Source organism: Micromonospora sp. NPDC005299, from assembly GCF_042872345.1.
Taxonomy (GTDB): Bacteria; Actinomycetota; Actinomycetes; order Mycobacteriales; family Micromonosporaceae; genus Micromonospora.
The window spans coordinates 115,343-172,571 of record NZ_JBIAKG010000011.1; the positions used below are offsets into that span (position 1 = coordinate 115,343).

Annotated in this window: 53 protein-coding genes and 3 pseudogenes (1 of these 56 only partly in view); 28 read left to right on the forward strand and 28 right to left on the reverse strand. The window is 68.4% G+C overall.

Annotation, left to right across the window (positions count from 1 at the left end; translation table 11 throughout):
* Positions 1-212 carry the start of a hypothetical protein gene (locus ACFYPD_RS26815; RefSeq protein ID WP_387119025.1) on the reverse strand. It extends 1,429 nt beyond the left edge of the window, so only the first 212 of its 1,641 coding nucleotides appear in the window; it begins with the start codon at positions 210-212; the stop codon falls past the left edge of the window.
* A gap of 266 nt (positions 213-478) precedes the next feature.
* A pseudogene (locus ACFYPD_RS26820) lies at positions 479-616 on the reverse strand (IS5/IS1182 family transposase); the annotation flags it as partial.
* A 323-nt stretch (positions 617-939) separates the two neighbouring features.
* On the opposite strand from ACFYPD_RS26820, the gene ACFYPD_RS26825 reads away from it, so the two are divergent.
* The gene (locus tag ACFYPD_RS26825) at positions 940-1,641 is read left to right on the forward strand and encodes a hypothetical protein (RefSeq protein WP_387119028.1); all 702 of its coding nucleotides are present in this window, start codon (positions 940-942) and stop codon (positions 1,639-1,641) included.
* A 210-nt stretch (positions 1,642-1,851) separates the two neighbouring features.
* On the opposite strand, the gene ACFYPD_RS26830 is transcribed toward ACFYPD_RS26825, so the two are convergent.
* A complete protein-coding gene (locus tag ACFYPD_RS26830) occupies positions 1,852-2,634 on the reverse strand; it encodes a transposase family protein (RefSeq protein WP_387119031.1) in 783 nt (260 codons plus the stop codon).
* Positions 2,635-3,468: 834 nt separating this feature from the next.
* On the opposite strand from ACFYPD_RS26830, the gene ACFYPD_RS26835 reads away from it, so the two are divergent.
* The 14 genes from ACFYPD_RS26835 to ACFYPD_RS26900 all read left to right on the forward strand — a co-directional run bounded on the left by ACFYPD_RS26835 (position 3,469) and on the right by ACFYPD_RS26900 (position 16,600).
* Positions 3,469-4,044, forward strand: a complete 576-nt coding sequence (locus ACFYPD_RS26835) for a TerD family protein (protein WP_387119033.1) — start codon at positions 3,469-3,471, stop codon at positions 4,042-4,044.
* 239 nt (positions 4,045-4,283) lie between these two features.
* Positions 4,284-4,862, forward strand: a complete 579-nt coding sequence (locus ACFYPD_RS26840; protein ID WP_387119036.1) for a TerD family protein — start codon at positions 4,284-4,286, stop codon at positions 4,860-4,862.
* Between the two features lie 144 nt (positions 4,863-5,006).
* Positions 5,007-6,152 carry a DUF475 domain-containing protein gene (locus tag ACFYPD_RS26845; RefSeq protein WP_387119039.1) on the forward strand — a complete coding sequence of 382 codons (1,146 nt, stop codon included), beginning with the start codon at positions 5,007-5,009 and terminating at the stop codon, positions 6,150-6,152.
* Between the two features lie 78 nt (positions 6,153-6,230).
* Positions 6,231-6,923: a hypothetical protein gene (locus ACFYPD_RS26850; RefSeq protein ID WP_387119042.1), complete on the forward strand. Its 693-nt coding sequence runs from the start codon at positions 6,231-6,233 to the stop codon at positions 6,921-6,923.
* Between the two features lie 77 nt (positions 6,924-7,000).
* Entirely contained in the window at positions 7,001-7,576 is a 576-nt protein-coding gene (locus tag ACFYPD_RS26855; RefSeq protein ID WP_387119045.1) for a TerD family protein, read from the forward strand.
* Positions 7,577-7,642: 66 nt separating this feature from the next.
* The gene (locus ACFYPD_RS26860) at positions 7,643-8,878 is read left to right on the forward strand and encodes a toxic anion resistance protein (protein ID WP_387119048.1); all 1,236 of its coding nucleotides are present in this window, start codon (positions 7,643-7,645) and stop codon (positions 8,876-8,878) included.
* Positions 8,879-8,908: 30 nt separating this feature from the next.
* Positions 8,909-9,394, forward strand: a complete 486-nt coding sequence (locus ACFYPD_RS26865) for a hypothetical protein (protein WP_387119051.1) — start codon at positions 8,909-8,911, stop codon at positions 9,392-9,394.
* An 8-nt stretch (positions 9,395-9,402) separates the two neighbouring features.
* The gene (locus ACFYPD_RS26870; RefSeq protein ID WP_387119392.1) at positions 9,403-9,957 is read left to right on the forward strand and encodes a TerD family protein; all 555 of its coding nucleotides are present in this window, start codon (positions 9,403-9,405) and stop codon (positions 9,955-9,957) included.
* Between the two features lie 308 nt (positions 9,958-10,265).
* A complete protein-coding gene (locus ACFYPD_RS26875; RefSeq protein WP_387119054.1) occupies positions 10,266-10,805 on the forward strand; it encodes a hypothetical protein in 540 nt (179 codons plus the stop codon).
* A 62-nt stretch (positions 10,806-10,867) separates the two neighbouring features.
* A complete protein-coding gene (locus ACFYPD_RS26880; RefSeq protein WP_387119057.1) occupies positions 10,868-12,031 on the forward strand; it encodes an HpcH/HpaI aldolase/citrate lyase family protein in 1,164 nt (387 codons plus the stop codon).
* Positions 12,028-13,530 (forward strand): phosphoribosyltransferase family protein, encoded by a 1,503-nt coding sequence (locus ACFYPD_RS26885; RefSeq protein ID WP_387119060.1) that lies wholly within the window; start codon positions 12,028-12,030, stop codon positions 13,528-13,530. The genes ACFYPD_RS26880 and ACFYPD_RS26885 overlap by 4 nt, the downstream gene beginning before the upstream one ends.
* Complete coding sequence (locus ACFYPD_RS26890; RefSeq protein WP_387119063.1) at positions 13,443-14,657, forward strand: cysteine protease StiP family protein; 1,215 nt, start codon at positions 13,443-13,445, stop codon at positions 14,655-14,657. Before ACFYPD_RS26885 ends, ACFYPD_RS26890 begins: the two co-directional genes overlap by 88 nt.
* On the forward strand, positions 14,617-15,450 hold the full coding sequence (locus ACFYPD_RS26895; RefSeq protein WP_387119066.1) for a hypothetical protein: 834 nt from the start codon (positions 14,617-14,619) through the stop codon (positions 15,448-15,450). Before ACFYPD_RS26890 ends, ACFYPD_RS26895 begins: the two co-directional genes overlap by 41 nt.
* A gap of 466 nt (positions 15,451-15,916) precedes the next feature.
* On the forward strand, positions 15,917-16,600 hold the full coding sequence (locus ACFYPD_RS26900; protein WP_387119069.1) for a hypothetical protein: 684 nt from the start codon (positions 15,917-15,919) through the stop codon (positions 16,598-16,600).
* A gap of 25 nt (positions 16,601-16,625) precedes the next feature.
* Here ACFYPD_RS26900 and ACFYPD_RS26905 read toward each other — a convergent pair whose 3' ends face one another.
* A complete protein-coding gene (locus ACFYPD_RS26905) occupies positions 16,626-18,422 on the reverse strand; it encodes a hypothetical protein (protein WP_387119072.1) in 1,797 nt (598 codons plus the stop codon).
* 431 nt (positions 18,423-18,853) lie between these two features.
* Here ACFYPD_RS26905 and ACFYPD_RS26910 point away from each other — a divergent pair.
* A pseudogene (locus tag ACFYPD_RS26910) lies at positions 18,854-19,248 on the forward strand (transposase family protein); the annotation flags it as partial.
* 64 nt (positions 19,249-19,312) lie between these two features.
* Here ACFYPD_RS26910 and ACFYPD_RS26915 read toward each other — a convergent pair.
* Genes ACFYPD_RS26915 through ACFYPD_RS26925 form a run of 3 tightly spaced genes read right to left on the reverse strand, consistent with a single transcriptional unit; the run spans position 19,313 to position 20,420 of the window.
* Positions 19,313-19,543 carry a hypothetical protein gene (locus ACFYPD_RS26915; protein ID WP_387119075.1) on the reverse strand — a complete coding sequence of 77 codons (231 nt, stop codon included), beginning with the start codon at positions 19,541-19,543 and terminating at the stop codon, positions 19,313-19,315.
* On the reverse strand, positions 19,540-20,232 hold the full coding sequence (locus ACFYPD_RS26920; RefSeq protein WP_387119078.1) for a class I SAM-dependent methyltransferase: 693 nt from the start codon (positions 20,230-20,232) through the stop codon (positions 19,540-19,542). Before ACFYPD_RS26920 ends, ACFYPD_RS26915 begins: the two co-directional genes overlap by 4 nt.
* A complete protein-coding gene (locus ACFYPD_RS26925; protein ID WP_387119081.1) occupies positions 20,229-20,420 on the reverse strand; it encodes a hypothetical protein in 192 nt (63 codons plus the stop codon). The genes ACFYPD_RS26920 and ACFYPD_RS26925 overlap by 4 nt, the downstream gene beginning before the upstream one ends.
* Before the next feature lie 534 nt (positions 20,421-20,954).
* Between ACFYPD_RS26925 and ACFYPD_RS26930 the strand changes: the two genes are divergently transcribed.
* The 6 genes and pseudogenes from ACFYPD_RS26930 to ACFYPD_RS26955 all read left to right on the forward strand — a co-directional run.
* On the forward strand, positions 20,955-22,067 hold the full coding sequence (locus ACFYPD_RS26930; protein ID WP_387119084.1) for an ISAs1 family transposase: 1,113 nt from the start codon (positions 20,955-20,957) through the stop codon (positions 22,065-22,067).
* A 175-nt stretch (positions 22,068-22,242) separates the two neighbouring features.
* Entirely contained in the window at positions 22,243-22,653 is a 411-nt protein-coding gene (locus ACFYPD_RS26935) for a transposase (RefSeq protein WP_387119087.1), read from the forward strand.
* Between the two features lie 358 nt (positions 22,654-23,011).
* A complete protein-coding gene (locus ACFYPD_RS26940; protein ID WP_387119090.1) occupies positions 23,012-24,820 on the forward strand; it encodes an Hsp70 family protein in 1,809 nt (602 codons plus the stop codon).
* A gap of 94 nt (positions 24,821-24,914) precedes the next feature.
* Positions 24,915-26,876 (forward strand): hypothetical protein, encoded by a 1,962-nt coding sequence (locus ACFYPD_RS26945; RefSeq protein WP_387119093.1) that lies wholly within the window; start codon positions 24,915-24,917, stop codon positions 26,874-26,876.
* Between the two features lie 1,150 nt (positions 26,877-28,026).
* The gene (locus ACFYPD_RS26950; RefSeq protein ID WP_387119096.1) at positions 28,027-30,072 is read left to right on the forward strand and encodes a BTAD domain-containing putative transcriptional regulator; all 2,046 of its coding nucleotides are present in this window, start codon (positions 28,027-28,029) and stop codon (positions 30,070-30,072) included.
* Positions 30,069-30,377: pseudogene (locus ACFYPD_RS26955) on the forward strand (hypothetical protein); the annotation flags it as partial. The gene ACFYPD_RS26950 and the pseudogene ACFYPD_RS26955, both read left to right, overlap by 4 nt.
* 119 nt (positions 30,378-30,496) lie before the next feature.
* On the opposite strand, the gene ltrA reads toward ACFYPD_RS26955, so the two are convergent.
* Entirely contained in the window at positions 30,497-31,954 is a 1,458-nt protein-coding gene (gene ltrA, locus ACFYPD_RS26960; RefSeq protein WP_387119099.1) for a group II intron reverse transcriptase/maturase, read from the reverse strand.
* Positions 31,955-33,617: 1,663 nt separating this feature from the next.
* Between ltrA and ACFYPD_RS26965 the strand changes: the two genes are divergently transcribed.
* A complete protein-coding gene (locus ACFYPD_RS26965) occupies positions 33,618-34,232 on the forward strand; it encodes a hypothetical protein (protein ID WP_387119102.1) in 615 nt (204 codons plus the stop codon).
* Between the two features lie 272 nt (positions 34,233-34,504).
* Here ACFYPD_RS26965 and ACFYPD_RS26970 read toward each other — a convergent pair whose 3' ends face one another.
* The 4 genes from ACFYPD_RS26970 to ACFYPD_RS26985 all read right to left on the reverse strand — a co-directional run bounded on the left by ACFYPD_RS26970 (position 34,505) and on the right by ACFYPD_RS26985 (position 38,237).
* Positions 34,505-35,038 (reverse strand): hypothetical protein, encoded by a 534-nt coding sequence (locus tag ACFYPD_RS26970; protein ID WP_387119104.1) that lies wholly within the window; start codon positions 35,036-35,038, stop codon positions 34,505-34,507.
* A 29-nt stretch (positions 35,039-35,067) separates the two neighbouring features.
* Positions 35,068-35,289, reverse strand: coding sequence for a hypothetical protein (locus tag ACFYPD_RS26975; protein WP_387119107.1), 222 nt, complete (start codon positions 35,287-35,289; stop codon positions 35,068-35,070).
* An 81-nt stretch (positions 35,290-35,370) separates the two neighbouring features.
* On the reverse strand, positions 35,371-36,621 hold the full coding sequence (locus tag ACFYPD_RS26980; protein WP_387119110.1) for a pentapeptide repeat-containing protein: 1,251 nt from the start codon (positions 36,619-36,621) through the stop codon (positions 35,371-35,373).
* A 134-nt stretch (positions 36,622-36,755) separates the two neighbouring features.
* Positions 36,756-38,237, reverse strand: coding sequence for a serine/threonine-protein kinase (locus ACFYPD_RS26985; protein ID WP_387119113.1), 1,482 nt, complete (start codon positions 38,235-38,237; stop codon positions 36,756-36,758).
* 159 nt (positions 38,238-38,396) lie between these two features.
* On the opposite strand from ACFYPD_RS26985, the gene ACFYPD_RS26990 reads away from it, so the two are divergent.
* On the forward strand, positions 38,397-39,200 hold the full coding sequence (locus tag ACFYPD_RS26990) for a hypothetical protein (protein WP_387119116.1): 804 nt from the start codon (positions 38,397-38,399) through the stop codon (positions 39,198-39,200).
* Positions 39,201-39,467: 267 nt separating this feature from the next.
* On the opposite strand, the gene ACFYPD_RS26995 is transcribed toward ACFYPD_RS26990, so the two are convergent.
* From ACFYPD_RS26995 to ACFYPD_RS27060, 14 genes are all read right to left on the reverse strand, one after another.
* On the reverse strand, positions 39,468-39,989 hold the full coding sequence (locus ACFYPD_RS26995) for a hypothetical protein (protein ID WP_387119119.1): 522 nt from the start codon (positions 39,987-39,989) through the stop codon (positions 39,468-39,470).
* A 68-nt stretch (positions 39,990-40,057) separates the two neighbouring features.
* Positions 40,058-40,489: a DUF3085 domain-containing protein gene (locus ACFYPD_RS27000; protein WP_387119122.1), complete on the reverse strand. Its 432-nt coding sequence runs from the start codon at positions 40,487-40,489 to the stop codon at positions 40,058-40,060.
* A 136-nt stretch (positions 40,490-40,625) separates the two neighbouring features.
* A complete protein-coding gene (locus ACFYPD_RS27005) occupies positions 40,626-41,033 on the reverse strand; it encodes a hypothetical protein (protein WP_387119125.1) in 408 nt (135 codons plus the stop codon).
* 18 nt (positions 41,034-41,051) lie between these two features.
* Positions 41,052-42,041: a DUF4192 domain-containing protein gene (locus ACFYPD_RS27010; protein ID WP_387119128.1), complete on the reverse strand. Its 990-nt coding sequence runs from the start codon at positions 42,039-42,041 to the stop codon at positions 41,052-41,054.
* Positions 42,042-42,250: 209 nt separating this feature from the next.
* Positions 42,251-43,846: a VWA domain-containing protein gene (locus ACFYPD_RS27015; RefSeq protein WP_387119131.1), complete on the reverse strand. Its 1,596-nt coding sequence runs from the start codon at positions 43,844-43,846 to the stop codon at positions 42,251-42,253.
* Positions 43,847-43,864: 18 nt separating this feature from the next.
* Positions 43,865-44,989: an AAA family ATPase gene (locus ACFYPD_RS27020; RefSeq protein ID WP_387119134.1), complete on the reverse strand. Its 1,125-nt coding sequence runs from the start codon at positions 44,987-44,989 to the stop codon at positions 43,865-43,867.
* 251 nt (positions 44,990-45,240) lie between these two features.
* On the reverse strand, positions 45,241-45,537 hold the full coding sequence (locus ACFYPD_RS27025; protein WP_387119137.1) for a hypothetical protein: 297 nt from the start codon (positions 45,535-45,537) through the stop codon (positions 45,241-45,243).
* 40 nt (positions 45,538-45,577) lie between these two features.
* Positions 45,578-46,672, reverse strand: coding sequence for a DUF4314 domain-containing protein (locus tag ACFYPD_RS27030; protein ID WP_387119140.1), 1,095 nt, complete (start codon positions 46,670-46,672; stop codon positions 45,578-45,580).
* Between the two features lie 92 nt (positions 46,673-46,764).
* Positions 46,765-47,853: a C40 family peptidase gene (locus tag ACFYPD_RS27035; RefSeq protein ID WP_387119143.1), complete on the reverse strand. Its 1,089-nt coding sequence runs from the start codon at positions 47,851-47,853 to the stop codon at positions 46,765-46,767.
* Entirely contained in the window at positions 47,850-48,368 is a 519-nt protein-coding gene (locus tag ACFYPD_RS27040) for a hypothetical protein (protein WP_387119146.1), read from the reverse strand. The genes ACFYPD_RS27035 and ACFYPD_RS27040 overlap by 4 nt, the downstream gene beginning before the upstream one ends.
* A 198-nt stretch (positions 48,369-48,566) precedes the next feature.
* Positions 48,567-48,830, reverse strand: a complete 264-nt coding sequence (locus ACFYPD_RS27045; RefSeq protein WP_387119149.1) for a hypothetical protein — start codon at positions 48,828-48,830, stop codon at positions 48,567-48,569.
* Complete coding sequence (locus ACFYPD_RS27050; protein ID WP_387119152.1) at positions 48,827-49,411, reverse strand: hypothetical protein; 585 nt, start codon at positions 49,409-49,411, stop codon at positions 48,827-48,829. Before ACFYPD_RS27050 ends, ACFYPD_RS27045 begins: the two co-directional genes overlap by 4 nt.
* 216 nt (positions 49,412-49,627) lie before the next feature.
* Positions 49,628-50,266 (reverse strand): diguanylate cyclase domain-containing protein, encoded by a 639-nt coding sequence (locus ACFYPD_RS27055; RefSeq protein ID WP_387119155.1) that lies wholly within the window; start codon positions 50,264-50,266, stop codon positions 49,628-49,630.
* 89 nt (positions 50,267-50,355) lie between these two features.
* Complete coding sequence (locus ACFYPD_RS27060) at positions 50,356-51,144, reverse strand: MarR family transcriptional regulator (RefSeq protein WP_387119158.1); 789 nt, start codon at positions 51,142-51,144, stop codon at positions 50,356-50,358.
* 363 nt (positions 51,145-51,507) lie between these two features.
* On the opposite strand from ACFYPD_RS27060, the gene ACFYPD_RS27065 reads away from it, so the two are divergent.
* Genes ACFYPD_RS27065 through ACFYPD_RS27075 form a run of 3 tightly spaced genes read left to right on the forward strand, consistent with a single transcriptional unit; the run spans position 51,508 to position 53,238 of the window.
* Entirely contained in the window at positions 51,508-51,867 is a 360-nt protein-coding gene (locus ACFYPD_RS27065) for a hypothetical protein (RefSeq protein ID WP_387119160.1), read from the forward strand.
* A gap of 10 nt (positions 51,868-51,877) precedes the next feature.
* On the forward strand, positions 51,878-52,972 hold the full coding sequence (locus tag ACFYPD_RS27070; RefSeq protein ID WP_387119163.1) for a WXG100 family type VII secretion target: 1,095 nt from the start codon (positions 51,878-51,880) through the stop codon (positions 52,970-52,972).
* 5 nt (positions 52,973-52,977) lie between these two features.
* The gene (locus ACFYPD_RS27075) at positions 52,978-53,238 is read left to right on the forward strand and encodes a hypothetical protein (RefSeq protein ID WP_387119166.1); all 261 of its coding nucleotides are present in this window, start codon (positions 52,978-52,980) and stop codon (positions 53,236-53,238) included.
* A 609-nt stretch (positions 53,239-53,847) separates the two neighbouring features.
* Here the strand turns inward: ACFYPD_RS27075 and ACFYPD_RS27080 are convergent.
* A complete protein-coding gene (locus ACFYPD_RS27080) occupies positions 53,848-54,495 on the reverse strand; it encodes a hypothetical protein (protein WP_387119168.1) in 648 nt (215 codons plus the stop codon).
* Between the two features lie 817 nt (positions 54,496-55,312).
* Between ACFYPD_RS27080 and ACFYPD_RS27085 the strand changes: the two genes are divergently transcribed.
* Positions 55,313-56,554: a hypothetical protein gene (locus ACFYPD_RS27085; protein WP_387119171.1), complete on the forward strand. Its 1,242-nt coding sequence runs from the start codon at positions 55,313-55,315 to the stop codon at positions 56,552-56,554.
* 290 nt (positions 56,555-56,844) lie between these two features.
* Here the strand turns inward: ACFYPD_RS27085 and ACFYPD_RS27090 are convergent, their stop codons facing one another.
* The gene (locus ACFYPD_RS27090) at positions 56,845-57,189 is read right to left on the reverse strand and encodes a transposase (protein ID WP_387119174.1); all 345 of its coding nucleotides are present in this window, start codon (positions 57,187-57,189) and stop codon (positions 56,845-56,847) included.
* Between the last annotated feature and the right edge of the window lie 40 nt (positions 57,190-57,229).

Consider the following 57,229-nt stretch of genomic DNA (forward strand, 5'->3'; position numbering starts at 1 on the left):
GGCAGCGTGATCGTGGCGGGATTGGTCAGCTTGCCAGACGGCGTGATGTCGTAGGTTTCGGATAGGAGGGTCGTGGCCGGGATCCCCGGGTTCACGGTGCCAACGACCTTGACCTCGACACCGGGTGGAAGGTTCGGCGCCGTGACGGTGGCATCGGCTTTCGGCCTATCGCCCGCGGTGCACGCACTAGCCAACAGGAACAGCGCGATCACCGGTGCGATCCACGGCAAGCGCCTCATGTGTCGCCGCCGCAGTCCGCTGGGCACAATGCGGCGCTGAGTGACAGCGCACAACCGGTTCGCCTCATCGATCTTGGGCCTCTCGCAGCAGCCGACAGCGTCGGGATCGCTAACCAGCACAACGCGACGAGCGTGACAGCGACAATCATCCATTCGTACTGATCCGGTCGCCTTTGCTCCCCGGATGGACGGATGGTCGGTAGTTCCGTTCGGACTGTCAGGCCAGCCGGTGACTACGGCAGAGCCAGCAGCGCCTGCCGACCGGGGTCGAGGCGCCGCCACCGGGATCGGCGCTGCTTGCGGTGGCCGCGGATGCGCTCGGCGAGGTGGTCTAGGGTGCGGCTGGACAACGGAATCGTGGCGGGGTAGGACAGCATGGCGAGGCTCCCGGTCGGGGCTTCGAGTCTTGGTCGACAGCTGTCCTACCTGGAGCCTCGCACCCATCGATCACCGGGTCTGCCACACCCGCCCTAAACTGCAAGATCAGGTTGGAAAAGCTCGTTCAAGCCCAGCGGCCTCATTTGCGTTCGTTGCCATGCGGCATCCGTACCCGCAAGCGGCCAACCTAGACATCTTTTCTAAACTGCCCATATCTGTCACCGCTGCGCCTTGTTGTGTCCGATAGTGTCGGTTTCTTGACACGGACGAAGGCTGATCGGTGGGGTCGCTATCTGCGTCTCATGAGCGAGACTCGGATGCCATGGACGAGGAACTCGGTAAAGCGGCTGTAGGTGTCCTGGTTGCCGCACTGGGCGGCACCGCGAGCGCTGGTCTGCAAGCAGCAGCGAAGAAATTGCGCTCGCGAGTTCACTCGCAACTCATCGATGTCGACAGCAGTGAGATCTATGAGCAGTGGGAAAAGAGCCCTAGGAGCGTTGGCGCGCAGGGCGATCTTGCTGCCGCAATCAACTTTTTGGCGGCAGACTATCCCGCCTTCAAGTCGAAGCTGCGTGAGTTGATTGAAGAGGCCAAAGCGCTCTCTATTGTCCAAGAGGGGCACGTGGTGATGGGCGACCAGACCAGTAGCGTAGTTACGGCGAGTGATGGCTCTAAAGTCATAAGTGGGAACGTTGGTCGTGATGCTCATGTGGGTGACAACGTCACTAAGTCGAACACCTTCAAGATCGGTGGCGGAATCCTCCTGGCTGGCCTGCTCGTCATTGCCTTCATGTACGTTATTGGCCAAGTTTCATCTGGGGACAAAATAACCCAGGACTCCACTTGCCAGGAGTACCTTGAGGCTCCTTCAGAAGAGGCGTTGCGAGGATTGCGTCAAGTGGGTATCGAGCTCGGCGTCAAGACCGGGAGCCCTCTGGCGCCGCCTGCAATTTCCTATGCTTGCAGCGAAGAACCCACCGCCCGCTTGGGTGATGTGGTGCTCCGCTACAAAGGGCAGTTCTAGTAACTAGTTTACCGAAAGAAGTTCGCTGCCTTGGTGCCCCGACTTTGCGGGCGCCAAGGCAGCTTTTTGGTTGTTACGGCTCTGCGTGAGCACCTGACTGTCCCGAGTTCACGTCTCAATTAGGACTCAAGCCTACATACCGCCTGTCTCGTGCGCGCCTCCAACGACTTGTTGACTTGTCTGCCAAGTGCCGTCTACCTTGAGCCTTTTTCATCCTGCGTAGCGGTTGGTTTCGACGCGGTGCAGAACGAGGATGGCCTGCACGATCGGGGTCGCTCGCCGTGGGCAGCAGCGCAGCTTGGTTAGGATCTTCCAGGTCTTGAGGGTGGCGATCGCGCGTTCGCCGCGGGCGCGGATTTTCGCGTGGGCGCGGTTCACGGCCTTCTGCCTGCGTGACAGCTTCGGCCGGAAGCGGCGCCGCTTGAACGGACTGCGCACGCTGCCGCGGGCTCCTTGGTAGCCCTTATCGGCGAAGGTCATCACGTCTGCACTGCTCAGCGCGTCGATGATGCCGTGGGTTCGGGCTGCGGTCAGGTCATGGACCGAACCGGGCAGCGCCGGTGAAGCCCAGACGAGCCGGCCAGCGGCATCGGCGATGACCTGCACGTTCACGCCGTGGTGCTTGTGTTTCCCGGAGTAGTACGGCCGCTGGTCGGCGACCCGGTCGATCGGAATCAGGGTGCCGTCCAGGATCGCGTACGCCAGCTGGCGGATCCGTTCCATGGCGGTGGCCAGGTCGTTGGCGGCCATCGCGAGCAGGGCTATCGCTTCCTGCACGTAGCGCCAGGCGGTGGCGACGCCGATCTGAAAGCCGGCCGAAAGTCGGGTGTAGGTGTCGCCGTTACGCAGGTGGGCGAGACCGAGCAGCGCCTGCCGACCGGGGTCGAGGCGCCGCCACCGGGATCGGCGCTGCTTGGGGTGGCCGCGGATGCGCTCGGCGAGGTGGTCTAGGGTGCGGCTGGACAACGGAATCGTGGCGGGGTAGGACAGCATGGCGAGGCTCCCGGTCGGGGCTTCGAGTCTTGGTCGACAGCTGTCCTACCTGGAGCCTCGCACCCATCGATCACCGGGTCTGCCACACCCGCCCTAAACTGCAAGATCAGCTTGGAAAAGCTCATTGGGCAGCAGCTTCGCGGTCTTCGGCCGGCGGGCTCGGCGTTCGGCATGCCACTGCGCGGTCGAGGCTTTGTAGTCCAACCGGTACGTCCTGGCCTCAACGTGGGAATCCACCAAGCTGACGTTCCGATTGAGATGGTTGCTTGAGGCAATATCGGCGTTCAGGGCGATTGACATCACAGACGGGTGAGCCTTAGTCACCTGATCGGTTGCTTAAGTCAAGTCCCGTGGCCGGGACTGGGGGCGGTAGTGTGCAGGAGCCGTGGGGGGGTGAAGACATGCTTGCGGGGCTGGAGATTGTGTTCGCGGTCGAGGGGATGCAGGAAGGCTGGTCTGGACTGCCTTTCCCTTTGGCGTGCCCCGCTGCGTGGTGGTCGACTCGCTACCCGCCGCTGGCGAGGGCGCCCGTCGATCCTGCTTCGAGCGAGGACCCGCTAGTCATCACTGGGCATGCCGGTCAGCAGGCCGACGACTTGAGCCGGCCTGACTTCATCAGGGACGGTCCTGCACCTCGGCAAGCTCGCTGTCCTCATTAGAAGCTCCACGACGCGCGAGTGCATCATCTGCATACCGGCAACGGCTCCAGCAGGAGCCGGGTTGGCCACCGCCGCGTGTTGCGTCCGCTACCTAGCATCAAGCCCGCCGCCAACCAGGCGGCGATGAATCGAACATGCAGGCGAAGGCGCTTGCGAAAAAAGTGGGGGAGAGTCCATGGGAGTCAGCCTTACCAAGGGCGGAAACGTTTCGCTCACCAAGCAAGCCCCCGGTCTGACCGCCGTCACCATCGGTCTCGGCTGGGATGCCCGTACCACCGACGGCCAGGATTTCGACCTGGATGCCAGTGCCATCGGCTGCAACGGCGGGGGCAAGGCGCTTTCCGATAAGCATTTCGTGTTCTTCAACAACCTTGTGAGCCCGGATGGTTCGATCGAACACACCGGTGACAATCTTACCGGCGAGGGCGCCGGCGACGATGAGCAAATTAAGGTGAATCTCGTCGGTGTGCCGAACGAGATTGAGAAGATTGTCTTTCCTGTCTCGATTTACAACGCGGACGCGGGTGGTCAGACGTTTGGCCAGGTCCGGAATGCGTTCATTCGGGTCGTGAACCAGGCTGACAATTCGGAGATCGCGCGCTACGACCTGTCTGAGGACGCCTCGACGGAGACCGCTATGGTCTTCGGCGAACTGTACCGGCACGGCGCCGAGTGGAAATTCCGGGCCGTGGGCCAGGGCTATGCCTCGGGACTGGCGGGCATCGCCCGCGATTTCGGCGTCAACGTCTGAACTCCGTCCGGCGGGCACCAGTGGGACGGTCAGCTCAGCCGGCCGACATTAAGCGGGCTGGTAGCTCGTAAGCGACGTGGGGAAACCAATTTCGGTTGCCGAACCTGGAGCAGGACGGGCTCTAGGCGGGCCAACAGGGGATCCTGAAATCGGGTTCCGTTCCGGCCGTCACAGGTTTGTTTGATGCAAAACAGGCGGCAGATTTGTTGCCGCCGCAAAGAAATCTCAGGAGGATTTACATGAGTGTCAGCCTCAGCAAGGGCGGTAATGTCTCTCTTTCCAAGCAGGCTCCAGGCCTGACGGCGGTGGTCGCCGGGCTGGGCTGGGATGCCCGAACGACGAGCGGAGCAGCCTTCGACCTGGATGCAAGCGCGCTGATCCTCGATTCCTCGGGCAAGATCCTCTCGGACAAGCATTTCGTTTTCTTCAATAACCTCGTAAGCCCCGACGGTTCCGTCGAGCACACCGGCGACAACTTGACCGGTGAAGGCGAGGGCGACGACGAGTCGATCAAGATTAACCTTGCCGGGGTGCCGGCGGAGGTCGACAGAATCGTGATCACCGTCTCGATCTACGACGCCGCCAGCCGTGGCCAGTCTTTCGGCCAGGTTCGCAACGCCTACATCCGCATCCTCAACCAGACCGATGGTGCAGAGCTCGCGCGCTACGACCTGTCCGAGGATGCGTCGACCGAGACGGCGATGATCTTCGGTGAGCTCTATCGTCACGGTGGCGACTGGAAGTTCCGCGCAGTCGGTCAAGGCTACGTTTCGGGCTTGGCAGGTATCGCTCGCGATTTCGGGGTCAATATCGGCTAGTCCCGTACTTCTGTTACTGCTCTATCCGTGGATGGTGCGTCGTGTTCGGCGACGAACGGCGAATGCGGCGCATCCATCCGATGGGCTATTCAGGCAGAGCCCTAGTAGCCATGAATATGGTCCCTGCAAAATAAAGGAAGAGACGTGCTGTTGAAAACCTTCGGGGGGTCGTTCGCCCTCACCGCCGTGGGCCTCGCCGCAGCCCTGATCTATGGCGGTCCCGCCGCCTTGGCGATCGCGGCGATCTTGGCTGTCCTGGAGGTCTCGCTGTCCTTCGACAATGCCGTGGTGAACGCGACTGTGCTGGAGAGGATGAGTCCCTTCTGGCAAAAGCTCTTCCTGACTCTCGGCATTGCGATCGCCGTTATCGGCATGCGGATGGCATTCCCGCTCATCGTCGTCGGTGTCACGGCGAAGCTGTCCCCGACCGAGGCAATCACTCTTGCCCTCGAGAAGGGCGACCCGGATGTCCCTGGGACCTACGGGTACCTGATGCACCAGGCGCACCCGGCGATCGCGGCCTTCGGGGGGGCATTCCTGTTGATGCTGTTTCTCGATTTTATCTTCGAGGAGCGCGAGATCAAGTGGCTGTCCTGGCTGGAGCGACCACTGGCTCGCATCGGCAAGCTCGACCAACTTTCCGTCGTCGTGACGATGGTGGCGCTCGCGGTGGTCGCCTACACGTTCGCGCCCGAGGGGAAGACCGCCACCGTCCTGATCGCGGGCATTCTAGGCATGGTTACCTACATCTTGGTGAACGGACTCGGCGAGCTGTTCGAGTCCGATGAGAACAGCGACGAGGTGCAGGACCTGCCCGGCATTCACGGCGGCGCAGAACGGATCGAACAGGCGGCCAACCGCGGAGGTATCGGCCAGGTCGCGGCGAAGGTGGGCAAGGCGGCGTTCTTCTCGTTCCTCTATTTGGAACTCCTCGACGCTTCCTTCAGCTTCGATGGGGTCATCGGTGCCTTCGCCATCACGTCCGATCCGATCATCATGGCGATCGGCCTCGGCATCGGCGCGCTCTTCGTCCGGTCGCTGACGGTCTTTCTGGTCCGCCAGGGCACGCTCAGCGAGTACGTCTACCTGGAGCACGGGGCTCAGTGGGCTATCGGTGCGTTGGCCGTGATGTTGTTGTGCACGATCAAGGTTGAGATTCCCGAGGTCGTCACTGGCCTTATCGGCGTGGGCCTCATCGCTGCCGCCTTCGTCTCATCGATCGTGCGTAACCGTCGTAGCTCTAACACCGATGGGGAGGACGCCGAATCTCGCGAGCTCACGCGGGTCTGACGACCGGCCCAGCCGCGCTCTCACGCCAATCACGAGCCGCCCTGCCGGGCGCTGGCTCGGAAGAAGGAGTTAGGAACTATGGCGATCGATTACACCAAGCGGCCAAAGAGCCTCTCGCCGCCTGCGGCCCGAGACCAGGGCGCACCGGTGCAGCTGTCGAAGGTCACTCTGACCAAGGCTGCTCCGGTGGTGTCTTTGACCAAGCAGGGGTCCACCAATGGCGTGCTGAGGGTCAATCTGAACTGGAATGCGCGCCCGGCTGGGCGCAGCGGCGGAATCTTCGGACAGCGAACTGCTAGTCCGATCGACCTGGACCTGGGCTGTCTGTATGAGTTCACCGACGGATCCAAGGGCGTCGTCCAAGCGCTGGGGAGGGCCTTCGACGCTCGGCCGCACAGCGTTCGGGAGCGGGTGATCTGGCTCGACGGGGACGACCGGTCCGGGGCGAACAACGCTGGTGAGAACCTGTTCATCAACCTCGCCTACGCAGCTCAAATCCGACGGATTCTGGTGTTCGCCTTCATCTACGACGGGATCCCGAACTGGGCCGCCGCGGACGGCGTGGTGACCCTGTATGCGGCCAGCGGCCAGCAGGTCGAGGTGCGCTTGGACGAGGCCCGTGACGGAGCCCGGATCTGCGCTATCGCCATGCTCGAGTCGGCCAATGGTGATCTGTCCGTTCGCCGCGAGGTCAGGTACGTCGACGGTGGCCAGAGCCACCTCGACCGCGCGTACGGCTGGGGAATGAACTGGAAGCCGGGCCGCAAGTAGCGTGAGCTCCTCGCGCATCAGAGGTTGACACGCCATCGATTCCGCCTGAGGGCAGCATGAGAGGAAGGGACAACAACATGACGGTCAGTTTGAGCAAGGGGCAGAAGGTCTCTCTGGCCAAGGCCGGCGGTGGCACCCTGACACGGGTCCGCATGGGCCTGGGTTGGGATGCCGCACCCAAGAAGGGCCTGTTCGGCACCAGGAAGCAGACCATTGATCTCGATGCCTCCTGCCTGCTCTTCAGCGCACGAGGTGAGCTGGTCGACCAGGTTTGGTTCCGGCAGTTGAAAAGCCGCGACGGCGCGGTGCGGCACACCGGCGACAACCTGACCGGTGCGGGGGACGGCGACGACGAGTCGATCATGGTGGACCTCTCTCGTCTTTCTGCCAGCGTCAGAACGCTGATCTTCACCGTAAACTCGTTCACCGGTCAGGACTTCTCGCAGATCGAGAATGCGTTCTGTCGGTTGATCGACGAGTCAACCGGACAGGAAGTTGCCCGGTACGACCTGACTGGCTCGGGCCGACACACCGCCCAGATCATGGCGAAGCTGGTTCGCGAAGAGCAGGAATGGTCGATGACGGCGATCGGCGCTCCGGCCTCTGGACGAACCTTCCGTGACCTTCTGCCGGCGATGGCTGCGCATCTCTGAGACGCCGGCATTGGTCCGTCTAGTACTCCACCGTCAGCCCGAAAGTTTTGTGAAGGAGTATCGGCGATGTCCGAACTCGACCTCGGCAGCTCCGGCACGGAAGCTGTCCCCGCTGCCCCGGGTGGCTCGTTGGTCCTCACCCCACCGGCACCTGTCGTTGTGGTGGACAAGGAGCAGGCGGCCGGCGCGGTCACCGTGGACAGCGCCAAGCAGCGTGAACTGCTCACCAGGGCGGAGGCTTTCGTCGCGGAACTCGCCGCGCTGGACATGCGCTCACCCGCGTTCAGCGACAAGGTGAACGCCATTACCTCGATGGGCGAGCGCGAGATGCGCGCGTCGGCGAGTGTGTCCAACCGGATGCTGGAGCGACCAGCCGCCGTGCTGAGCTCCGGGCGTGGGCGGGGTGGTAGTGACGCGCAGACGCGCGTCGCGAACACCCTGGCCGCGCTGCGGTCCACGGTCACCGAGCTTGACCCGGGCCGCGCCGACCTGAACGGGGCGAGGAAGGTCCTCAGGTTTCTGCCCGGCGGCGACCGGCTTCAGCGGTACTTTGCGCGGTATCAGTCCGCACAGAGTCATCTGAACGCGATCATTAAGGCGCTCGAGTCCGGCCAGGACGAGTTGCGCAAGGACAACGCGAGCATCGAGACCGAGAAGGCGAACATGTGGGCCATGATGGCCAAGCTCGCCGAGTACAACGAGCTGGCGGCGGCCCTCGACGCGGCGGTCGAAGCCAAGGTGGCCGCGCTGGAGGCGACCGGCAAGAGCGAGGACGCTAACACCCTGCGATCCGATGCCCTGTTCCCGATTCGGCAGCGGCGGCAGGACATCATGACTCAGATGGCGGTCGCGGTGCAGGGATACCTGGCGCTCGACCTCGTCCGAAAGAACAACGTCGAGTTGATCAAGGGGGTTGACCGGGCGCAGACCACTACTGTCGCGGCGCTGCGCACCGCGGTCATCGTGGCGCAGGCGCTGGCCCGGCAGAAACTCGTGCTCGACCAGATCACGGCGTTGAACACGGTGACCTCCGACCTCATCGAGTCCACCTCCGCGCAGCTGCGGATGCAGGGTGCGCAGATCAGCCAGCAGGCGGCGAGCTCCACGGTTGAGCTCGGCAAACTCCAGGCCGCCTTCGACAACATTTTCCAGACGATGGACGCCCTCGACACGTTTCGCAGCCAGGCGGTGGAGAGCATGGCGCAGACGGTGCACGCGCTGGAGGGGCAGATCGAGCGCGCGCGGCCGTACCTGGAGCGGACCCGCCGCGGTGAGGGCGCCGCCGCCCAGCTGGGGTCCTGAAGTCGAGCAGCTGGAAGAGTAGGACGCGGGATGATGACCTGGTTCCGGCGCGGGCGGGAGGTGGCCCAGACGCCACCAACAGCGTCACCGGAGGACAGCCCGACAGAGCTGCGCGGGCAGCTGGCGGAGCTGATCCGCTACATCAACCAGAGCTCGGGCCGGCTGCCCGGGGAGTCCGTGGTGATCGCCCGCCGGATCACCGACATTTTGCGGGAGATCATCGACAGCTCCGAGGTCCGCGCCCTCGACGTGTACGCGGTCATCTCGGTCAAGGCCACGGTTGGGGACTACCTGCCGACGACGTTGAGGCGGTTCCTGGCCGTTGATCCCAGCCAGCTCGATGTGCCGCTGGCCGCCGGTCCGACCCCGGTCGAATCCCTTCGGGATCAGCTCGATTCGCTGCTCGACTCGGCCGGGGAGCTGCTCGCCGCGACGTGGGCCCAGGATGCGGACGCCCTCATGACGCAGGGCAAGTTCCTACGTACGAAGTTTTCCCGATCGGACCTAGAGATCTGATGGCAGTGATGAAGCGCGGGGCCAACGCGGCCCTCACTCGCGAGATACCCGGCATGACCGGGATCGTGGTCGGGGTTTCCTGGGACGCCGCCTCCGAGGTCGTCCTCGCGGAGAACCTGGTGACGGCGACCATCCTCTGCGACTCCGCCAGCCGGGCCGTCTCCGACGACCATTTCGTGTTCTTCAACCAGCTGACCTCCCCGGACCTGTCGGTCCGGCAGCTGGAGGAGGTGCTCGGCGCGGACAACGAACAGATCGAGATAGACCTCGACCGTGTCCCGGCCGGAATCAGCCGGATCGTGGTGGTCCTGTACCTCAACGAAGGTCCCGTCCGCCGCCGGGCACTCGGGCAGTTGAAGAACTGCGGAATCCGGGTGATGAACCTGGCCGACAACCGGGAACTCGTCCGGTCGGAGAATCTGGCACGGTGGCTGACCAGCGAGACCGCGATCGCGCTCGGCGAGGTCTACCGGCGCGACGCTGAGTGGAAGTTCAAGGTTATTGGCGAAGGCTACGCCAGCGGCATCGCCGGTATCGCCGCCGACTACGGGGTGAACCTGTGAGCATTCCAGATCCTCGCGACGCATCGAGCCGGGATGACCTGCCGTTTCTGCGTCGTCGGGCCATCCCGGTAGCCGGCCCGAGGGCCGCGGCGGCGGCCAGCGACCTGCTCGCCGGCCTTCCGACCCAGCGGAGCGGCTGTCTTGACCGGCGAGCGGACCCGGCGCCAGCGCGACCGGCGCTACCCACGTGGGGCAGGGCCCTGCTCGACCTGTCCCCGGCGGCACCTCCGCCGCCCGCGCCGGCACCGCAACCAGATGCCCGGCCACTCCGTACGCGCCCCGTCGCCCGGACACAGGCCGGTACCACGGTGCTCACCTCGACCGCGCCGACCCTGACCCTGACGCGGCTTCAGTCCGGCATCGGTGCGCTCACCATGCAGGCGCGATGCGCGGAGGAGGTGGGCGATGTCCGGCTCGGCTGTGCCTACCAGCTGCGCTCCGGGGAGACGTCGACGGTGCAGCAGGCCGACGGCAGGGGTTGGGCCCCCCGCAGGTCGACGCGCCCGGTGATCGCCGCGCACCGGGACCGCCACGACCAGGTCAGCCTTGACCTGCGGCAGTCCCGGGAGATCGAACGCTTGATCGTCTACGGGTACTCCGAGCGAGGGGTGGTGCTGCACTGGGGCGGCGCCCTCGTCGTCACGACCTTCGGCGGCGCCCGGATCGAGGTGCCCCTCGAGGGGCCTTCGTCCCGCGGCGTGCGCGTGATCCTCTCGCTGTACAACATCCGCGGAGAGTTCGTCCTCCGCTCCGAGCTGGAAACGGTCGGCGGATCGGTGCGCGACGCCTGTCGAGCCTACGGATTTGACCGCATTACCTGGCTCGACGGGCACACCCCCCTCGGGTGAGATCCGGGACGTGAGCAGACAGGCTCAACCGGTGTCAGCAGCAACGAACGGGGGAACCAACGATGCGGCACTACGACTTCCTGTCCGACCCTGAGCGGGAGCGCCTATTCTTCCGTGCTCCGCAGCACTTCACCTCCGATGAGGAGCTCGGCGTGATCGCCGTCGCGCTCGGCGCGACGCTCTACTGTCCGGCGACCCGGCCACAGCTCGCAGCCGACCTGGCCCGGCGCGCCGCGCAAGGCCTGATCAGCGTCGTGGTGTGCCTGGAGGACGCGATCGCCGATGAGGACGTCCCTGCCGCGGAGGTGAATGTCGTTGCGCAGCTCCGCGCGTACGCCGCGACCGGCGCGGATGGGCCATTGATCTTCGTCCGGGTCCGGGGAGCACACCAGATCCCCATGATCGTGGCGGGCCTCAAGGAGCACGCCCGCGCCCTGTCCGGATTCGTGCTGCCGAAGTTCACCGAGGAGACCGGCCCGGCGTTCCTCGACGCCATCACCGAAGCCAGCACGACGCTCGGCCGCCGACTTCTCGCGATGCCGGTCCTCGAGTCCCCGGATGTCATCTTCGCGGAGTCACGGACCGACGCACTTCTCGGCGTGCGGCGGCTGCTGGCCAAGTACCGGGACCACATCCTCGCTGTCCGGATCGGCGCCACGGACCTGTCCGCGGCGTATGGGCTTCGCCGTTCCCGGGACCTCTCGGTGTATGACGTGCGCGTAATCGCCGACCTCATCGCCGATGTGGTCAACGTCCTGGCCCGCGTCCGGGACAGCAGCAGGTTCGTGGTCACCGGACCGGTGTGGGAGTACTTCTCCGGCGCGGAGCGCATGTTCAAGCCACAGCTGCGGGAGTCGCCGTTCGTCGAACCCGCCGAGCGGGCACTCAGAGCCGAGCTGATCGCCAAGGATCTCGACGGCCTCATCCGCGAGGTCGCGCTGGATAAGGCCAATGGCCTGACCGGCAAGACCGTCATCCACCCGGGTCACATCGCCGTCGTGCACGCGCTGTCGGTTGTGACGCACGAGGAGTACTGCGACGCCGCAGACATTCTCGGTACCCGGGCCCGGGGCGGCGTGAGCGCGTCGGCGTATCGGAACAAGATGAACGAGAGCAAGCCGCACACCGCATGGGCCGAGCGGATCGTACAGCGTGCGCAGGTGTTTGGCGTTGCCAACGAGGATGTCTCGTTCGTCGACCTGCTGGCGGCGGGACTGCAGCGGTGAGCAACGGCTGGGGCGGCAAGTGGGTCGTCGATCGGCTGCGGTTGAGCCTTGCCACCGACTCGCCCGCGTCCCCGCTGGCCCTGACCGACCTGGTAGGGCTGGCACTCCGGCGCAACCCCCGCCGCACCCACCTGCTTGTTTCGTCCGTGCTCGGTAAGCACGTGCCGACGGACCCGGCGATCGTGTACGGCGCGGGTCGCCTCCTCGGCGCCCTGGCCGCTGACTTCATCTGCGGGCGGGACAGCGGGGTCGCCGAGGCAGGTGCCGCCTTGCTCAGGTCCGCGCTCAAGGGCTCACCGGATGCCGCCCTCGCGCTTCTGCGCCGGTGCGCCGAGCATGCGGACAGGCCGCCTGCCGGCTGGCGGTTAATTGCCGAGTCCGTGACCGTGCTCGGCTACGCGGAGACCGCTACGGCGCTCGGACATGCCGTCGCCGACGCCCTAGGGGCGGACTACCTGCACTCCACCCGCCGCCGCCCGCCCGGGCTGCCCGAGGCCGGCGGGTTCGAGGAGGAACATAGCCATGCCACCCGCCACCTGCTGTTTCCCGAGGACGCGACGATGCTGGCGCGCGGTGGCCCGCTGCTGCTCGTCGACGACGAGCTCTCCACCGGGAAGACCGCGCTGAACACGATCGTCGCCCTGCATGCCCGGGCGCCCCGATCTCGATACGTGATCGCCACTCTGGTCGACCTCCGCTCTGCGGTCGACAGGGCCCGGATGGCGTCGCTGGCGGCCTCTCTCCGGGTCGATATCAGCGTCGTCGCGCTGGCCAAGGGGCACCTCGAACTCCCCACCGACGCCGCGTCGGTCGGCCAGCAGCTCGTCAGGGAACACGACGTGGCCGCCGATTCGCCCACTGGTCGCACTGCACCGCGACGCCTGTCGCTGACCGGGTGGACGGGCGTCCGCGAGGGTGGCCGACACGGGTTCAACCGCCACGACCGGGCCGCTCTGCGGGGCGCCGCCAACGAGGTAGCTGAGAATGCTGCCGGCGGGTTCACGGGCGATCGCGTCCTCGTACTCGGGTTCGAAGAGCTGATGTACGCGCCGTTGCTCATCGCCACGCGGCTCAAGGACTTGCTGGCCGGCAGCGCCGACATTCGCTTTTCGAGCACGACCCGGTCGCCGGTGGTCGCGGTCGACGACCCTGGCTACGCCATCCGTACCCGGCTTACCTTCCCCAGCCACGACGACCCGGCCGACGGGCCGGGACTCCGGTTCGCCTACAACGTGGCACCCGGGTCGGATCGAGCCCGTCGGTTCACCGACATCCTTTTCATCGTCGACGACGCCGGTGACACCGCTGAGCTCTATGCCCCAGGCGGGTTGCTCGACCAGCTTGCCGGCTGCTGCGACCAGGTCCATCTGCTGACTCTGCCGACCCATCTACCCCTGCCGGAGCCCATGCTGTGTCCGCCCCCACCCCCGGCCTGCCAAAACCCCTCCACGGACCGAGCTTTGGAAGCTATGACCGCGATGAGGTCGCCTGGCTCCTGACGGACCTGTCTAGGGCCGAGCTGGAGGCCACCACCGAGGAACGTGAGGATGCGGTCCAGTCCGGTCGGGCGCACTACGCGGCGTCGCTACCCGTGGAGTATCAGCCGAGCGCCGAGTACCAGCAGCTGTTCCAGGATGAGCTCGCCTCGTCGGCGTCGCAGCTCGCGCGGGCGGTCGGCGTCGTCATGGAGCTGGTACTGGCCGCTCGCGGTGAGAACGTCGTCTTGGTGTCGCTTGCCCGTGCCGGCACGCCGGTCGGCGTGCTCATGCGACGGTGGGCACGATTCGCGCACCGGCTCGACGTCCCACACTATTCATGCAGCATCGTCCGTGCCCGGGGTATCGACATGGTCGCGCTTGAATACCTCGCTGCGCACCATAGACCGTCGGACATCATGTTCGTTGACGGCTGGACGGGCAAGGGAGCCATCACTCGCGAACTCGCCGACGCGGTCGCGAAGGCGAACGTTAAGCTCGGCCTCCCCGAAGGAGAGCGGTTCGCGCCGGACCTAGCCGTGCTGGCCGATACGGGACGGTGCGTGGAAATCTACGGCACTCGGGAGGACTGCCTGGTGCCGTCGGCGTGCCTGAATTCGACCGTGTCGGGCCTCGTTTCGCGGACCGTCCTCAACGACGACCTCATCGGGCCGGGCCAGTTCCACGGCGCGAAATTCTACTCGCACCTGGCCGGAGTCGACGTATCCGGCCAGTTTCTCGACGCCGTTACCGCTAAGTTCCCGAACGTGGCAGACGCGGTCGCCCGCGACTGGCCGGCGACGCGAAGCGCGGACCGGTCCCCGACCTGGGCTGGATGGCGGGTGGCCCAGGCGATCAGCCGGGAGTACGGGATCGGCGACATCAATCTCGTCAAACCCGGTGTGGGAGAGACCACTCGGGTGCTGCTGCGCCGCGTACCGTGGAAGATCTTAATCCGGCCCGACGCGGCCAGAGACCTGCGGCACATCCGGATGTTGGCCGAGCAACGTGGCGTCGGCATCGAGATCGTGGACAACCTTCCGTACCGCTGCGTCGGCCTCATCCAGCCGAGGCGCCGCACTAATGCACCAACGGTGGAGGGAGGTGCAGGTGAGTATGAGGCAGCCGGGAGGCGTACTTGTCGCCAGTGACCTGGACCGCACGCTGATCTACTCGAAACGCGCCCTGGCCCTAAGTGTTGGCGACCAGCCGCCCCTCATCTGCGTCGAGCGGCACCGCGGGGAGGATGTCTCGTTCATGACCGCGCGAGCCGGCCGACTTATGCGGCAGCTGTCCGCCATGTCGACCATGATGCCGGTGACCACGCGCGCTCCCGAGCAGCTGGATCGGGTGCGACTGCCCGGGCACCCGCATCGGTTTGCGGTGGCGGCGAACGGAGGGCTGCTGTTCGTCGACGGGTACGCCGACCGGGCGTGGAGCAGGCGGGTTCGCACCCGGCTCGCGGGAGCGGCCTCGCTGGATGAGGTGTGGGCACACGCTGGTCAGGCGTCGCACCGGCCATGGACGCTCAAGCTCCGGATAGTGCCGGACCTGTTCTGTTACGCGGAGGTCGACCGCTCGCGGGTGCCAGCCGACTGGCTCATGGAGGCGACCGGTTGGGCCGCCGAGCGCGGCTGGCGCGTGTCGCTGCACGGACGGAAGCTCTACTGGTTGCCCAGGAATCTGAGGAAATCGGCTGCGGTTCGGGAGGTCGCCGACCGGGTCGACGCCCGGACGGTGCTCGCGGCGGGCGACTCACCGCTCGACGTCGACCTACTGGAGAATGCCGATCTCGGCATGCATCCTCGGCACGGTGAGCTGTTCGCATCAGGCTGGTCCGCGCCGCATGTGACCCCCACTTCCGTGGCCGGTGTGCTCGCCGGGCAAACCATCCTCGAGTGGTTTCTTGCTAAAGCGCAGGATCGCACGGACGCAAAGCCTTGACGGGCCACGTAGTCGTCGACTCCCACGATGGCGCCCAAGGGACTTCCTCGGGCCGCCAAAGCAGAGTGGATGTTGGGGCAAGACCATAAGAACGGATGAAACCCGCTGGAGCCGCAGAAGTGCCGTCGGCGCGGGCAGTGCGGGACGCCGAGATCACCGCGGAGATCCGGCGGGCCGGGTGCACCAGGCCAACCTAGCCGCCGAGTCCGCGGGCAGTCGGCGCTGGGAAGAGCAATTTCTTCACCCTCGCTCCCCGGCAGTGAGGGACTCCTTGGCAGCGTCGCTGGCAGTGGGCCGGTACCAGCCGCCGAGGCGAGCCAACGGGCATGGCCGGCGCTCGAGCTTCAACAAGAAGCGCCTCGCGTTAAGAGCGAACTGTGGAGCGCCAGGAGCCGTCGTGGCGCGTGATGTAGTGAGGGTTCTACGACCGATCACGGGTCCGAGTGGCCTGGGCGGATTCTTTGGTGTGACGCTTACGCTGGCGCTCTTCTTTATCGGGGACCGGCACGCGGTGTTCCGGCTGGTGCGCCGGCTCGCCCAGGCCGCCGTGCTGTACCTCCTTCATGGCATGCTCGGCGCATCCGGGGCGATCGCAATCGTGGGCGTTCTCTTCGTCGGCAGCGTGACGTTGGTCGGATACCTCCTCAGGGAGCAGTCTGACCGGCGGCTGAGGGACGAGAACGAGCGCGCGGAACACCGCCTTTGCAAGGAGCACGAGGAGGAGACCCGGCGGCTGAAGCTGGACGCCGCCGCCGCCGAGCGAGCCGGCGCACTGTTCGGTCCGGCCGACAGCGTTGACGTCCACCTGGCGTCCGCGGCCTCTGGCCTCCTGGCACTCACCAAGCTGGACCAGGCCGATCTGGCGGTGGTCCTGCTCGTGGACCTGTGGTCGGGAGACAAGGGCGCGATCTCGACGGAGGCTGCTGTGCTCGTTATCGACGCGGCGCTGCAACGTCGGAACGACCCAAAGGCACAGCTGATAGCAGCGGAGTTGCTCTGCCGCAACGCGACGCGTCTCGACTCCTGCACACCGCTGCACTGGCCGAGCGCGGCCGATCGCTGTTGGGACCCGGTATTCGGCCCCTCCCGTCCGCCCACGCACCGACTCCTAGCAGGGCGGATGAGGTCTTCGGCAGGTGCACCGCCGTGACCAGCATGATCACGATGAAACGGCCTCATCCGCCATACGTGCGGAATACTGTCTTGCTGACAACAAATCCTTTACCTGTTGTGAGATCCGCGCACGCAAGAAACACCGATTCGCTACGGCACCCGACAGTGCCATCAAGGATTGAGCTCCCGTAGGGAAGCTTGTGGCTGTAGTGCTCTAACAGTTGCCCCCCGGTACACGTTCCTTGATACACGCTATCCCTGTGGTTTACGCCAATGACATTGGGCACATATGCGATGTCTCCACAGTTCTTCGGCGGGGGCGGCCTGAACGAAAAGTCGCTGATTAAGCAAATGATCGACCCGTCTGTCCTATCGCTCCCGTCGAGAGCGCACACTATGTTGCCGCTCGGCATCGTGAACGGGAGCCTCCCGTGGCTGTAGCTGTACGGTACGCCCGGGTTGTAGGCGCCCTCGTTATAGGCTGAAGTGTTAACCTTTTTGCCTGCCTTGATGTAGGCGACAAGTGCCGCCGACGTCGCCGGCTCGGAGGTGGATGGGCCGGCGATTACGATGTGGTAGACGACGTCGCTCTTCCCACCGAGACTCGCGATGTGATCCCAGAGGTCACGTCCGCCAGTGACGAGAAGATGCACGGCGGTCAGGATGGCGTCGACGACCGCACCAATCATCGACAGGATCACGCCGGCGGCGAAAATCTGGACGTCTTCGAGCTGAGATTTCATGTAGACCGGCACGCAATCCCAAGCGAACTCGAGAACGTCCCACGCCACCTCGGCACTATCGAGCTTGACGAGACCCTTTGCTCCCTTAAGGCAACTTTTGAATACCGCGATTTCGGGAGTAGCTTGCCCGGTGGCGCCGAGCAGCACGGCGAACCGGTCAGCGGCGCTCTTGGCCGCCTTTCCGAGGGTGCTTCCGGCCGCCTCAGCGACGGCTGCGTAGGTCTCGAAACCGAAGGCGATGGCCGAGATTAGCCACGCCACGACAGATGTCTCCGTAGTCACCCGGCCCGACGCACCGGCGGGAACGGTAAGGGTCAACGTGCCGCCGCCGTCCACGATGCGGGCCGCTGTCCCCCGAGGTACCGACACCGCCGCGCCGATCGCCCGAGCGGCCGTGCCGGCGTCGAAGCTCACCGAAGCGCCGTCTATGACCCGCCAGCCTGCCGGATAGGTCATCTGCAGGTAGGTCCGGGTATTGTTCGCGATCTTGAGCACGCGGCGTCCATCTTCGATGCCGAAGCACCATTTGACCCGGTCGCCGCTGCCGCTGGTGACCTTAACGCCTCCGGCGTGAGCAGCGGCTTCATCACCGCACTGCGGCTGGGCCACCCCCGCCCGGCCAGTGATGTAGTCGTGGAACGAATTCCAGCGGTCATTCGCCCACTTCTTGACGTCGATGCCGCCGAGAAACCCGCGCGAGAAGTGGTCCACCTCCGCAGAAACGGTGCGCTGGCCCGCGTCGTACGTTGTGGGCACCCATCCCCACCCGCCAACGTTGTCCTGCCAAACGACCACTTGGTGCAAGGAGCGGTCCACGCTCCCGGCAGGCGCCGGGAAGACGACTGTCGCGGGCTTGGCAATGCCGCCAGGCACCTCCACCGAGACACTGTGGCCGATGGCACGGATGCTGTCCGGAAGCTCGGGCAGGTCTCCGCCGTCGCTGACGGTGAGCTTGGCGGTCGTACCCTCGGCCGCCGCACCGCCGGGCAACGTCACCGTCACCCCTGCCGCCGTGAGCACCGTCGGGGATCCAGCATGCACCCGTGCCGTGTCCTCACCAACGGCCTTTCGGCCGGTACAGGCCGCGACGAGCGTCGCTACCAGGCTCATCGCCACGACCATGACGATCAATCGCGAGCTCTCAGTTCTGGAACTTACCCACATGCCAGGACAATAGACTTATCAAGCCGGCGACGACTATAGGGAAACGACAGCCTTGGATTGCCCAATCGGCCTGAGTGAACCTCAACCTCAACCTCAACCTCAACCTCGACCGCGCCCGCCACGACTTCACCACCGCAAATCTTCGAGGAATCGGCCGAGCCGGATCCACTCGATCGGCTCCGCTTGCCTGCCCCCCATCTGGACATCCGAGTCCGGGTCACCGAACCGGTGGCGATCAGCTGCCGCAGGTCATCCTCGCGGACGGCGTCGGGCGCCCCACATCGGCCGGTACAACAACCGCTGCATCGCATCCGGCCGGGCGTAACCGGCGTGCTCACCGCCGCCAACCGCTGGTCGCAACCCGGGGGTTCGTGTGCTGGAACCGGTACTCGACGAACCTGCAGGTCGCCATCGACGCCAGCACCCGCCTGGTCATCGCCGTCGGCGACCCGCAGCCCGGCAACCGCAACGACACCATCGTCTACCGCACCTCCGGCATCCAGGAAAAGCTGGACGGCCGGCCAGTGATGGCCGACGGCGGCTACCGCGGCAATGCCGAGGTGATCATGCCGTACGCAAGCCCACCGACGGCAGCTCGCTGCCGGGCTGGAAGCAAGCGCTCAACGTCGAACACCGCACCGTCCGAGCAGGCGTCGAACACGCCCTGGCCAGGATGAAGTTCTTCAAGATCCTGCGCGACTACCGCCGCGCCGCCCACACATTGGCCGACGCCGCTTCCGGCATCGCCAACCTCCACAACATCATCCTCACCGGCTGACCACCGGCCCCGCGCCGGGCAACGCCTTCAACCAGTTACGAGACGTCCCTTAATCAACTCTCCATCAAACCCGGGGCTTGACAGTCTTGGGTGTCGACCAGAGTTGGCGCCACGCGTTGCCGTTGGCCTCGCAGAGTTCGAGAGTCGCCACGCCATGGTGCACAACCCGCAGCACCTGTTCGCCTTCGTCGAGCACGGGCGTTTCGTGATCACGTGGGAAGGTCGGCAGCCGCCAAGTGTCGCGGTTCTGGCCGTCGTCGAGCACGGCGAGGGGAGTGGAGAGTCCGGCGTTCATGGTGTCTCCAGGGAACGGTCGGTTGGTCGGCTCAGTACGGCGAGGCGCTGCAGTCCGTCCAGCGCTGTGTCGTGGGTGTCGCGCAGTCCCCGGGTGGCGGCCACCGACCGGATGGCACCCAGGACCCGGTGCGTCGGCGTGCGTCGTACGGAACCGGTGCCGGCGGCCGAGACCGCGACCGCCACCCGGACCGCGAACCGCGCGCCGGTCTTGCCCAGGCCCGCGCCGCTTGCTCGTTCGGCTCGGGCGATCCGCCACGCGCCGACTTCATCGGCCGGCCAGGAGACGATGAGTCGGCCGCCCGGGCAGAGTAGGACGGCGAGGGCGTCCAGGACCGCGTCGGGTTCGCGGCACAGGTGGATGAGGTTGGCCGCGACGACGGTGGCGACGCTGCCGGGCTCTAACGGTGGTCGCTCGGCCTGCGCCACCATCCAGATACCGGGGCGGCGGGCTGCCCGAGTCAGCATGGCGAGATTGCTGTCGATGCCGATCACCGAGCCGAGGCTTGCCAGGCGGGCGGCGATCAGGCCGGTACCGGTGCCAGCATCGAGGACCGGTCCGGACACCGGTGCTGCCTGGGTGCGGATCGTTTCGGCGAGCCCGTCGGTGATCGGGCCGGCCCAGAGCCAGTCGTAAACTGCGGCGTAGCCGGACCACCACCAGCGAACGAGGATGCGGCCTGAGATCACCAGATGATGAAGCCGAACCGGCCGCCGCGGTACAGGTACACCGAGTAGGCGATTAGCAACGGGCCGACGATGATCCCCGCTGGTTTTCCTTGCGCGATGCCACCGAAGAATATGGCAACACCGATGACGAGCCAGAACGTTCCGAGAAGGTACCGGGGCTTTCGGTGGACTTCTACCTGCTGGTCCATGAGCTACTCCACTGTGTAGGGGGGTCGACCGGAATGCCGGCGGCCAGGGAAGACGGCTCAGGCCGCTGCCGTCCGCGCGGTCCACATTGCTATTGGGGACATTGACGAGCGCCCTGCTCGTCTAAACCGTAGGCCTTTATATGGGGCCGGCAGACCAACCGTATGGTCGCCCCGTCGGATCAAAACGCCGAAGTTACCCGACGGAGTGTTAACGTACTCGCGAACGATCGCCATACAGGACTACCTGTACATCGGATACAGTGGATCTTTCGATGGCCCGGCTGGCCCTCAATCGGTGTTGCTTGGATCATCGAAACGGCCGGCTACTGGCCCGGCAGGGTCCCGGCAAAGTCGTGAGGGTGTCCGGCTTGATCCGCTTGGTGTAGACGCGCCTTTGCTGGTGGTAGCAGGGCGGGCATGACCTGTTCAGATGATCATCGAGGTTCTCTACGCCTTGTTGATCGTCCGAAGTGAGTCATGCCCGCCCTGCCATCATCGCTGATCTCGTCTGTGTCCAGCGCACCGGATGTCACCGTGCCCGAAACCGCTGCTGGACTGCCCGCAGCGCTGGCCGACCTGCCGGATCCCCGTGCCCGCCGCGGTGTCCGGCACCGGCTGGCAGTCGTGGTGACCGCGGCGGTCTGTGCCGTGGTGGCCGGCTACCGCTCCTACACCGCGATCGCCGAGTGGGTCGCCGACGTCCCTGCTGCGACTGCGCTCGCGCTGGGCATCGCCCCGGACCGGCGCCCGTCGGAGGCGATGATCCGCCGGTTGTTGCAGGCCCTGGACCCGGACCTGCTCACCGCGGCCGTCAGCGGCTGGCTCGCCAGCCGGACCATAGCCACACCGTCAGCGGATAGGCGGGCGATCGCAGTCGACGGCAAGGCCCTGCGCGGCTCCCGCGCCACCAGCACTGCGGCCCGGCACGTCCTAGCCGCCTGCGACCAGGCCACCGGAGTGGTCCTGGCCAGCACCGACGTCGACGGCAAGACCAACGAGATCACCCGCTTCGCACCGCTGCTGGACCAGATCGGCGACCTCCGCGACACCGTGATCACCGTCGACGCCCTGCACTGCCAACGCGACCACGTCGACTACCTCGCCGAACGCGGCGCGCACTGGATCCTCACCGTCAAAGGCAACCAGCCCCGCCTGCACGCCCAACTCGCCAGCCTGCCCTGGTCAGCAGTGCCGGACGCTGCACGCGACACCGCCCGCGGACACGGCCGCCGCGAGATCCGCACCCTCAAGATCCTGACGATCTCCACCGGGATCGAGTTCCCGCACGCCGCCCAGGCCCTACAGATCCGCCGCCGCAGACGCCGCCTCGACCAGCCAAAACGCTTCACCACCGAGACCGTCTACGCCATCACCGACCTCCACGTCCACCAAGCCAAACCGGCGCAACTCGCCGGCTGGATCCGCGGCCACTGGTCGATAGAAAACAAGGTCCACTGGGTCCGAGACGTCACCTACGACGAGGACCGATCCCAGATCCGCGCCGGCACCGGACCACAAGTCATGGCCGCCCTCCGCAACGCCGCCATCGGCGCCCTACGCACCGCCGGCATCACCAACATCGCCGCCGCGAACCGGCATCACGCCCGCGACAGCACCCGACCGCTGGCACTACTCGGCATCACCTGACGACCTTGCCGGGGCCCTGACTGGCCCGGTCGGTCGACCAAGAGCCTGGCGGTCGTTGACCACGCGGCATCAGCGAACTGTTCCGATGCATGGCTTCAGCTTGCAACCTGAGGTCCCCCCCCGGTTTCACGGAGTCTTCTGATCATGGTCTGGTGGCCATGGGGAGGAGTCTTTCGTGGCAGCACCGAAGAAGTACCCCGATGAGCTGCGGCAACGTGCCGTTCGGCTGTATCGGGAGTCGGATCCGAAGCCGGTGATCAAGCGGCTGGCCGAGCGGTTGGTCCTGCATCCGGAGGTGTTGCGCAACTGGATCCGGCAGGACCAGGCCGACCGCGGTGAGCGCGAGGACCGGCCGACGAGCGAGATGGCCCAGGAGAACCGCAGGCTTCGCAAGGAAGTCGCGGAGCTGCGTCGGGCGAACGAGATTTTGAAGGCGGCGAGCGCGTATTTCGCGCCGGAGCTCGACCCGACCCGGCGACGGTCATGTGGCCCTTCGTCGAGGAGCCGTCGCAGTTGTTCGACAGCGGCTGGGGGAGAGGGGCACCAGAAGAAGCGGGCCGGTTCAGGCTTTCCGGCCGCCTGGTAGGCGAGCCGGGCAGCGGCCTCGGCCCGCCCATGGTCGGCGGGCTCGCAGGACAAGGCGGCCTGCGTCCACCTGTTCGCTACGGCTTGTGCTTGCGCTGTCATCGGGATGGGCGTCTGTCTATTAATGTGCGGTAGTTGGTCAAGTCGAGGTTGGCCAGGAGCGAGGGAGCGCCGCAGTTCGTCCACCGCAGGGCACCGCGCTGCGGTGGTCCGTCGCCGCCAGATCTGCGAAGCCTGGTGCGTGGCTGTGAGTAATTCACGGGTGACGTGAAGGTGATCCTCATGTTTGACTAAGATCTATGCGAGCGGGGCGGGCGCGGCTGGCGATCGACTGCGGAAGCGCCAGTACCAGCGCCGTGGTGGCATGGCCGGACGGTGCATGGCAGCCGCTGCTGTTCGATGGGGAGCCCGAGCTGCCCAGCGCAGTTCTTCTGTCCCCGGGCGGGGCGACGTTGACGGGTCACGAGGCGTGGCAGGCCGCCGCCACTGCCCCTGATCGGTTCATCCCCTCCCCGCGGCAGCCTCCTGACCAGCGGCTGAGCGTCGCCGGCACGGACGTCGATCCCCTCGACATGGTCGCGGCAACCCTGCGTCGAGTCGCTCAGGAGGCGCATCAGGTCGCCGGTTCCGACATCGAGGATGTGCGGCTGGTCGTGCCAGCAGGGTGGGGCCCGAGGCGCCGGACGTGGATGCGTCACGCCGCACACCGGGCCGGCCTGCCCCAACCCACGCTGATCGAGGCGCCGGTGGCGGTCGCCGGGCACCTTCTCGCCGCTGGGGTGCAGCTGCCGGTTGGATCGTTCATCGCCGTTTCCGACGTTGGCGCGGGGGCGGAGGTCAGCGTCCTGCGACGCGGCCCGGCCGGATTCGAGGTACTGGCCACGCTGGCCGACCCGGCCGCTGGCGGCACAGCGATCGACGATGCCATCGCCGCACTGCTCGCTGGCACCAGCCCTGCCCAAGGTGACGGTGAACGGTGGGCGCTGATGGCCAGCGTCCGAACTGGCAAGCACGCCCTGGCCGACCACGTCGCGGTGACGATCCCTCAGCCGCAGGGATCAGCCATCGTGCTGAACACGGGCCTGCTGGAACAAGCCGCCCACCCGATCCTGCACCGCGCCGCCCAACTGACCACCGAGGCAATCGCAGCCGCGGAGCTCAAGGCCGAAGACCTCCTAGGCGTCTACTGCGTCGGCGGCGTCGCCCGGATGCCGCTGCTGGAAAAGGCGCTCACGGAAACCGCCGGGATAACCCCCGTCGTGCTCGCCGATCCTGGGTTGGCGGCGGCGCGCGGTGCAGCGGACGCCGGCGCCGCCGGCGCCACCGCCGGGCAGCCGGTGGGGGAGGAGCCGGTACCGCCGGTGCGGCGGGCTGTCGCGATCGCCGTGCCCGGCTTCGCCTCGCTCGCGCTGATCTCCCAGTTCCTGCTCACCCCTGAGTGGAACGGCAGCCTCATGTACAAGTGGGCGCTGCTCAACTGGGGTGAACTTGCTGTGGCCGCCGTTTTCGCCGTGATCGCCAGCCTCGGCGCCGGTACCGTCCTCGCCTCCGCCATCGCCGCCCGCACAAGCCTTACGCCCGGCACACCCGCGAACCCTGGCTCGCAGACCGGCACTGGGATCCTGGCGTCGGCATCCCTCGGCGTCGCCGTCGCCGGCATGTACGCCGTCCTCGGCAGCCTCTACATCGGCGACCCCGTCGGCGGGTTCCTTCGCTGGACGCTGCTGCCGATCGCCCCGATCGTCACCGCGGCCGCGGTGATGGCGCTGGTCGCCGCCAGACAATGGCGCACCCCACCCGGCGGCTGGTCGAAGCTACTCGCCTTCCCCACCGGATCGGTGATCACCGCAGGGCTCGGCATGGCGCTGATCCAGTACTCGCTGACCGCCGACCGGTGGCCGAACATGGTCCTGTGGATCGACCTCGCCGGACGGGTCGGCGGCCTGCTCCTCGGCATCGGCACAGTCATGGCGGTCGTATCCCAGCCGATCCTGCGGCTGATCCTGGGCGCGCCACTGGCCGTCATCACCGCCGCGCTGGTCAGCTGGCCCGCCTCGGGAATCCTCGGGGTGATCTATGCGATCGCCGTGGCCGGGTGGTGGCTGCGCCAGTTGTGGACCCGCCTCCTGCGCCAACAAGCCCCACCACCTCGTCGGCCGGCCGGATGACCCGACGACCCACAGCCTGCGACCAGGTCACCGGGTGGGAGTGCGAGGGATGAGGTGGCCACGCCGAGTCGTGTCAGCCGCCTTCGTCTTGACCATGCTGGTCGTACCGCCGTGGCTGTTGACCACACTCGCCGGGCCGCCGCTACCCGGGTGGCCCACCGAGGCGCAGCTGCGGAGCTGGATCGCCGACCCGCTGAACCAACACACCCTCACCGCCGGGCTCACCGCCCTCGCCTGGCTGGTGTGGCTGGGCCTGGCCTGCACCGTCGCGGCCACCGCCGCCCGCCGGGCACGCGCCCGCGTCCGATGGCTGCGCCGCCTACCGCTACCCACACCCTGGCAGGCCGCGGCCACCAGCATGGCCGGCGCCGCCGCCCTCAACAGCGCCCACATTCCGACCGTGGACACACCGATCCCGCCGGTCTCGGCCTCCACCGGCACCCTCCACCCGCACGACGTCGCAGCGGACACGCAGACCGGCCATGGCATCACGGTGCCCGGGGGCTGGCTACCCGACACCACCGCCCAACAGGTCGCCGCCGCAGCGGCCCTGGTGTGGCTGCGCCGCCGCCGCGCCTACCAACCCGGGCAACCCTCAACCGACGCCTCGGACCTGGCGCCGCTACCGGCCACCGTCACCGCCGTCCGCACAGCCCCCACCGACGCAGACACCCAGCAGCCGCCCTCCACACCCGCCACCGCGGCACTGCCAGCCCTGCCCACGCCATGCGTCGCCCTCACCGGAGACGGCGCCGCTGACGCCGCCCGCGGCATCCTGCTCACCCGACTGCTCGCCGCAATGCGAGACCCACAAGACACGACCCGCCTGCTCATCACACACACCGCCCTCACCACCCTCCTGCCCGACATCTCCCCGACGGACACAGAGATCCCCGGCCTGCGCGTCGTCGGCACCGTCGACCAGGCGGCCGCGCTGCTTGCCTCCCTCATCAACGCACCTCCCGCGCCCGGTGGGGAAGCGGGCCCCCCGGACCTGCTGCTGCTCACCGACCCGCCGAACGCTCCGACGACCGCCCAACTCGCGACCCTGCAACACGCGGGCGCGACCGTCGTAATGCTCGGCGCCGGACCGCCCGCGACCACCTGGAGCATCGACCGCGACGGCCACACCCGAGACGAGCACACCGGGCGGTCCGGGGGCCGGCTCTGCGTCCTCAACCGCACCGCCGCAACGGACCTGCTCGCCGTCATCGCCCACTCCGCTCGTAAGCGGCAGGACCCCGTCACCGAACCGGCTCCGCCGCGGCGGCAGCCAGCCGAGACCGGCCACGCGCGGATTCCCCGCCAAGCAGGCAGTGACCGTCGGGCGGCAGTGCCGGACATCCCAGCGGTCACGAACCCCCGCCTTCAGGTGCGGGTGCTCGGCCGGCCCACTCTCCTCGCCAGCGGGGAGCCCGTCACGATCCGCCGCAGCGCCGCCCTGCAAGTGCTGGTCTTCCTCGCCGTGCACCCCGAGGGCGCCACCACCACAGACCTCGTTCAGGCCATCTGGCCCGGGTTGCCCGCCCACACCGTCACCGGCCGCCTCTACACCACCCTCAGCGACCTACGGGCCGCCATCCGCACCGCCACCGACGCCACTGTCCTCGGACACACCGACGACCGCTACCACCTGAACCCCGACCGAGTCGACGTCGACCTGTGGCGGCTGCACGCCGCCGCCCACCACGCCGCCACCGCCCTCACCGACCCCGCACCCGCCTGGCAAACGGTGATCGACACCTACACCGGTGACCTCGCCGCCGGTCACACCTGGGCCTGGATCGACCCGCCCCGCGAGGCCACCCGCCGGCTCGTCCTCGACGCCTACGCCACCGCCGCAGCGGCCCAAACCGATCCACACCACCTGCTGCGGATCCTCCAAGACGCCATCCGCGTCGACCCCTACAACCAGACGCTGCACCAACTCGCCGCCGACCAGCTGAACGCGCTGGGCGACGCCGACGCCGCTGCCCAGCTCCTGGACGCCTACCAGAGGCGCCTACAACTCGCTGGCATTGCCGCCAGCGACCAACCCGCGCCCATCCCGCGCTGACCCAGCCGCTCACCCCATCAGCAGCATTAATCTGCCCCGTGCAGCCACGTGTCAGGAGCTGTTGCGGCGCGGCGCTGACCTGCGGGTGTGAGGTCGTGTGAGGTCGTGTCAGGTTCTGTCAGCCGTCATCACCGCCCATCACCGCCGCGGCGGCCATAGCGTCACGGCACCGTCCATCCCCGCGCACCGGCAGCACCCTCGCCTGCCAGCGCGGGCCACGAGGGGAGGCCAGGTGACGTTCCGAACAGCACGCGCAGCAGCCACCACCACCGTCGTCCTGTCCACAACAGCCGTGCCGGTGATCCTCGCCGCCACCGGCACATGGACCCCGCAGCTACCTTCACCGGCCACCGCCCGGCAGTGGATCGCCCAACCGATGAGCACCGGCTTCGTCATCGTCCTCGCCGAAGCCGGAGCAGTGGCGCTGTGGCTGCTCCTGGCCACCGCCATCCTCACCCACGCCTACGCCGCGCTGGCACGCCGGCTGCGCTGGACGACGACCCTCCGCCTTCCCGGCCCGCTCCAGGGCCTCACCGCGGCGCTGCTCGGCGCCACCGCCGTCACCACCGCCACGGGCGCCACCGCACACGCCAACCCCGCCACCGACACGAGCAACAGCGCAATGCCCGCCGCCGAACCGAGCACCACCACGTCCACGTCCCACCACCACGCCAGCCCAGATCCGCGACCAGCCGCGCAGACACCCACCTACACCGTGCGGCGCGGAGACAGCCTCTGCCGCATCGCCGCACGCACCCTCGGCGACGGCGACCGCTGGCCGGAAATCTTCGCCCTCAATCGTGGGACGCACTTTCCCCACGTCGGTGGCACCCTGCGCGACCCGAACGTCATTTACCCCGGCTGGACCCTCGACCTGCCCGCCGACGCCGCCCCACCCCTGGCGGCACGTCCGCCTGCTCACACAGCACCACCAGACGGAGGCAATCCCGACGAGCATGCGGCGCCGGAGGACCCCGGGCCAACACCGTCACGTCCGGTGCCAGCGAACACCGAACACTCGGCCACCCCGCAACCCGCCGCCACCACGAAACCCCACGGCAACTCCGCCCCACCCAGCAGCTCAACAGGTAGCGCGGTAAGCCCAAGGGCAGCAGATACCAGCCGTCCGGCGGAGCAGGCATCACGAGGCGTGTCGCTTCCCACCGGCAGCTGGGTCGACCTCGGCTTGGCCGGCGCCATCGTCGCCGCCGCCGCGCTGGTCTGGGCCCACCGCCGACGCCGCTACGTCCCACGCACACCCTCGACCCGGCCTCGCCTCAACGACACCACCCTGACCCCCATGCCGCCGGTGGTCGCCCAGATCCGCCGCGGGCTGCGCCGCGCCACCACCCGCTACTCACACCTGGGCGACCCGGCACACCGGCGCGCCGACAACCCCTACCCGGACCGGCACACCGCCAGCGGTGAACGGCACGACCGGACATCGGACCGCGACGACCCGCACCCTGCCGTTGACCAAGCTGAAGATGAAGGCCCGAGGCCGGTCGTGCCCACACTGCACACCCTGCTGTCGCCGCCGCGGCGTTCGGCCGGATTGGGCCTCACCGGGCCCGGAGCCCACGCCGCCGCCCGCGGACTCCTCACCGCCGCCCTCGCCGCCGGCGGCGCCGAACACCCTGACACCCGCACCGAGGTGGTCATGCCATCGGCGACCGCGGCGACGCTGCTCGGCACAGCCAACCTGCCCCGTACGCCGCGGCTGACCGTCACCACCGACCTGGACGAGGCCCTGCGGAACCTCGAAGCGCAGACCATGCACCGCACCCGGCTGCTCCAGCAGCATGACGTCAGCACCATCGACGAGCTGCGCGCCGCCAACCCCTACGAGGAACCGGTCTCACCAGTCATGCTGCTGGCCGACCCCAGCGGCGAGCAGGCCCGGATCGCCGCCCTGCTCACCCAGGGCCAACGCCTGAACATCCACGGTGTTCTCCTCGGAAACTGGCCCACCGGCGACACCACCACCGTCGCCACCGACGGCACCACCACCTCCGGCGACCGCGAGGCCCGGCACACCACCCACCCTGACGAGATTGGCCGCCTCACCGTTCTTAACCCGGCCGAGGCCCTTGACCTGCTCACGACCCTCGCGGAGTCACACACCGGGCAGCCACAGGACCCCGCGCCTGTCGAACGCCTATCCACTGCGCCCGCCGAGGCTGCCCACCCGCCGGCGGCCGAGACTCCGCCCTCTCCCGCCACCCATACTGACGGGGCCATCACCGACCCGACTGCCGACGACGAAACCCGAGCCGACAACCCCTGCAGCGCGGCTGCCTTGCCAGAAGACGCGCACCAGGACAGCGCCGCCGTCCCAGCATCCAAGCACGCGGAGGACCCGCAGGCGCCAGATCAGGCAACCACCGACAGGGGCAGCGACCCCGAAGGCGGCAAGCGAGTGCGGGTCCAAGTGCTGGGCGCACCTGCCGTCGTCGGCGCAGACCCGCACCGCACGCCGCGCGCAAAGTCCCTGGAGCTGCTGGTGTACCTGGCGGTGCACGACGGCGCCGCCTCCGCCGAGGCGATCCTCGACGACCTGCTGCCCGACGCCCCAACCAGCAAAGCCGCCGGCCGGCTCTACACCTACGTCTCCGGACTACGCGCCGTCCTACGCCACGCTGGCCGATCCGCAGGACACGTCACCCACCCCGACCACCGCTACGTCCTCAACCCGGACCTACTCGACATCGACCTGTGGCGCATGCGCACAGCCATCCGCGACGCCGCGCACACCACCGACCCGCGGACCCGCGCCGCCGCGCTACGCCGGGCAGTCGACGCCTACACCGGATCCCTCGCCGACGGCTGCGACTACGAATGGATTGAACCCTATCGAGAGGCAATACGCCAAGAAGCCCTCGACGCGCACCTCGCCCTCACGGACACCCTCACCGGGCAGCCCGTGCAGCAACTGGCCGTTCTCGACGCCGCCATCACGCACAACCCGCACCACGAAGCCCTGTACCAGGCAGCGATGCGAGCCCGCGCGGACCTCGGCGATGTCGAGGGAATCCGGATGCTGCGCCGAACCCTCGCACGTCGGCTCAACGATATCGACGCCGAACCCAGCGACGCCACCCTCGCCCTCGCCGACCGACTTATCGCCGACCTTCCCCGCCACAGCAATGCCTCCGGCAACCGCCGTCCGCTCAACACGGAGGGAGGCGTCGGATGACCGCGAACACCACGCTCACCTCCAGCAGCGACGACTCACCGGACGCGCTTACTGGTGAGTCCACCGACCAACTGCAGCGACTGCGGTGGGCGGTACGGGCAAGCCTCGCCCTCGGCGTCGTCGCGTCAGTGGCCGCGAACGTTCTGCACGCACGCCCGAACCCGGTAAGCCAAATCATCGCCGCGTGGCCGCCCCTGGCGCTGCTGCTCACGGTCGAACTGATCTCCCGCGCCCCCCACCATCGCCGCCTGCTCCGCGCGATCCGCCTCGCCGCGACCGCGGTCATCGCCGCCATCGCCACCTGGTGGGGTCGGGTCAGGGCGCGGTGCCGGCCTTTCGGTCCGGTCGTTTCCCTGACCCGCCCGCCCGAACCGGACGTGCGCGTCTCCGCGCATCCGGCTCTCCACGAGCACATGCCGTCAGGTCACATGCTGGTCGTGGCTGCCGGTTGATGCCATCTGTCCCACGGGGTGGGGATCTTCGTCCCGCGGTAGCGGTAGCGGTTGATCGCCACTTTCTGCGGGTCGAACAAGGTGATCCCCTCGTGCGTCGGTTTCCATCCAGGCAGGTACCGACGGATCAGGTGCTTCCACGACACCCCATCATGGCGTTTGCGTATCCACCCGAGCACCCGCCGCCAGGCGTAGCGCGACAGGTAGCCGAAGGTGGCATTCGAGACGCCGTGACGGAAGTAGTTGCACCAGCCGGCAAGCGTCGGGTTCAACGCTTGCAGCAGGTCGGACAGATGCGCGTGTGCTGTTCGTCGGGTGATCGTCCGCACCTTGCCGACGATCGAGGCCAGGGCCTTCTTCGCCGGGTAGGTGTAGACGTACCGTTTGTTCGACCCCTGCTGTCGCCGGCGCTGGATGTGCCAGCCGAGGAAGTCGAACCCCTCGTCCAGGTGGACCACCTGCGTCTTCGGCCCGGACAGGCGAAGCCCGATCCGCGCCAACACCGCAGCGACTGTCTCCCGAAGCTCCTCGGCGTGCTCACGCCCGCCGGCCACCATGACGACGAAGTCGTCTGCGTAGCGCACCAGCCGCCAGTTGCAGCGGCCGGTGCGGAGCCGGTTGTGCCGACGCCACGGGCTGCCCATCTCGTCCTGCCACGCCTGCACGAACCAGTCGTCGAGCGCGGACAGGGCGATGTTGGCCAGCAGCGGTGACAGGATGCCCCCTTGCGGCGTGCCGGTGCTCGTCTCCTGGTAGCCGGTATCGGCGCTGAGCACCCCGGCTTTCAGGAACGCCTTGACCAACGCCAGCACCCGCTTGTCTCCGACCCGTCGACGCACCCGGTCCATCAGGGCCGCGTGGTCGATCGAATCGAAGCACGCCTCGATGTCCGCCTCCAGCACCCACTCGTAGCCCTTGGCGCCGAAGTGGCGGATCTCAGCGATAGCGTCGTGCGTGCGCCGTCGAGGCCGGAACCCGTACGAGCACGGGCGGAACCCGGCCTCGAAGATCGGCTCCAGCACCAGCTTCAGGGCGGCCTGGACCACCCTGTCCCGCACGGTCGGGATCCCCAGCCGGCGCAGCCTGCCTCCGGACTTCGGGATCATCCGCTCCCGCACGGGCAACGGGGTGAACGCACCGGCCTTGACGTCGGCGCGCAGCTCGGCGAGAAACGGCTCCTCGCCGCGCAGCACCCGGATGTAGTGGGCGGTCTGCCCGTCCACTCCGGCGGTGCGTGCACCCTTGTTCGTCCGCACCCGCTCCCACGCGACCATCAGGAACGCGGGATCGGTGACAAGGTTGAACAGATCATCGAACCGGCGGGCCTCATCCTCGCCCGCCCATCGGTGCAGCTTCGCCTGGATCTCCAGTACCCGCCGCTCCGCCTGCCCCAACTCGGGCCACCCGGACGGCGGCGCGCCAGTATTCACCGGCGACCTCCTGGCATTCCAGCATCTCCGCTGCTGCGTACTCGCTGTCGCCCTTCGCCCTGTGGCCGGCTTTCCCGACCTCCGACTACTACGGCGACTCCGCCCCCAGCCGGAACCGTCAGCTGACGGTGCGCCTGCCCCACCGGCACGACCTGGCTGGCCGACAGGCGGGGCGGTCCCGGACGGGTTCCCACGTTCACCACACGATCGTTCGCCGGGTTAGGTGCCCAGCTCTGCCCCTGCGACCTCGCCACGGCTACGCCGCAGACCTTCACCGTGGCCTCCCCGCCAGCCAATACCAAACCGACCAAGGAGTTACCCGACACCGAACCGGTGTCGGGATACGCGCCGCAACCCAGCCCACATCCGCCAGATTCGAGCTGGTGCCTAGTCTTGAGAGGCTTTACACGCTGGTTCCTCACGTACACCTTCCCGACTCGCTTGCCGGACCCGAGCTGTCTGGCAGTGCCAACCCGTCCCGGCTTTGTCAGGGCCGCTTCCCACCCACACCCGGCACCTCCCGGAGCAGGCTGCCCTCAGCTACACCGCCCTGCTGCGACAGGAACGGCGGTGGTGGTCTTTCACCTCCACTCGATCGTGCAGCGCCTCGTGGCGCACGGTGAGCTACTGGCACCTCGTCGGCGTCGCCGCTCGCACGGGGAGACCGAACATGGCGCGGCCTACCTACTCCCCATCTCCGTCGACGGGCTTGTCATCGTCGCCAGCGTCAGCCTCGTCGAGACCACCGCCAGGATCCACGCCGCGACGCTCGGAACAGCCCCGGTCACAGCGCCAACAGCTCCGCCCCTAGCCGAACAATCACCAGCCACGACCGTCATCCGCGCGACCCGCACTCGGGTACGGCGCGGCGACACGCACCACGACCCGGCTCACGACACGCGGCCGACACGGCCATCTGAGGCCTCGCAGCCAGGACCTACGGACAACGACGGCGCGAGCAGGCCGGAGCTGCCGCACGCGGCCCCGGACACCAACCCAGACGACGTGCCGGCCGACACCGCCCCAGCGGTCGCCTACTGGCGGCGACGCGACCCCACCCTGCACCCGGCCGAAATCGCCGCCCGAATCGGCAGGTCCGAACGCACCGTCCGCCGCCACTGGCCATCACCGGCACGCAACGGCTACAGCACACGTCAACCGGCACCTCGCTGACCGCCCTCGCTGACACCTCTCCACGCGCGGGTCGCCGCACAGTCCGCCCAGAGCCCGGCGACCACAGGCTCCAGTGGACCGACGCGATGAGCCGAGGTAAGTACGGTGCCCAACCGCCGGCGGTCTTGAAGGCGCCATTACCAGCGATGCGGCGTCGATAGCGCCGCGCCACAGCTCTCGACTGGAGGGAAGCGGTTCGTCGTCTCGCCGAACAGGCGCCGCCGCTGACGCCCGAGACGGGGACGCGCTTGCGCCGGCTCTTCTCCGGAGCAGGGCAGGCGGCATGAGCACCGAATCAGCAGCGAGGTCGTCAAGGGACAGCGACGGCAGGGGAGGGTCACTAACGAGTTGGGGATCTACTTCGGGGCGGGCAGGCCGTGGGGTGCTGTCTCGCTCAAGGAGTACCAGCGGTACGCACGGGACCCCCGGCATGCGCTCTTACCAGGATGAAGAGGGGGCCTACGACTACGCGACTGGTCGGGTGACCGGCATGGCGATGCTGCTCGTTGCCGTGCCGCCCGTCGGGCTCGACATCGTCAGGCACACGATCGTCGCTGGACTCCACCAGCTCGTGCACGATCTCGGACAGGCGTACGTCCAGGCGACCGCTGTGCTCAAGCCGGATCACTCCATCCTGTCGGTGCACGTGAAGGATCTTGAGCTGCCGATGCGGATCATCGCTGAGGAGTCGCGCTCGACGGGCAGGGAGCTGGTCGGTCAGGTCACCTACCTCGCTGCGGTGAAGAGCAAGCAGTTTGTGGTCGATCCGCGAACCGATCGGTGGGCCAACGTTCACACGGTCGCGTCTCGCGAGCACGCCGCCGAGGTTGTCTCCCAGGTTCGCGAGGGCGGTACCGTGCGACGCACCATCCGTGCCAGCTTCGCCTTGCACGGGCTCAACCGGTCGGTGGACCTGGTCCACCTTGGCAAGTTCCTCGACGAGGCGATGAGTGAGATCAGCGGTGCCTTCTCTGCTGGCCTGGGTCGTGTGGAGCGCGCGACCGTAACCGGCCGCACTCCTGTTGAGGTAGGTGACGGCCAGGTCAAGCGGATGGGCTTGAACGTTACGGCTGAGTTCGTCTTGGTCAGCCACGCTGCTGCCTAACCGGCCAGCGCAGGGGGCAGGGTCTCTACGGAGGCTCTGCCCCCCTGCTGTATTCGTCCAGGAACAAGCCCGATTAAGGGCCTTATGCGCGTGGTTGGCGGCGCGTATCAGCAGCTCAGAGGCGGTTTCTCGCCCTCGGATCGACCTTAGAACTGTGGCAGGATCTTGGCTGCTAACACCTGGCGGTTCTGAGGGAAGCCCCAAGGGGGTCGTACCCCCAGGGTGCATAGTTCGAGGTTGATTCCGACGGTCACGAACTTCGAATCCCATCGCTAACCGACTTCGGTGCGCCCCAGCCGAACCTTTCGGAGGGCGCTGTGCTGGGCGGGCCCGAGGGCGTTGTGCTGGGCGTCCACGGTCTGGGCGACCGATGCGGTCATCGCTACAGCTCCCTGCGCCAAGGCAACTGCCATCTCTTCGGGAAGACCAGCATGCTTCAAGCGCACGACAGTCCTCTGAAGATTGTCGATCGCACTTCTTGCTGTCATCACATGCGCGTCCTGAAGTTTTTGATGAAGTTCAACGATGCGCTCGCTGTCCTCACTTCTCGCGGCCACGTTCTTGGCTAGCTCGTCCCGCAGTTCTGCGCTCTCCTGCTGAGCCTTCACAAGAGCTTCTTGAGCGCGTGTCAGCTCCGCTTCCAGCTTGGTCATCAGAGTCCCGGCGATCTGGATCGACTTGTCAGCGATGCTGATCTGTCTCTCACGCCGCTGCAGAAGGTGGGTGAACCACACCTGTAACAGGGCACCGAGCCCTAACGCTCCGGCGATGGCAACACCCAAGGTGATCTTCTCGGCGATAGTCACTCTGCCCGTCCTGGTATCGACGTCCGTCCTTAGCCGAGCACGGTATCAATCTGTGCCCCATCAGGCTCGGCTTGACTCATGCCGTCACCGCTGCGGCGCTTGACCGTAATGCCGAGGATTGCGTTGGCTTCCGCCCACCGCTCCCACTTCAGCGGAGGGGCGTTGGCGAGTTGATCCTGAATCCACGCCTCGGTGGCCGCCTCCTCGGCTGCGGCCCGCACCTCCCGGCGACTCCTCTTGGCGGCGCTCATCCCGACCTCCTCTCAGGTGTCCTGCTCCTATATGGAGCGGAGGTGCGCCTAGGCGAGGGCTACCCGACCTAACACAGCGACTTAGGGTGCGGGTGCCTCCGCCTGCTCCTCGCGGACCAGCGTGCCGAAGCTCGGGTCTTCCGCGTCGGGCCGGACGGTCCAGCCGCGCGGCCACACCCGCATCACATCACGATCGCTGTTGAGGTACTCGTCGTCGAACGGCAACACACGTGCATCCGGGAATTCGGCGCCGATGGCGTTGGCCCCTCCGAAGGAGACACCACCGCTGAAGGTTGCCTTCTTGAACCAGGCGATCCCCCCGAAGATGGCCTCGTCGAACCACGCGCCGCCGGTGAAGCTTGCTTCGTAGAACGTGACGGAGTCTCCGAAGGTACTGAGGGGGAACCTGGCGTCGTGCTTGAAGGTCGTCTCCTCGAACCATCCGCCGCTGGTGAAGGTCGTACCGACAAACTCGACTTCCAGGGTGAAGGTCGCCTCTCGAAAGTCGGCCTTGTCAGCCAGGGTTGCCTCGTCGAACCAAGTGACATCAAGAAAGGTCGCCTTGCGGAAGGAGGCCCCGCCGATGAAGGTAGCCGAGCTGAAGTAGGTGTCCTCGGTGAAGGTTGCCCGGTCGAAGGTCGCCTGGATGACCGAGGCTCTGCGGAGGTCGAAGCCGATCAGGATGGCACCCGCCAGGTTGAGGCTGATGCCCGGCCAGAAGGGCTCATCCGAGGAGGGCAGAAGCTCCTGCGCGTCCTTGCTGGAGACGCCGTCGGGCATGCGGAGGTGATCGGCAAGGAGGTGTTGGGCCGTCAAGCGTACTTGGAGCTGCTGGGCATACTCCTGCTCCATGCCCGGCGTGGCCGAGTCTGGGAGAGAGTAGGGCATCCGCAGGTACGCACAGAGGACGTCGACGACGGTCTGCCGCTGCTGAGGGTTGGCCTGAGCGAGCTGTACGAGTGAGTACAGCGCACCAAGGCGCACTGGGGCCTGGTCGTGGCCGAGCTGCTCGACCGCCTTGGTGTAGAGGACGTTGACCTGCTCAGCCTGGCGGAGGGCGTAGGTGCGGTCCTGCTCAGCTTGGTTCTGCCGAAACGTGCGATAGGTGACGACGAGGCCACCGGCCACGGCGAGCCCGGCCAGGGCCTGCACGAGGGTCGTCCGAACGTCGTTTCGGGCCTTGAGCGCCTGCTCGGATGTCAGGCCCTCCTGTGGATGTCGGGTGAGCAGCCAGGGGCCCACCACAAGCGCGAACGCGAGTAGGAGCATGGTCGCGATGCCGCCAAGCACCCATAGCCATGGCCGAACCACCCGCGCCCGTCGCTCTGCCATGGTTCCCCCCGGGAACTGCGTCCGCCCAACGGCTGATCTCGCTGTAATCATCTTGTTACCGACGTCAGGACCAAGGGTGAAGCCTCACCGCTCCCACGTCAGCGGAGGGGTCTTGGCGAACCGATGGCAGGATTTCAGTGCTGTCGCCACGTGCCCTGCGTTGGCTTCTCCGGCATCGTCCCTGGACGCCACAGGCTCCCTTGAGCGGCTGCGGCAAACCACCCGGCCCAACGATCAACGAAGTCGTCGATGGCGTCGATGGATAGCGGGGTGAAGGGCCACGCCACCTGTACCGTCATGATTCCGGGGCCGATCGCCCCGGCTGCTTCGCTGCCGGGACTGAGCGCGTAGGGGTCCACCGTCCGACTCAGTCGGTTCATCAGTGGGCTATCCATGAAGGCCGTCTCGTACCACTGGTACTCGCCCACGGTCTGGGCGTCGCAGAACCAGAGGGAGTGACTTCTCCCCCCATAGCCCTGGCGGTTCTCCGGTACCGACACGCTCAACTCTGCTGAGGCGACCACGTCGATGGATGGGATCGACCGCTGCCCCCATGGGTAACGCTGCTCGGTGACAGGCGAAGTGAACTTCAGGGTGGCGCCGTTGAGCATGATGTTCCAGCCGGCCCCGCCTCGTCGGTGCGACTGGAAGCTTGCAGTCGGGGCGTTCGCCAGGATTGCGTCCTTCAGATAGTCCGTCATCCTGGTCAGGGCGAGCCCCGCCGACCCGGCCAGCTCCTCCCTGCGTTCTTCCTCAGACTGTGCTTCCGATGCAGCTCGTGCTTCCTCGCTGATCCGATTGACCTCCGACAGGTTCGCCTGTTGAAGTTGGGCGAGGCCAGCCGACGGCGTCGTTTCGGAAGCGCGAGCTAGACGGGCAAGGATGTTCGGAGGGGTCGGTCGAGCTTGGGCTGCCTTGTACAGGCACTCCTCAACCAGTGCTGCGACCGCAAGCGGCACTCCGCTGATCGGGTCGGGGTGGTTGTGCAGGTGCTGGTCTCGGAAGTTGTGGGTGCTCGGTCCGCGGAAGGGGCGGTTCCCGGCAAGCAGTTCGTAGCCGATGATGCCTAGAGCATAGACATCGGTGGCAGAGGTAGCCCGCTCTTCCCGCCACTGCTCAGGCGCCGCGTACTGGTAGGTCATCATGTACTTCCGCGTGTCCGGGGCCGTAGAGGCCTCCGCATATCGGGAGATCCCGAAGTCAGCCAGGCACCAGCGACCGCCGAGGAGGAGGACGTTCTCCGGCTTGAGATCCCGGTGAACGACCCTGTTGTGCAGGTCGGTGAGCGCGGTCGCGATGTCGGACAGAATCACCAGCGCTTCGTGTAGGGGAAGGCGGCCCTGGGCACTCTCGATGTGCTGCCGGAGGGACCGGGTGGCCCTCGGCATGACGAGAACCCAGCTGTCTGCGGTCTCACCGCTGTCCAGGATGGGTACGACGTTACGAGCGCCGGAGAGATCGGCGAAGAGCAACTCCCGCTCGGCGCCGGGTTCCTTCGGGATGAGCTTGGCTACGGCGTCAGCCGTCTCCTCGGAGGTTGCCTCCAGCACACTGCCGAACCCGCCCTGTCCGATGGGCTTGCCGAGCGTCCACTCCTGCTTGAGCTGTAGCCGCATCTCTGCTCGGTTCGCCCTCCGCGCACACCGGGACTGTGTCGCCCGGTTGAAGTCGATGATTCATGCAGGATATCGAGTTAGACCGACTCCGCAGAGTGCGAGAACCGCTCGTCTCTCAAGGCGCATGACGCAGGGGTTGCCTGTGCTCTAATCTCGCTCATGCCTGAGCCTCTGCCCGACCAGCCTCCTGCGCCTGAGCTGCACGTCCGTGCTGATCTTGGGCCCGTGCCACTACTTGATGATGTCGTTCGGTATCTGAACGATGTCAGCACTGTGTGGCTCTTCGCTGCGCACCTCTCGGTGTTGGCCGACGCTAGCGGCGTAGGGGATACGGCAAGGTCGCTGCTGCACGACGTTGAAGAGGAGGAGATGGACGAAGGCGGGGGTGGCGCCACGCTCCTGCGTCCTGTGGCTGGAGTCGACTCAATTGACGCCGCCGAGAGCGACACGATCTTCGTCGAGGTTAAGACTGACGGATCCATCGACCCCGAGAGCAGACTGACTCTCTACCGGTCCTACGTCGCATCAGTCGCTCCGGAGCCGCGCGTACGTCAGCTCAAGATTGCCAGCCCTCTCGAAGCTGTCTTGACCACGCTCGCGGGCGACGTGAAGCCCGTCGGCTACTCGGTAGGGGCCCTGGTGGTGGCCGAGCGGATCCTCCAGATGATCATGGATTGGCAGAAGCATCGGGCGGATCTCGCAGAACGTAAGGAAGCAAGGGGCACGACGGAGCGCGCGGTGCCGGCCCAGAGGCACTTGGCAGCCCTCGACTCCAGCCCTTCGGCGAGTGGGATGGCCGGCCCGGGGATCGCCCAGCAGGTGGCATGGGAGGTAGTGCCAGACGCCGCGATTCTGGATGAGGTAGGGGCGAGTGAAGCGATCAATCGTCTCGCACATAGCGATCTTCTGGAAGTCCGGCTCTATCTGCCGCGCTCCTGGCAGGCCGACCGGCCGACTACGTAGCCGGTGAGGTCTCAGCGCCGTTGCAGCTAGCGGTCAGCCTGACCGAGTTCGAGTCTGGTGCCCGTGGACAACAACGTCACGCGGCCTGCGGTGTTCTGCAACTTCATCGTCAAGGGCTGCGCACAGGCGCGGCCGTGTTCAGCTCGGCGGCGTCGTGCCTGTGGGCGGTGGTGTGGTCGTGTGCGGCGAAGCAGCAGATGCCGCGGGTACAGAACGGCGGCCGTGTGTGCCCCGAGCCGAGTGACGATCAAGCCTCGGACCGTGCGCTCACCTCAGCTCGGCTGGTTCGTCGGTGGCCGTGTCGACATCGCCGGGGTCGGCATGGTCGCGCTCGCTGCCGTCCCACTCGAACCGCGCTCCCACCTCTGCGGCGGTGAGGGCGGTTTCGACGGCTGCTTCGGCGGTGTCGAAGGCGTCCTCACGGCCGGTAGCGGTGACCTCGAGGAGGACGGACAAGGTGAGGCGGACCTGCCAGCGGCGGGGCAGTGCTGGCAGGTCCAGTGCGCTCAGCACACGGTCTGCAGCGTCGGCGTCGATGTCGTGGGTACTGGCGGCCTCGCACAGGGATCGCCACACCTCGCGGCGGAAGTGGGCCAGTGCGTACGTGTCGGCGGCGGGCGGCTGGGTCTGCGGCGGGGTGTGTTGGTGGTGCAGGTGAGCGTGGATCTGGGCGGTGGTGTGGGTGAGCCATCCCAGTGGTGCGGGCTGGTCCGGGTGGAACATGTTCCAGGCGTCGAGTAGGACGGATTCCAGGGTCGGTGGTGACGTCGTCGTCTGAGGCGTGGTCATCGCAGGTTGCTCCTCGAGAACGGGAAGGGTCCCGCCGCCCTGGCGGGCGGCGGGACCGTCGGCTGGTGTCAGGACTGGGGGCGGATCCGGGTGACCCGGACCTCGTAGGTGTCGGAGCGCACGGTCAGGTGCAGCCACGAGTAGCCGGCGGCTGCGGCGGTGCGCAGGGTGGTGATCAGCGGGGTGGGCTGGTCGGTGAGGTGCAGGTGCTCGGCGAAGTCGTCGCCGCCGAGATCCGGGTCGCGGCGGTGGCCGCCGGTGTCGGGGTTCCAGCCGTGGGCGTAGACGACGAGGCTGCTGCCGGGCCGGTTCGGGTCCCCGAGGCGCGGCAGGCCGCTGGACATCAGGTAGACGCCGTGGTCGTGGACCCAGACCAGCGCGCCGGGGCATGCGATGCCGTCTTCGTGCTCGGTGAACGAGGGTGCCTGGTCGGTGGCGGCGACCGCGTGTTCCGCCAGCCGTAGCGTCTGGGTCAGGTCGAAGTAGAGGTGCAGGGCCATGGCAGTAGCGCCCTTTTCTGAGCGTGGGTGTGGTTGGGCAAGGCACCGGCACGCGAGGTCGGTCAGCCGGCGGTGGTGGTGCTGGTCCCCGGCCTGCGGATCGCGGCCATTCGGTGAACGACGCCGTGGCGCGCCGTCAGTGCCTCGCATCGCGGCCGGTCTGCCTGTTGCGCTCAGCGGTGCTGGGATTGAGAATCGATACCAGGTCAGTGCACGTGTGGATGAGGGACTCACAGGCGCGGTGAAGAGCTGTGGTGGCCTTGTCGTGGCGGGCGAGGGCGGTGGATAGCGCCTCCCCGACGCGGTCGAGCCGTTCCCGCAGCGATGGGCGTGTGCCGCGGTGCGTACGGGTGGCGGCGAGCGCGTTGGTGGCGTCGGTCAGGACGGCGATCTGCGCGCTGCTAGCGGCGATGGTGCCCGCTGCGGCGAGCAGCGCGCACACCTCGTCCGGGTGGTGGGCGCAAACGTCGGCGATCTGTTCCGGCTCGAAGGCATAGCCGTGGTCGTGCAGGAGCCGGGACACGAAGTCGAGGAATGGCAGCATCGGCGTTTCTCCCGGCGGTCAGAACGGGGGCTGGTCGATGTGGGGCCAGCCATCCAGCACGGACGGGGGAAGCCCGGCGCGTAGCGCTTGATCGATCACATGCGCGAGGCTGTAGTCGGGGTCGGCGGCGAGGGCACGGTCCACGGCGACGGACGCCAGGGCGCCTTCGCCGCATCGCCAGGCGGTGAAGGCGAGCAGGCTGGCCGGCGCCGCCGCGAGGGGCGGGTGGGCCCGGCGAGTGATATCGGTCCACATGGGCACCTGCCAGTCGTCGCTGACCTGCCAGGCGGCGTCGCGGATCACCGGGTCGGTTAGCAGGACGGTCAGCCAGGCCAGCTCGTCGTCGTGGACGACCTGCTCGTCGCGGTAGCGGGCGAGCGCGACGGTTACCGCGTTGACGCCGGCGCGGACCAGGCCGTCGTGTCCGGCTGTGGCGAGCAGCGCGCGGCGGCGGGCGCGGGCGGCGACGGTGGCGCGGCTGACGGCGACGCGGGCTGCCCCGCCGGTGGGGGCGATGCTGGCGACGAGCGCCGCCCGATCGGGCAGGGGTCGGCAGCCGGCGACGATGGCGTGCATCGTGACGTCGCTGCGGTGGGGGTCGAAGGGCGTCCCGTCGGTGGGGCAGCAGGCGGGGTCCTGGCAGAGGTAGGAGTAGTAGCGGCCGTCGGTGACTCGCAGGGCGTCGAGGATGTCGAGGCCCGCGGCGGTGAGGCGTGGGGTCAGGGCGTCCATGACCGGGGTGACGGCGGTGGCGGGCCCGTAGCCGATCACGATGACGCGGGTGGCGTCGGAGTGGCGCAGCAGGCGGATCTGCGACCGGGCCATGCCCTCGATCCAGGTGGCGACGTGGGAGGGTTCGGGAAGGTCGGCGCGGCCGGCAACGACGACCCGGGTGCCGGCGACGCCGACGGTGACGAGGCTGTCGGTGGGGTGGAAGCCCAGCAGGTACGGCACGGCGGTGAGCAGGTCGGCTGGTGAGCCGACCGGCAGCCGGTTGAAGTCGGTCATGGGTGTCTCCTGTCGTTGGTGAGATGAAGTCGCGCAGGGTCGATCGCCCGTGCCGGGGTGCGCGAATGTCGCGCCGGTATCCGGCAACAGCGATGGAGGTGCGGGGGCTGGTTTCTGCGGGCCTGCTGGCCAGCCGCTGAGGCGCGGCAACATCCAGGCCCTGTGCGTGGCGCGGTTCGGCCCGGCCGGTGTCGGGCTGCCGCCAGGTGTCAGGCGCGCTCGAGGGCGGTGACCGCGGCGTTGGCGATGTGCCCTATGGCCTGCACGGGGTCGGCCACGGTGAGGGTGCTGGTGTCGGTGAAGGTGTGCCCGGGCAGGTCGGCGGGGCGCAGCCACAGCACGGCGCAGCCGGTCCGGTGCAGGGTGGTGATCAGCTGTTGGGCGGGTTCGATGTCGGGGAGGTCGCCGTCGGAGACGACGGTGAGCATCCGCAGCCGGCCGGGCTGGCGCAGCTGCAGCAGCTCGTCGGCGAGCTTCACCGCGTCGGTGAACGCCGTACTGCCGCCGTCGGCCCGCAGCTCGAGGACCTGCTGAGGGTGCTGGCGGGGTGGGACGAGCAGGGTGACGTCGCTGCCGAAGGCGATGGTGGCGGTAACCGCCTGATTGGCGCGGGCGGCGTGGGCGAGGATCCACCCGGCCGACGACATCGGCGCCGCCCAGGGATGCATGGAGAAGGAGGCGTCGACGATGACCCCGAGGTGCAGTGTCGGCTTCGGCGGCGGCACCTGAGCGCGGCGCTGCCACGGGGTAGCCGTCGGCATGGCGCCGGCGGCGATCTGCGCCTTCGCGGTGATGGCGTGGCGGGTGCGCAGCCGTCCCGGCGGGGTGACGCTGGGGCGGGCCTCAGGTTCGGGCTGGTGGGTGCGGGCCCGCCGTAGTCGGGCGGCGAGGGTGCGGGCGGCGGCGCGTTCGGCGTCGGTGGGGTCGCGGAGCGACCAGGTGGTGGGCGCGGAGAACCGGGCGGTGAGCTGCTGCGCCCGATACTGTGCGCCGGTGAGGCCCGCGGTGTGGGCGAGGTAGTCCTCCAGGGCCTGGGCGAGCACACCGGCGAAGACGCCCGCGTCGACGGTGGGGGTGTCGGGTTGGCGGCGCGGGTCGATGCCGAGGATTTGGCACCACCGCCACGCCAGGTCGATCATCGCGTCGGCGTCGGTGTCCCCAGTGATGTGGGCCTCGCGCCACACGTCGCGTAGCTGCAGCAGCCTTTTGCGGCCGAGGATGGTGGTGACGGCGGCGCGGACACCTCTGATGTCTTTGGCGGTGATGATGCGGGCGTCGACCCGGGCCAGCAGCAGCCCGGCGAGCTGGCCTGCGTGCCACGGGTCGTCGACGGGGGCGTCGGCGGGGCTGACCAGGGTGGTGACGGTGTGGCGCAGCCACCGCCGGTCCGCCCGGCGGCGGGCGCGGTGCCGGTTCTCGATGCGGGACTCCTCGAGCAGTTCGGCGACGGCGGCGACGACCGGTGGAGTGCCGGGCGGGGTGCTCCACTGGCTGTGGACGGCGTGGGCGGCTTCGTGAACGAGCAGCCCATATGCGGTCGGAACAAGGCGCTTGTGGCCGGCGCGGCGCGGGTTCGCGACATCGGGAGCGCCGATATGGGCGGCGTCGACCTCGATGCGACCGGTCGCGGGGTAGAAGCAGGCGGGTGCGCCGCCGCCGGCGCCGGGGGCGACGGTGACGGTCAGGTCGGTGCGGCCGGTCAGGACCGGGACGTGCCGTGTCCAGGCGTCGCTCCACTCCTGCCAAGCCGGGTCGCCGCCAGTGGGCGAAGTCGCGGCGGGCTGCAGGTGATGTGGTTGAGGCATCAGTGCTCCATCCAGGGGTTAGCGCTGCTTGCCGAGGGTCAGCGGGGTGATCTCGGTGCCGACGTGCTGCCGCAGCGCGGCGAGAACCTGCTCCCGGTCCTCCTCGGGTGCGCGGCCGGCGAGGTTGGCGGCCGCGGCGGGCAGGCCGAGGGTTTTGCGGACGCGGGCGAAGCCGAGCAGCTCCCGCAGTTGCGGCGCCCAACTGACCCGCCCAGCGGCCAGGTCACCGTTGAGGGCGACGGCGGCGGCCACGGCGGGGGAGGGGACGCCGAGATGGCGGGCGAGGTCCCAGTCGGTGGTGACCTCGATGTGCACGTCGAACCGGGAGGCGAGGGCTTCGGTGAGGATGGCGCCGTGCACGCCCGGGTTGTGGCCGGCGATGACGTAGAAGCCGTCGGCGGCGTCGACGCGTTCGTTGCGGTAGCCGGGGATGGTGATGACCCGCCGTCCGTCCATCGCGGGGTAGAGCACGGCGAGGACCTTCGGCGGGATGAGGGTGGCGTCGTCGACCAGCAACGCCCGCCCCTCGCGCATAGCCGTCACGAGGGGCCCGTAGACGAACTCGAAGCCGCCGTCGGGGAGGGGGATGAAGTTGCCGAGGAAGTCCTCCACGACGGTGTCGCCGGTGCCGGCGACGGTGAGCAGGTCAGGGAATGCGGCCTCGACCAGGGCGGTCTTGCCGGTGCCGGGCGGGCCGTAGAGCAGAACCGGTATACGCTTTTCGCGTAGCCGTCGCAGTACGTCCACATCGGTTGCCCCCGCGAGCTTGCGCGGGAAATAGAGGTCCCCGTTGGGGCGTGTGACCGGCTGGCGCCGACCCGCCCCGCGACGTCCTTGGCGGGGTGTACGCGGGGCGGGCGGTGGCATGGTCCCGGCGGCGTCGACACCGGCCTGGGTGATCTGGAAGCGGTGCGGGTCGGTGGTGTGGGTGGCGTATCCGGCCGCCGCCATCTTCTTCAACGCTTCGAACACCGCCCCGGTGGAGGGGGCGGAGATCGCCGTGGTGAGTTCCCCGACCTTGAACACCTGATCGGGGTGCGCGGCGAGGTGAGCGGCGACCTGCCGGTAGAGGTAGCCGGGCCGGCGGCCGTCGGCTGGATGCGTGGTGGGGTCGCTCGGGTCGGGTGGGGTTGCAGGGTCCATGCGGGTCCTCCTGTCATAGGGGCCCGCGCACCCGTCTCCGGATGCGCGGGCGGTGGTGTGGTGTCCGCGCGGCGGAGACGAGCAGGTACTGGGACAGCCCCCAGGGCAGGGGCCGGGCAGCAACTCCCTGAGGTGCTCGAAGGGCATCCCAGGGAGGGCTGCCGGGTGGTGGTGTCGCCGCCACCGGCGGTGGGCGACGACAAGGAACGCACCCAATCCCGGATCGATCAAGTCGATCCGGCGGTGAGGGCCTACCTCCGGCGGAGGGTGACCTCGTGGCGGGGGCGGCGGGCGATGCTCACCGTCAGGCCGAAGACGCTGCCGTCGGACAGCTCCAGCCACACGCCACGGTCGAGGGTCATGACGCCGGCGTCGCGGTAGACGCGGGCGGAAGTGACGGTCACCGGCGTGCCGTCGTCGTGGGTGAGCTCGGGCAGGTCGGCCTCGTCGCAGAGCTGATCCAGGTCGGCGCTGGTCAGCAGGCTCCGGACGAGGGCTTGGAGGATCTCCTCGTGGGCGTACTCGCCGAACTCGTCGTTGTCGAGCATTGCGTGGTCCTTTCGGTGTCGGGGTTGGTGTCGGACGGCGTTAGGCCTCGGGTGCGGGCGGGTGGGGGATGTGACCGGCGATGCGGTCGCAGTCATAGGGGTGCACGGCGATCCAGGTCCAGGCGCGGCCCATCACGGTGTACCGGCCGTCTGCGTCGGGCGTGATGCGGTCGATGGCCTCCGGATCGTCGTACACCCGGGTGTCGTCGGCCACGATGACGTCGCCGTCGAAGCGCAGGCGGGCCATGGACTCGTCGACCATCTGCTCCTGGCGCTCCCCGGTGATGCCAGTGGCGGCGACGTGCTGCCGATAGCGGTCGCGCGCATCGTGCTGGTCGGCGACGATCGCCTCGGCCACCTCCCGGGTGCAGGTGAACACCGCCCATCCGTTCCACGTGTCGACCAGGGTCCCGACGAACCCGACCGGGATGCGCAGCTCCCCGTGCTCGTTGGGGGTCCACGCCCAGTCGCCGGCGAACACGCCCGGCCCGCCCAGCCGCACCCGGTCCGGGTACACGTGGCGCAGGTCCCGGTCGTCGCCGTCGGGGTGCAGGACCACGCGGCACTGCCGGGCCGCCTCGGCTTCGGCGGCGCCGTCGTACCCGTCGCACCACGCCCACCGCGCCTGATCACTCTGCCGCGCGGTGAGCCGCTCCCAGGCCGGCGCGCCAGGCGGGGCATGCTCGGCGTACCGGCCGGCGTCGTCAGCCAGGATGAACCGGTCGGCGGCCGGCAGCCCGTCAATGTCCAGACCCGCTTCGATGGCGGTGAGGATCTCCCGGGCGGTCGCCTCCACGTCGCCGCTGGCCCGCCCGCCGATGGTGTCCTGCGCCCACCATGCGGCGGCGTCCCGCCCGGCGGCCCGTCCGGCGGTGCGCAGCGCGTCGAGCACCCGTTCCCAACCGTCATCGGGGAGGCGACGCACGCGGTCGCCTGCGCCGAGCAGCATCGCCAGCTGGGAGCCGCTGTCCCACCGCACGTCCAGCACCTGCTGGCGCGGGTCGTAGCGGCGCACCGTGCCCTCCTCGCCCGGCCGCAGCCCGGTGTGCGGGTCGCTGGTGCGCTCCAGCGCGACGCGGTCGCCCGGCTGGTAGCTCACAGCGTCCTCGGCGTCGTTGTTGTTGATTGTGCTCACGGTGATGTCCTCTCGGTGTGGTGGAGGTCAGAAGTGGTGGCGGTCCGGAACACCCGGCTGCGCCACTGAGGGATCCGCGGTGTCGCGGACGGTCAGATCACGACGCGGCGCACGGCGGCGAGCTGCTCCGCCCACCCGGACAGGCGGGTGATCTTGACGACGTCGCCGCTGTGCGGGGCCTGCACGATCAGCCCTTGGCCCAGGTACATGCCGACGTGGCCAGGGCGGGCCGCGCTGCCGCGGCTGCCGGGGATGAACAGCAGGTCCCCGGGCCGCAGGTCCCGGTAGTCGGTGACAGGCTGGCCCGCGTCCACCTGCTCGCCGGTAGTCCGGGGCAGGGAGACTCCCGCAGCGCGGTACGCCTGCTGCACAAGGGAGGAACAGTCGCACTGGCGGGCGGGAACACTGGAGTGGGGCGCGGTGCAGTCCCCGCCGAAGGTGTAGGGAGTGCCGAGCTGGGCGAGGGCCCAGCCGACCGCTGTCACCACCTGCGCCGGGGCGCCCGCAGGCAGGGTGAACCCTGCCGGTAGCGGCACCTGCTCGCCGCCGGGTTGGCCGTCGCCGCCGTCGAACAGGCACAGCGGATTGCTCATGGCCTGCTCCAGATCGGCGGCAACCGGCCCGGCAGGGGTGCCGCCGGTCAGGACGCGGACCAGGGCGATCGCGTCGTCCTCCCAGCGGGCGTAGGCGCTGGGGTAGGCGGATCGCTGCACCGCCTGGGCGGCGTCGGTCAGCGCCATGGCCTGCCAGCCGTCGACGGCCAGCAGCGCCTGATAGAACCTCCCGGCCGCGTAGCGCGGGTCCCGTAGTTGGGCAGGGGTGCCCCAGCCCTGCGACGGGCGCTGCTGGAACAGCCCGACCGAGTCGCGGTCCCCGCCGGGCAGGTTGCGCAGGGTCGACTCCTGCATGGCGGCGGCCAACGCGATGACCCAGCCCCGAGGCGGAACCTTCAGGTCCGCGCCGACGGCGACGATCACGGCGGCGTTGACCACCTGGTCGCTGTTCCACCCGGCGGTGCCCGCCGCGGGCGGAGACACGGCGATGGTGGACCCGGCGTCGACGGCCCCGTGGCAGGCTGCCGACGCGATGCCGCCGGTGAACAACGCGCCGATCCCGCCCGCGCACAGCACCACCACCGCGACCACCCCACCGGCGAGGGCGGCGAGGGCGCGGGCGTTCACCGCGACGCTCCCGCCGCCGCTGCCGTGCGGCTGAGCTCTTCCACGCACCGGTTCGCGGCGGCGGGCCGGGGCAGGCACCCCGACAGGGGGTACCGGGCGACGAGGCTGCCGTCGTCGGTGTGCACGGCGATCGTGGCGGCGGCCGAGTCGAGCAGGTAGATCCATTCGACGTCGAGGTGCCGGGCGTGACTCAACGGGAACACGGTGACCGGTTCCAGCACGTCCACCGTCCCGTCGGCGCAGGTGGAGGCCAGCGTCATGCCGACGCCCGGCACCGGGTGCTGGCCGGCGAACCCGGACTGGGTGGCGGCGGTGATGTCCGGGTCGAGGCACTCCCAGTCGCAGGCGAGGATTGCGGTGACCAACGCACGAGTGTCGTAGCGGGCATGCCCGGCCCAGATCGCGGCCAGGCTGGGCAGGATGACGCTCGGGTGGCCGTCGCAGAGCACGAAGCGGGCGTGCGCGAGGCGCGGGCGGTCGGGTTCGGTGATGCCGACGTAGCAGTGGCTGCTCACGGGACAGGACTCCTTCAGCGAGAGGCGAGTGAAATGGGGTGCGCCCGCCCGCCTTGCGGCGGGCGGGCGCATGCGGGTGGTGGGGGAGGCCCGGACAGGCCTGCCGCGGCTGGCGCGAGCACTGCTCACGCGTCTCGACGCCCGCTGGTATGGCCATGCCGGGCGCGTGGGATGGGCGAAGCTGATGGCGCCGTCCGGTCAGGGCTGGCCGTCGTCAGGGCGGGGCGGCCAGGTGGCGGGCCGGGGGCGCCAGCCGAAAATCGGGTCGGTGGTCTCGACGGATCCGCAGCGGGTGCACCGGGTGTAGGTGTCCTCGCCGTAGCCGGCCATGGACGGCACCTCGTCGGAGACGATCTGGTCGACCGCACCGCAAACGCGGCAGCGGATGGACGCACCGTCGGGCCCGCACACGGTGAAGATCGGCTCGTCGGGGTCGGTGTCAGGCGGCCGCTGCCCGGTCATGCCGTGCCTCCCGCCGTGCTCCAGTGCGGGTGGCGGGCGGTGGCGGCCACCAGCGCGGCCAGTCCGGGCTGGGTGGCGGGAGTGTCGTCCGGGTCGGGGGTGTCGTCGACGACCAGCGCCGGGTGGTCCTCACCCAGGTGGTGGGTGAGTTGGTAGACGCGGCCGTCGGTGTCGACGGCGTCGATGCGGCGGACCTGCCTCGGCAGGCCGCCGACGGTGAAGACGTCGTCGTAGCAGGCCGCCCAGGCCAGCAGCCGCACGTCGGGCTGCGTCGCGCGGATCAGCCGGACGATGGTGTCGAGGGTGGCCCGGTAGGGCACCGCCGCCTCTGGCTCGTCGAGGTTGGCGGCGAGGCGGTGCAGCAGCGTCGGCAGCCCGGCCGGGTCGGTGGCCAGGTCGTCGCGGTGCAGCGGGAACTCCACGCTGCGCATCTGGCGTACCGGCGTCGGCCCGTCGGTGATCAGGGGCCGGTCGTGGATGAGCAGCAGCGTCACGGGCCGGCCCCAGTCCAGCGCGTCGGCGTCGGCGTCGACGGCCAGCAGGCATCCGGCGAGGGTGTGGACAGCGGCGAAGGACAACACAAGGGTCTCCTTGTCATCGAGCGGGAAAGGGGAGGACCCCACAGCCGGCGGCTGCGGGGTCCTCGGCATCAGGAACGGGCCCACTGGTGGGCGGGGGACCGGTGTTCTGCGCGGCCGGCGCAGACCCGGGTCAGCCGACCGCGGCGGTCCGGCACTGGTGGGCGCGGCGGCCGCTGTGGATTTCGGCCGGCGGCGCGCGGGCCGGGCGCCCGGTGGTCAGCGGTAGTGGCGGTCGCGGCTGCGCCCCTTAGGTGCGGCGGCGCGGGGGTGGTGCTCACACACGCCGCTACCAGAGCGCTTGGCCTGGTACATGGCGGTGTCGGCTTCGGCGAGCAGCTGCCGGGGGCTGGTGTGCCGGTTACCGCTGTGGGTGTGGCCGACCGAGGCGGCCATTCGGAGGTTGCCGTTGACCACGCGGATCGGAGCGGCGGCGATGACCTGCCAGGCCGCGTGGGCCGCAGCGGCGGTGTCGTCCCGGTCGCCGGACACGAGCAGGGCGAACTCGTCGCCCGAGAGCCGGGCCGCGAGCTGCACCGGCGCGGGCAGGCCGGCCAGGAGCCGTGCGATCCGTTCGAGCAGATCGTTACCGGCGTCGTGGCCGAGGGTGTCGTTGACGGTCTTGAACCGGTCCAGGTCGAGCAGCACCACGCCGACCGGCGTGCGGTCGGCTAGCGCGGCACGCAGCCGGGTGAGGAACAGCCGCCGGTTGGGCAGGTCGGTGATGTCGTCGTGGGTGGCCTGGTAGCGGGCCGTCTGCAGGGCTTGCTGCTGCCGCCAGAGCAGGGCTCCGGCGAAGGCGAGGCCGGCGAGGATGCCGCCGGTGGCGGTAGCGATCGTGTTCAGGGTGGGAGACACTCGGGACGCTCCTTGATTGGAAGGAGCACCGGGGGCGGGCGTAAGTCGCCAAACTTCCACGCCCGCCCTCGGGCTGCCGGACAGGTGGGCTACTCGCCGCCGCTGGCGGGGGCGAGCTGGAAGGTGGCGGGACGCTCGACGGTCTGCACCGCCTTGCCGCAGGCGACGAGCTTGATGGCCGCGTTGGCGACCGCACCGGCGCTGGCCTTGGCGGCGCCCGTGCCGGCGTTCGCGGCGTCGATGAGCTTGCACAACTCGCCGGTCCTGTAGGCCCGGTCTGGGTGTGCTTCGAGGATGTCCAGGACCGCACCGCGCAGCGACCCGCCCTTCCGGCGCGCCGCCGTTGAGCGGTCCTCGCCGCGCGGACCGTCGCCGCCGTCGTGGCTACCTGCCGGCGTCTGGCACGCCGGGTCGGTTGCCTTGTCCGCAACGTTGCCGGCGGTGAACTCCCCGGCGTCCGGTACTTCCGGCTCGGGCTCCCGCTGGGAGGCAGGAGAGCTGTCGGGCGGGCCGGTGGTGTCGGCTGCGGTCGACGGGTCGGCGTCACCGGGCTGGAGCTGCGCCTCGGCAGCGTCAAGCTGGGCACCCTCGGGGTCGGTGGCCGGTGCGGGTGCGTCGGCCGCCGCTGGCTGCGGGGTGGCGGTGGTGGCGGCGCGGCCGGCGTCGGTGAGCCGCCACAGGGTGCGGCCGTCGCCGGTGCGCACTCGCTCGGCCTGCCCGGAGCCTTCCCAGGCGCGCAGCTTCGGCGTGGTGGTGGAGTAGCCGAGTCCGGCGTGCTCGGCGACTTCGGCGGCGGTGGCCTGGCCGAGTTCGGCCAGCGCCGCGAGGACCTGTATCGCGCTGTGCGCGGGAGGGCTTTCCGTGTGCGTGTCGGTCATGCCAGTGGTCCTTTCATCGTTCGATTCGGGTCGAGGTCCGCGCACTGATCCACCCTTCGAAGGCGGCGGTGATCAAGTGCATGGACCGCATCTCGGGACAGGCCAGAGGGCTTGGTGCGGCCAGCCGGCCGCCGTGTGGCGGGATCCGGCGAGAGCGAGGCGTTGGCGGTGGAAGGCGCCGAAGCCGCCAGCCGGCCGGAGGCGACGACGGTTCTTGCGCGGGGCGCTCGCCGTCAGCGCGGACTGCCGCCAAGCCCGCACGGGAACACCGTGTGTGAATTGGCAGGTGGCTCGTGGTCGACATGACCCGTCGGCGTTACGCAGGGCAGCGGTGGCGTGACGGCCGTTGGTATCTTCTGCGGCATGAGTGGGGGCCGGGGATCTGGAAGCCGCAACAAGCGGCGGCAGGTCAGCGACGAGGAACGGGCTGCGGCCGTGGAGGACTACCGGGAGTCCGTCGGCCGGTTGCAGCACACCGCCTACCGGAACCTGCGGCAGACGATCGCCTACGCCACCGTCTTCGTCGCCGTCGTCGCCATGTGGATGCTGTTCATCGGCCAGGCCACACCGACGAGCTTCCCGTGGTATGCCGTGTCGATCCTCAGCGGCGCGTTCGGCCTGGCCACCTACTTCGTCCGGGAACCGCGTCCGCGGCTCTACGTCCTCGCCGCCGCCGTCGTCCTGGCCGTGATGGGCGTGACCGGCATGTTCCTCACCAACTAGGGCGGCGCAGATGACACTGTCGGTCGAGCCGGCAGCGCTGATCGGCTTTGCCGGCCAGGTCGACCGCGCCGCCGCAGACGTGTGGGAGATCCGCGCCTACCTCAACCGGCACGCCGACGTCGCGACCGGAGGCGAACAAATCAAGATCGCCAAAGAGGCGCACGAACACGCGGTGAAGGTCATCAACGGCACCCTGAACCGGCTCGCCTGCCTCCTCGAGAACTCCGCCCCCGAACTGCGGGCCGCCGCCGGCTACTACCGCAGCACCGACCTGGCCAACGCCGAGCGCCTCGACCGCACCCTGCCGCCGGCGGTCGACCGCTGCATCACCGCCCTGGAACTGGAACTGGCGAACAACCCCTGCGCTCCGGCCAACTTCGTCGACGTCCGAGATGTCCGCGGCCACCTCGACACCCCGGGCGACCCGGACAAGCCCGCGAACCCGCTGGGCTGGATGGACTACATCAGCCCCGCGAACTGGCTCAACGAGGTCTTCAACCACGTCTTCGGCTTCGACCCCATCGGCAGGATCCAAAGCCAGGTCTCCGGGGACTGGGAAGCCCTGGCCAACATGGCGCCCGTCGTCGACAACATCGGCGGCGCCCTGCACGACCTGGCCTACAACATCCAGTCCGGCACCACCACCCTGCGCCCCCTCTGGCACGGCGTCGCCGGCGACGGAGCGTTCCGCTACTTCACCACCGCGGCCAACGCCACCGCCGACCTCCACACCCCCATGTCCGCCATCAGCACGGCATACCGGGAGATGGCCGACGCCGTCTGGTCCGCCGGTGAAGCCCTCGGCGGTGTCGTCAAGAGCCTCATTGACGCCGCCATCATCGCCGGCATCGCCGCTGCCGCCGGCACCGTCACCTCCGAAACCGGCGTCGGCGCGCTCGTCGGCTACGGCGTCGCCGCCGCCGAAGTCGCGAACATGTTCCGGCTCTGGGGCGAAGCGACCAAACTCTGCCAACAGATCTCCGCTGCCGTCCTTGTGTTCCGGGCCGCCCTCACCCGCGAACTCAGCGACCTCGACACCGTCGCCCTCCCCGCGCTCCCGGACGGCGGTCGCTACGACCACCCCCTTGCCGGGGCGCTGGCGTGAACGGCGTGGACGATCCGGACGACATCACCGGCGGCGACGAGAAGCGCGGACAAGCCCTGCGCCAGGTCCTGGGCCAACTCGCCCGCAGCAACAACCCGCTGCTGCGCGAGATGGCCACCGCAGTCCAAGAAGGCCAACTCACCCTCCGCCAGGCAGCTTCCAGCAACACCTACGGAGCGGAGCTGACAGCGCCGTTCCATACCTTCTGGAACGCCTATCAAGAGATGACCTCCGAGGAGCGCGACGGCCTCGCAGCCCGCTCCTGACCACCAGGACGAGGCCTCACTGACAAGAGCTCTGTGCGTTGGGTCCGCACCCGTCCAGCAACGGCTCCACGCTCGGAGCTTCGTTCGTGCCGGCGCTTGGTTACGGCGACGCGCGCTGCCTTCTCGCTGCCTGGGCGTCTCCCGGCTTCCGAACAACCGCTCCGACACCCCCGAAGTGGCACGCCGCGAGATGGTGGAGTGAGTGGCTGAGCAAGGTGGCTCCTGCCAGCGCGGCACACGTCTCGAGGCGGTGCACAGTCGGTGTGTCGTGACGGAGCGGCTCTCGAATGGCATGTGGAAGAGGAAACAGCGGCCTGTCGCCGGCCTCGGCTCAGAGAGGGCCCCGAGCCCGGGGCGCTGGCGGTGGCCGCGTGCCGGCCGCCTCCCCACGGCCCGCTGGCCGGCACGCGGCCACCGCCCCTGGCGGATGACGCGCCGGCCGGGGCAGAGGCAGGCCAGAGGTGATGCGAGATCGGTTGGACTCAGCCGGCCCGGGGGAGCGGCAGCGGTCCGCAGCTCAATAGCCGATGCGGCCGACAGCGGCAGCGTCAGACAATGGGCGGCGGTCGGGTCCCTCAGATGACAGTGAGGTCGGCGGCCTGTCCCGTACTAGAGAGCGACGGCGAGCAGCCGCTGATCTGGGCCAAGGGAATCAAGGTGGGCCAGGGCCTGCTCCAGGTACGTGATGCGGTGAGCGAGGGCATCGCTGGCCGGGGCGAGCCTGCGGCCGTCGGCGGTGAGCAGCGCATCGCCGGCGACGGCACTCGCGGCCCGGTAGTGCTGGTAGGCGACTTCACCCGCCTGGTACATCTCCAGCTCCCCGACGGAGGGCTGCCCGGGACCGAGGGTGGCGGCGTGCAGACGCATGGCCTGTACGCGGGGCTGGGCGTGAAAGTCAGCGACCGCGGACTCGAGGGGGTAGTGGTCGGGGTCGGTGAGGTGGCGGGTTTCGAACACCGGCCAGGGGGTTGCCGATCTGGTGCCATGCACCACCTGCTGCCAGACCTGGTGGCGGATGCCGGCGCCTACGGCGGCGGCCTGGCGCATACCGGCCAGGTCGAGCAGCCGCACCGGCCCGCCCGCGCACGGCGCAGGGCAACCCTTGCGCAGCCCGATCATGAGGTGGTGCTGCCAGAGCCGCAGCCGCGGCGCCGCCCAGAACAGGGCCGTGAGGGTGCCGGTGACACCGAAGTGTGTGTCGAGGTGGTGGCTCGTGAGCGCTGCGGCGGGCAGCTCCTCGGGCAGGCAGATCACCATCGTGGCGATGCTCGGGGCTGGCGTGACGATCGGCCGCGACGCGGTGGTGGCCGCCCGGGTGGCGGACGGTCGGGGCCCTGACGGCGGGGTGGCCCTCGCTGAGGTCGGTCGTGCGGGGACGGCGGGCACGCGGCTGCCATGGCGGGTTAGCGGAGTGCCGTTGACAGGGGACACGCTGATCCTCCTTCGATGGACTTGCGCGTGGGCGCGCAGGGATGACCGGCCCACGGGGCACGCGGGTCGGCTTCAGGCGAACGGAGAGATGAATACGCAGTGGTGCGAGTGGCTGGTCGACCTCGAGGGGCCGCCGCGCGGGAGGTGTGCCGACCGGCCGAAGCGGGTGGGCATCGCATACCGCTGTTGGTGCGGCGGGGGGATCCCTGGGGGGACCGAACCGGATGTAGCGAGATGTGGGGATGGTGTTGGCCGATACGGTAGCGGCCCGATCTGTCAGCGCCCCTTGCCCCGTCCCGGTCCGGAAGCGGTGCTGACCTGCGATGTCAGCCCGTGTCACGGCCGTGCAGCAAGGGTTGCGGAATGCCTGTCAGATCAGGTGGGTCTGACAGGCGACCGGCGGCGGTGACAGATGGGCCGCCGACCGGGCGCTTGCGTCGGTGAGGAAGTCCAGCGCCGGCCGGTGCGGCGGCGGCGGTTGCGAGGCGGTCTGTGACCACCACCGGCAGCGGGCGGCGGAGCTGAGTTGTCGGCGATGAGCGCCGACGAGGTGTTCGGGGTCGCCTACGACACGGTCCGCTAACTAGACTCGCGCAGCTGGGCCGGCGCCGACGAATACCTGAACGACGGGGGAGACGATCCTGTGACTGACGTCGAGAACATCACTCTGGAAGCGGAACTCCCCAACGAAGACGCCGAGCGTGAGATCGCGAAAGCGGTGAGCGCCCGGCACGCGATCGCCCGCAAGTACGTGAAGCGGGTGCGGAGGCGGAATCCCGACGCGACTCCTGCCGAGGTCATCACGATGCTTGAGCGTCACTACGTCGCAGCGATCACCGTCGCCGGGGGCATCGTCACTGCCGGCTCGATTGCCGCTGCCGTCGGGATCGCGCTGATCCCGGGCGGCGGCGCCGCTACGGCTGCCAAGACTGTGAGCGCCCAGGCTGCGAAGAAGGCCGGCAAGGAGGTAGCGAAGAAGGCCGGCAAGGAGGTGGCGAAAAGGGCCGCGAAAGGCCTGGCGCTCAACGCCGCGAAGACAGGCGCCCAAAGGGTCGCCGCACTCCTTCCGGCTGGTGATGAGCAACTTCAGTTCGAGATCACCGCGATCTTCGCCCTCGCGATCGCCGACATTCACGGCATGGCTCTCGACCGGGACCAGGCCCACGCTCTCGTCTACCTCCTGTCCAACGAACGCGTCAGCCAGAAGCAGATTGCAACCATGGCCACCGACCTCGCGAGCGCGTCGACGGACGGCATCGTCAGCGTCGGCCACACCATCGCCTCCGGCCGCAAAGACTGGTCGCATTGGGCGAACACTCTTGCAGACAGCCTTCCAGGGGGCGCGGCACAAGACCTGATCCGGACCGTTCAGACGGGTCGGTTGGAGACCGTGCGCTCCGGCTTGAGCGGTAGGCAGCAGGCAGCAGTCGAGTACGGCGTCGGCGCCGTTGCCGGCGGTGTCGCTCGGTTCGTTTTTGGTCGCGAGGTCATCGAGGCGGCGAAGACGGCATTCGCCGAGGCGCCAACGGACTTCCCCGATCACCTCACAGTGCCGATCAATGTCACGGCGGAAGAAGAAGAGGATGAGCCAAACCGGGCGCTTGTGGCGCTCGAGGACGCGGCCAAAGCTACGGGCAACTGGGTGGCGAACGCAGCCGGCAGCGTAACCCGACCCTTCCGAAGCGTCGACCTCGATGGCGATGGAGTTCCTGACGAGCCTCAGGCGCTGACCGCCGTGAAGGGAGTCGGTGGGGCGATCGCCGGTGCGGCCGGGACCGTCGGCGCGGGGGTCACGTCCCTGTTCAAGCCGAAGAAGCGGGGCAAGCATGCCGCTGGTGAGCCGCGGCGAGAGACCGAGGCGGCCGAGGCGTCAGACGGCCAGTGAGGTGATCTCAACAAAGACGACCGCCGTCCGGTACCCGCGACTTGCGCTAGTGCGCCCCTGCTGGACGGTGCTTGAAGAGGGCGCCGGACCATCGGTGTCGGGGTACGGCATGGAGTGCAGAGCCGCATACGGGTGAATGTGCGTAACAGGACCGAACTCGCTCGGCCGCCGGTGTGACGTTTGGCGGCCTATGGTGTGGCGATGTCCGAGCAGTGGTCGTTGACCGTCGACTGCGCGCGCCCGCGCGAACTGGCTGGGTTCTGGTGCCTCGCGCTGGGGCTGACAACTGCTCACTCTGCCGTGATCAAACATACGAATATATGAGTGTTAGTATCGACCTCGACCACGGTGATCTTCTGGCTGGTCAGGTAACGGGCCAGGCCCGCCCCGTAGGCGCCGGTGCCCTCGACACCGACCTTCACCACCGTGCCAAAGGCACGCAGCCAGGCCAGCAGCTGCGGATAACCCACTGCGGTGGCGGGGAACTGTTGATCACCGAGCTTCCGCCCGGTCTGGTCCACCACGGCGGCGTGATGAGTTCTGCGTTGAGTATCGACGCCACCGGTGACCTTGCGCTTCCTGGCTGCCATGCTGGAACCGTCGTCCCTTTCGCTTGCACCGAACAGGGTCGGCACGCACTGCTGGGACGGGCGGACAGGACAGTGGCGGGGCCTC

What these genes read in the sequence shown, in the direction of transcription:
- ACFYPD_RS26825 (WP_387119028.1), top strand. Translation starts at nt 940, where the DNA reads ATGGACGAGGAACTCGGTAAAGCGGCTGTAGGTGTCCTGGTTGCCGCA.
- ACFYPD_RS26830 (WP_387119031.1), bottom strand. Translation starts at nt 2,634, where the DNA reads ATGCTGTCCTACCCCGCCACGATTCCGTTGTCCAGCCGCACCCTAGAC.
- ACFYPD_RS26835 (WP_387119033.1), top strand. Translation starts at nt 3,469, where the DNA reads ATGGGAGTCAGCCTTACCAAGGGCGGAAACGTTTCGCTCACCAAGCAA.
- ACFYPD_RS26840 (WP_387119036.1), top strand. Translation starts at nt 4,284, where the DNA reads ATGAGTGTCAGCCTCAGCAAGGGCGGTAATGTCTCTCTTTCCAAGCAG.
- ACFYPD_RS26850 (WP_387119042.1), top strand. Translation starts at nt 6,231, where the DNA reads ATGGCGATCGATTACACCAAGCGGCCAAAGAGCCTCTCGCCGCCTGCG.
- ACFYPD_RS26855 (WP_387119045.1), top strand. Translation starts at nt 7,001, where the DNA reads ATGACGGTCAGTTTGAGCAAGGGGCAGAAGGTCTCTCTGGCCAAGGCC.
- ACFYPD_RS26860 (WP_387119048.1), top strand. Translation starts at nt 7,643, where the DNA reads ATGTCCGAACTCGACCTCGGCAGCTCCGGCACGGAAGCTGTCCCCGCT.
- ACFYPD_RS26865 (WP_387119051.1), top strand. Translation starts at nt 8,909, where the DNA reads ATGATGACCTGGTTCCGGCGCGGGCGGGAGGTGGCCCAGACGCCACCA.
- ACFYPD_RS26870 (WP_387119392.1), top strand. Translation starts at nt 9,403, where the DNA reads ATGAAGCGCGGGGCCAACGCGGCCCTCACTCGCGAGATACCCGGCATG.
- ACFYPD_RS26880 (WP_387119057.1), top strand. Translation starts at nt 10,868, where the DNA reads ATGCGGCACTACGACTTCCTGTCCGACCCTGAGCGGGAGCGCCTATTC.
- ACFYPD_RS26915 (WP_387119075.1), bottom strand. Translation starts at nt 19,543, where the DNA reads ATGAACGCCGGACTCTCCACTCCCCTCGCCGTGCTCGACGACGGCCAG.
- ACFYPD_RS26925 (WP_387119081.1), bottom strand. Translation starts at nt 20,420, where the DNA reads ATGGACCAGCAGGTAGAAGTCCACCGAAAGCCCCGGTACCTTCTCGGA.
- ACFYPD_RS26945 (WP_387119093.1), top strand. Translation starts at nt 24,915, where the DNA reads ATGCTGGTCGTACCGCCGTGGCTGTTGACCACACTCGCCGGGCCGCCG.
- ACFYPD_RS26965 (WP_387119102.1), top strand. Translation starts at nt 33,618, where the DNA reads ATGGCGATGCTGCTCGTTGCCGTGCCGCCCGTCGGGCTCGACATCGTC.
- ACFYPD_RS26975 (WP_387119107.1), bottom strand. Translation starts at nt 35,289, where the DNA reads ATGAGCGCCGCCAAGAGGAGTCGCCGGGAGGTGCGGGCCGCAGCCGAG.
- ACFYPD_RS26980 (WP_387119110.1), bottom strand. Translation starts at nt 36,621, where the DNA reads ATGGCAGAGCGACGGGCGCGGGTGGTTCGGCCATGGCTATGGGTGCTT.
- ACFYPD_RS26985 (WP_387119113.1), bottom strand. Translation starts at nt 38,237, where the DNA reads ATGCGGCTACAGCTCAAGCAGGAGTGGACGCTCGGCAAGCCCATCGGA.
- ACFYPD_RS26990 (WP_387119116.1), top strand. Translation starts at nt 38,397, where the DNA reads ATGCCTGAGCCTCTGCCCGACCAGCCTCCTGCGCCTGAGCTGCACGTC.
- ACFYPD_RS26995 (WP_387119119.1), bottom strand. Translation starts at nt 39,989, where the DNA reads ATGACCACGCCTCAGACGACGACGTCACCACCGACCCTGGAATCCGTC.
- ACFYPD_RS27000 (WP_387119122.1), bottom strand. Translation starts at nt 40,489, where the DNA reads ATGGCCCTGCACCTCTACTTCGACCTGACCCAGACGCTACGGCTGGCG.
- ACFYPD_RS27005 (WP_387119125.1), bottom strand. Translation starts at nt 41,033, where the DNA reads ATGCTGCCATTCCTCGACTTCGTGTCCCGGCTCCTGCACGACCACGGC.
- ACFYPD_RS27010 (WP_387119128.1), bottom strand. Translation starts at nt 42,041, where the DNA reads ATGACCGACTTCAACCGGCTGCCGGTCGGCTCACCAGCCGACCTGCTC.
- ACFYPD_RS27015 (WP_387119131.1), bottom strand. Translation starts at nt 43,846, where the DNA reads ATGCCTCAACCACATCACCTGCAGCCCGCCGCGACTTCGCCCACTGGC.
- ACFYPD_RS27020 (WP_387119134.1), bottom strand. Translation starts at nt 44,989, where the DNA reads ATGGACCCTGCAACCCCACCCGACCCGAGCGACCCCACCACGCATCCA.
- ACFYPD_RS27025 (WP_387119137.1), bottom strand. Translation starts at nt 45,537, where the DNA reads ATGCTCGACAACGACGAGTTCGGCGAGTACGCCCACGAGGAGATCCTC.
- ACFYPD_RS27045 (WP_387119149.1), bottom strand. Translation starts at nt 48,830, where the DNA reads ATGACCGGGCAGCGGCCGCCTGACACCGACCCCGACGAGCCGATCTTC.
- ACFYPD_RS27060 (WP_387119158.1), bottom strand. Translation starts at nt 51,144, where the DNA reads ATGACCGACACGCACACGGAAAGCCCTCCCGCGCACAGCGCGATACAG.
- ACFYPD_RS27065 (WP_387119160.1), top strand. Translation starts at nt 51,508, where the DNA reads ATGAGTGGGGGCCGGGGATCTGGAAGCCGCAACAAGCGGCGGCAGGTC.
- ACFYPD_RS27070 (WP_387119163.1), top strand. Translation starts at nt 51,878, where the DNA reads ATGACACTGTCGGTCGAGCCGGCAGCGCTGATCGGCTTTGCCGGCCAG.
- ACFYPD_RS27080 (WP_387119168.1), bottom strand. Translation starts at nt 54,495, where the DNA reads ATGGTGATCTGCCTGCCCGAGGAGCTGCCCGCCGCAGCGCTCACGAGC.